This is a genomic window from Streptomyces sp. NPDC102278 (assembly GCF_044766345.1).
In the GTDB taxonomy this organism is placed as follows: domain Bacteria; phylum Actinomycetota; class Actinomycetes; order Streptomycetales; family Streptomycetaceae; genus Streptomyces.
This window is the reverse complement of sequence record NZ_JBIWLV010000024.1, coordinates 1-55,311: the sequence shown is the minus strand read 5'-3', so window position 1 is coordinate 55,311 and position 55,311 is coordinate 1. Positions and strand designations below refer to the sequence as shown.

The 55,311-nt window shown below is 70.7% G+C and carries 52 protein-coding genes and 1 CRISPR repeat array (1 of these 53 only partly in view); of the genes, 20 read left to right on the top strand and 32 right to left on the bottom strand.

The window, feature by feature from the left end; translation table 11 throughout:
- From ectA to ACIRO3_RS33815, 5 genes are all read left to right on the top strand, one after another.
- Positions 1-430 carry the 3' portion of a diaminobutyrate acetyltransferase gene (gene ectA / locus ACIRO3_RS33835; protein ID WP_366001481.1) on the top strand. The gene continues 125 nt to the left of window position 1, outside the view, so 430 of the gene's 555 nt are visible here — the last part of the coding sequence; the start codon falls outside the window, past its left edge; the stop codon is at positions 428-430.
- Positions 427-1,218: an enoyl-CoA hydratase-related protein gene (locus ACIRO3_RS33830; RefSeq protein ID WP_404143232.1), complete on the top strand. Its 792-nt coding sequence runs from the start codon at positions 427-429 to the stop codon at positions 1,216-1,218. The genes ectA and ACIRO3_RS33830 overlap by 4 nt, the downstream gene beginning before the upstream one ends.
- A gap of 160 nt (positions 1,219-1,378) precedes the next feature.
- On the top strand, positions 1,379-1,819 hold the full coding sequence (locus ACIRO3_RS33825) for a hypothetical protein (RefSeq protein WP_361779427.1): 441 nt from the start codon (positions 1,379-1,381) through the stop codon (positions 1,817-1,819).
- A gap of 93 nt (positions 1,820-1,912) precedes the next feature.
- A complete protein-coding gene (gene mihF, locus ACIRO3_RS33820; protein ID WP_361779424.1) occupies positions 1,913-2,227 on the top strand; it encodes an integration host factor, actinobacterial type in 315 nt (104 codons plus the stop codon).
- Positions 2,228-2,415: 188 nt separating this feature from the next.
- Positions 2,416-3,750, top strand: a complete 1,335-nt coding sequence (locus ACIRO3_RS33815) for a hypothetical protein (protein ID WP_404143229.1) — start codon at positions 2,416-2,418, stop codon at positions 3,748-3,750.
- Positions 3,751-3,800: 50 nt separating this feature from the next.
- Here the strand turns inward: ACIRO3_RS33815 and ACIRO3_RS33810 are convergent, their stop codons facing one another.
- Both ACIRO3_RS33810 and ACIRO3_RS33805 read right to left on the bottom strand, forming a co-directional pair.
- Positions 3,801-6,230: a DUF4157 domain-containing protein gene (locus tag ACIRO3_RS33810; protein ID WP_404143227.1), complete on the bottom strand. Its 2,430-nt coding sequence runs from the start codon at positions 6,228-6,230 to the stop codon at positions 3,801-3,803.
- 218 nt (positions 6,231-6,448) lie between these two features.
- Positions 6,449-7,042, bottom strand: coding sequence for an MBL fold metallo-hydrolase (locus ACIRO3_RS33805; RefSeq protein WP_266973738.1), 594 nt, complete (start codon positions 7,040-7,042; stop codon positions 6,449-6,451).
- Positions 7,043-7,124: 82 nt separating this feature from the next.
- Between ACIRO3_RS33805 and ACIRO3_RS33800 the strand changes: the two genes are divergently transcribed.
- Entirely contained in the window at positions 7,125-8,081 is a 957-nt protein-coding gene (locus ACIRO3_RS33800; RefSeq protein ID WP_404143224.1) for a GlxA family transcriptional regulator, read from the top strand.
- A 132-nt stretch (positions 8,082-8,213) separates the two neighbouring features.
- Here ACIRO3_RS33800 and ACIRO3_RS33795 read toward each other — a convergent pair whose 3' ends face one another.
- Entirely contained in the window at positions 8,214-9,353 is a 1,140-nt protein-coding gene (locus ACIRO3_RS33795; RefSeq protein WP_361779579.1) for an MFS transporter, read from the bottom strand.
- Between the two features lie 365 nt (positions 9,354-9,718).
- Here ACIRO3_RS33795 and ACIRO3_RS33790 point away from each other — a divergent pair, with 365 nt between their 5' ends.
- Entirely contained in the window at positions 9,719-10,615 is an 897-nt protein-coding gene (locus ACIRO3_RS33790) for an endonuclease/exonuclease/phosphatase family protein (protein ID WP_404143222.1), read from the top strand.
- Positions 10,616-10,671: 56 nt separating this feature from the next.
- Complete coding sequence (locus ACIRO3_RS33785; RefSeq protein WP_404143220.1) at positions 10,672-11,433, top strand: isocitrate lyase/phosphoenolpyruvate mutase family protein; 762 nt, start codon at positions 10,672-10,674, stop codon at positions 11,431-11,433.
- Positions 11,434-11,610: 177 nt separating this feature from the next.
- On the opposite strand, the gene ACIRO3_RS33780 is transcribed toward ACIRO3_RS33785, so the two are convergent.
- The 6 genes from ACIRO3_RS33780 to ACIRO3_RS33755 form a co-directional block, all read right to left on the bottom strand.
- Positions 11,611-11,850: a hypothetical protein gene (locus ACIRO3_RS33780; protein WP_361779408.1), complete on the bottom strand. Its 240-nt coding sequence runs from the start codon at positions 11,848-11,850 to the stop codon at positions 11,611-11,613.
- A gap of 10 nt (positions 11,851-11,860) precedes the next feature.
- The gene (locus ACIRO3_RS33775) at positions 11,861-15,772 is read right to left on the bottom strand and encodes a hypothetical protein (RefSeq protein ID WP_404143218.1); all 3,912 of its coding nucleotides are present in this window, start codon (positions 15,770-15,772) and stop codon (positions 11,861-11,863) included.
- A gap of 179 nt (positions 15,773-15,951) precedes the next feature.
- The gene (locus ACIRO3_RS33770; protein ID WP_404143217.1) at positions 15,952-17,100 is read right to left on the bottom strand and encodes a hypothetical protein; all 1,149 of its coding nucleotides are present in this window, start codon (positions 17,098-17,100) and stop codon (positions 15,952-15,954) included.
- A gap of 190 nt (positions 17,101-17,290) precedes the next feature.
- On the bottom strand, positions 17,291-17,965 hold the full coding sequence (locus ACIRO3_RS33765; RefSeq protein ID WP_404143216.1) for an RICIN domain-containing protein: 675 nt from the start codon (positions 17,963-17,965) through the stop codon (positions 17,291-17,293).
- Between the two features lie 35 nt (positions 17,966-18,000).
- Complete coding sequence (locus ACIRO3_RS33760) at positions 18,001-18,636, bottom strand: RICIN domain-containing protein (RefSeq protein WP_404143215.1); 636 nt, start codon at positions 18,634-18,636, stop codon at positions 18,001-18,003.
- Between the two features lie 72 nt (positions 18,637-18,708).
- The gene (locus ACIRO3_RS33755; RefSeq protein ID WP_404143213.1) at positions 18,709-20,292 is read right to left on the bottom strand and encodes an AbfB domain-containing protein; all 1,584 of its coding nucleotides are present in this window, start codon (positions 20,290-20,292) and stop codon (positions 18,709-18,711) included.
- A 579-nt stretch (positions 20,293-20,871) separates the two neighbouring features.
- On the opposite strand from ACIRO3_RS33755, the gene ACIRO3_RS33750 reads away from it, so the two are divergent.
- Entirely contained in the window at positions 20,872-21,045 is a 174-nt protein-coding gene (locus tag ACIRO3_RS33750) for a CsbD family protein (RefSeq protein WP_078998760.1), read from the top strand.
- Positions 21,046-21,358: 313 nt separating this feature from the next.
- Here the strand turns inward: ACIRO3_RS33750 and ACIRO3_RS33745 are convergent, their stop codons facing one another.
- Positions 21,359-21,883 (bottom strand): DUF2000 domain-containing protein, encoded by a 525-nt coding sequence (locus tag ACIRO3_RS33745; protein WP_404143211.1) that lies wholly within the window; start codon positions 21,881-21,883, stop codon positions 21,359-21,361.
- 266 nt (positions 21,884-22,149) lie between these two features.
- On the opposite strand from ACIRO3_RS33745, the gene ACIRO3_RS33740 reads away from it, so the two are divergent.
- A complete protein-coding gene (locus tag ACIRO3_RS33740) occupies positions 22,150-22,644 on the top strand; it encodes an Lrp/AsnC family transcriptional regulator (RefSeq protein WP_404143209.1) in 495 nt (164 codons plus the stop codon).
- Between the two features lie 193 nt (positions 22,645-22,837).
- On the opposite strand, the gene ACIRO3_RS33735 is transcribed toward ACIRO3_RS33740, so the two are convergent.
- On the bottom strand, positions 22,838-23,281 hold the full coding sequence (locus tag ACIRO3_RS33735; RefSeq protein ID WP_404143208.1) for a MarR family winged helix-turn-helix transcriptional regulator: 444 nt from the start codon (positions 23,279-23,281) through the stop codon (positions 22,838-22,840).
- 120 nt (positions 23,282-23,401) lie between these two features.
- Between ACIRO3_RS33735 and ACIRO3_RS33730 the strand changes: the two genes are divergently transcribed.
- A complete protein-coding gene (locus ACIRO3_RS33730; protein ID WP_404143207.1) occupies positions 23,402-24,322 on the top strand; it encodes a zinc-binding alcohol dehydrogenase family protein in 921 nt (306 codons plus the stop codon).
- A 337-nt stretch (positions 24,323-24,659) separates the two neighbouring features.
- Positions 24,660-25,176: a CRISPR direct-repeat array (repeat unit 29 nt; unit sequence CTGCTCCCCGCACGCGCGGGGATGACCCC).
- 121 nt (positions 25,177-25,297) lie between these two features.
- On the opposite strand, the gene ACIRO3_RS33725 is transcribed toward ACIRO3_RS33730, so the two are convergent.
- The 3 genes from ACIRO3_RS33725 to ACIRO3_RS33715 all read right to left on the bottom strand — a co-directional run bounded on the left by ACIRO3_RS33725 (position 25,298) and on the right by ACIRO3_RS33715 (position 29,196).
- Positions 25,298-26,743 (bottom strand): carboxylesterase/lipase family protein, encoded by a 1,446-nt coding sequence (locus tag ACIRO3_RS33725; protein ID WP_404143205.1) that lies wholly within the window; start codon positions 26,741-26,743, stop codon positions 25,298-25,300.
- Between the two features lie 182 nt (positions 26,744-26,925).
- Positions 26,926-27,831 (bottom strand): MBL fold metallo-hydrolase, encoded by a 906-nt coding sequence (locus tag ACIRO3_RS33720; protein ID WP_404143204.1) that lies wholly within the window; start codon positions 27,829-27,831, stop codon positions 26,926-26,928.
- A 381-nt stretch (positions 27,832-28,212) separates the two neighbouring features.
- Entirely contained in the window at positions 28,213-29,196 is a 984-nt protein-coding gene (locus ACIRO3_RS33715) for a helix-turn-helix domain-containing protein (protein ID WP_404143203.1), read from the bottom strand.
- 152 nt (positions 29,197-29,348) lie between these two features.
- On the opposite strand from ACIRO3_RS33715, the gene ACIRO3_RS33710 reads away from it, so the two are divergent.
- Positions 29,349-29,897 (top strand): SRPBCC family protein, encoded by a 549-nt coding sequence (locus ACIRO3_RS33710; protein ID WP_404143201.1) that lies wholly within the window; start codon positions 29,349-29,351, stop codon positions 29,895-29,897.
- A gap of 591 nt (positions 29,898-30,488) precedes the next feature.
- Here the strand turns inward: ACIRO3_RS33710 and ACIRO3_RS33705 are convergent.
- Positions 30,489-31,535 carry a YihY/virulence factor BrkB family protein gene (locus ACIRO3_RS33705; protein ID WP_404143199.1) on the bottom strand — a complete coding sequence of 349 codons (1,047 nt, stop codon included), beginning with the start codon at positions 31,533-31,535 and terminating at the stop codon, positions 30,489-30,491.
- Between the two features lie 89 nt (positions 31,536-31,624).
- A complete protein-coding gene (locus tag ACIRO3_RS33700) occupies positions 31,625-32,524 on the bottom strand; it encodes an SDR family oxidoreductase (protein ID WP_404143198.1) in 900 nt (299 codons plus the stop codon).
- A gap of 287 nt (positions 32,525-32,811) precedes the next feature.
- Between ACIRO3_RS33700 and ACIRO3_RS33695 the strand changes: the two genes are divergently transcribed.
- Positions 32,812-33,216 (top strand): STAS domain-containing protein, encoded by a 405-nt coding sequence (locus ACIRO3_RS33695; RefSeq protein WP_361779362.1) that lies wholly within the window; start codon positions 32,812-32,814, stop codon positions 33,214-33,216.
- A gap of 114 nt (positions 33,217-33,330) precedes the next feature.
- On the opposite strand, the gene ACIRO3_RS33690 is transcribed toward ACIRO3_RS33695, so the two are convergent.
- The 4 genes from ACIRO3_RS33690 to ACIRO3_RS33675 all read right to left on the bottom strand — a co-directional run bounded on the left by ACIRO3_RS33690 (position 33,331) and on the right by ACIRO3_RS33675 (position 36,451).
- Positions 33,331-33,669 (bottom strand): STAS domain-containing protein, encoded by a 339-nt coding sequence (locus ACIRO3_RS33690; protein WP_366148608.1) that lies wholly within the window; start codon positions 33,667-33,669, stop codon positions 33,331-33,333.
- Entirely contained in the window at positions 33,666-35,066 is a 1,401-nt protein-coding gene (locus ACIRO3_RS33685; protein ID WP_404143195.1) for a PP2C family protein-serine/threonine phosphatase, read from the bottom strand. The genes ACIRO3_RS33690 and ACIRO3_RS33685 overlap by 4 nt, the downstream gene beginning before the upstream one ends.
- On the bottom strand, positions 35,066-35,869 hold the full coding sequence (locus ACIRO3_RS33680; protein WP_404143194.1) for an alpha/beta fold hydrolase: 804 nt from the start codon (positions 35,867-35,869) through the stop codon (positions 35,066-35,068). The genes ACIRO3_RS33685 and ACIRO3_RS33680 overlap by 1 nt, the downstream gene beginning before the upstream one ends.
- 231 nt (positions 35,870-36,100) lie before the next feature.
- Positions 36,101-36,451, bottom strand: coding sequence for a MerR family transcriptional regulator (locus tag ACIRO3_RS33675; RefSeq protein WP_404143192.1), 351 nt, complete (start codon positions 36,449-36,451; stop codon positions 36,101-36,103).
- 766 nt (positions 36,452-37,217) lie between these two features.
- On the opposite strand from ACIRO3_RS33675, the gene ACIRO3_RS33670 reads away from it, so the two are divergent.
- On the top strand, positions 37,218-37,607 hold the full coding sequence (locus tag ACIRO3_RS33670; protein WP_404143190.1) for an ATP-binding protein: 390 nt from the start codon (positions 37,218-37,220) through the stop codon (positions 37,605-37,607).
- Positions 37,608-37,682: 75 nt separating this feature from the next.
- Here the strand turns inward: ACIRO3_RS33670 and ACIRO3_RS33665 are convergent, their stop codons facing one another.
- From ACIRO3_RS33665 to ACIRO3_RS33655, 3 genes are all read right to left on the bottom strand, one after another.
- Positions 37,683-38,129: a DUF2267 domain-containing protein gene (locus ACIRO3_RS33665; RefSeq protein WP_404143188.1), complete on the bottom strand. Its 447-nt coding sequence runs from the start codon at positions 38,127-38,129 to the stop codon at positions 37,683-37,685.
- A gap of 173 nt (positions 38,130-38,302) precedes the next feature.
- Positions 38,303-38,698: a DUF2267 domain-containing protein gene (locus ACIRO3_RS33660; protein ID WP_404143186.1), complete on the bottom strand. Its 396-nt coding sequence runs from the start codon at positions 38,696-38,698 to the stop codon at positions 38,303-38,305.
- 198 nt (positions 38,699-38,896) lie between these two features.
- On the bottom strand, positions 38,897-39,346 hold the full coding sequence (locus ACIRO3_RS33655; protein WP_404143184.1) for an Hsp20/alpha crystallin family protein: 450 nt from the start codon (positions 39,344-39,346) through the stop codon (positions 38,897-38,899).
- Between the two features lie 129 nt (positions 39,347-39,475).
- Between ACIRO3_RS33655 and ACIRO3_RS33650 the strand changes: the two genes are divergently transcribed.
- Entirely contained in the window at positions 39,476-40,198 is a 723-nt protein-coding gene (locus ACIRO3_RS33650; protein WP_404143182.1) for an HSP18 transcriptional regulator, read from the top strand.
- Between the two features lie 106 nt (positions 40,199-40,304).
- Here ACIRO3_RS33650 and ACIRO3_RS33645 read toward each other — a convergent pair whose 3' ends face one another.
- The 3 genes from ACIRO3_RS33645 to ACIRO3_RS33635 all read right to left on the bottom strand — a co-directional run bounded on the left by ACIRO3_RS33645 (position 40,305) and on the right by ACIRO3_RS33635 (position 42,009).
- Positions 40,305-40,778, bottom strand: coding sequence for a hemerythrin domain-containing protein (locus tag ACIRO3_RS33645; protein WP_404143180.1), 474 nt, complete (start codon positions 40,776-40,778; stop codon positions 40,305-40,307).
- 326 nt (positions 40,779-41,104) lie between these two features.
- Positions 41,105-41,518, bottom strand: coding sequence for a DUF5133 domain-containing protein (locus tag ACIRO3_RS33640; RefSeq protein WP_404143179.1), 414 nt, complete (start codon positions 41,516-41,518; stop codon positions 41,105-41,107).
- A 137-nt stretch (positions 41,519-41,655) separates the two neighbouring features.
- A complete protein-coding gene (locus ACIRO3_RS33635; RefSeq protein WP_366000205.1) occupies positions 41,656-42,009 on the bottom strand; it encodes an STAS domain-containing protein in 354 nt (117 codons plus the stop codon).
- Between the two features lie 162 nt (positions 42,010-42,171).
- Between ACIRO3_RS33635 and ACIRO3_RS33630 the strand changes: the two genes are divergently transcribed.
- Both ACIRO3_RS33630 and ACIRO3_RS33625 read left to right on the top strand, forming a co-directional pair.
- Positions 42,172-42,537, top strand: coding sequence for a helix-turn-helix transcriptional regulator (locus ACIRO3_RS33630; RefSeq protein ID WP_404143177.1), 366 nt, complete (start codon positions 42,172-42,174; stop codon positions 42,535-42,537).
- Between the two features lie 300 nt (positions 42,538-42,837).
- Positions 42,838-44,559 (top strand): RICIN domain-containing protein, encoded by a 1,722-nt coding sequence (locus tag ACIRO3_RS33625; protein ID WP_404143175.1) that lies wholly within the window; start codon positions 42,838-42,840, stop codon positions 44,557-44,559.
- A gap of 135 nt (positions 44,560-44,694) precedes the next feature.
- Here ACIRO3_RS33625 and ACIRO3_RS33620 read toward each other — a convergent pair whose 3' ends face one another.
- Positions 44,695-44,925, bottom strand: coding sequence for a DUF6480 family protein (locus tag ACIRO3_RS33620; RefSeq protein ID WP_404143173.1), 231 nt, complete (start codon positions 44,923-44,925; stop codon positions 44,695-44,697).
- 380 nt (positions 44,926-45,305) lie between these two features.
- Between ACIRO3_RS33620 and ACIRO3_RS33615 the strand changes: the two genes are divergently transcribed.
- Positions 45,306-46,829 carry an adenosine deaminase gene (locus ACIRO3_RS33615; protein WP_404143171.1) on the top strand — a complete coding sequence of 508 codons (1,524 nt, stop codon included), beginning with the start codon at positions 45,306-45,308 and terminating at the stop codon, positions 46,827-46,829.
- A gap of 189 nt (positions 46,830-47,018) precedes the next feature.
- Here ACIRO3_RS33615 and ACIRO3_RS33610 read toward each other — a convergent pair whose 3' ends face one another.
- The 4 genes from ACIRO3_RS33610 to ACIRO3_RS33595 form a co-directional block, all read right to left on the bottom strand.
- Entirely contained in the window at positions 47,019-48,320 is a 1,302-nt protein-coding gene (locus ACIRO3_RS33610) for an HTTM domain-containing protein (protein WP_404143170.1), read from the bottom strand.
- A complete protein-coding gene (locus ACIRO3_RS33605) occupies positions 48,310-49,050 on the bottom strand; it encodes a DUF5819 family protein (RefSeq protein ID WP_404143168.1) in 741 nt (246 codons plus the stop codon). The genes ACIRO3_RS33610 and ACIRO3_RS33605 overlap by 11 nt, the downstream gene beginning before the upstream one ends.
- A 126-nt stretch (positions 49,051-49,176) precedes the next feature.
- Positions 49,177-50,478: an ice-binding family protein gene (locus ACIRO3_RS33600; RefSeq protein ID WP_404143166.1), complete on the bottom strand. Its 1,302-nt coding sequence runs from the start codon at positions 50,476-50,478 to the stop codon at positions 49,177-49,179.
- Positions 50,479-51,711: 1,233 nt separating this feature from the next.
- Positions 51,712-52,596 (bottom strand): helix-turn-helix domain-containing protein, encoded by an 885-nt coding sequence (locus ACIRO3_RS33595; RefSeq protein ID WP_404143164.1) that lies wholly within the window; start codon positions 52,594-52,596, stop codon positions 51,712-51,714.
- Positions 52,597-53,101: 505 nt separating this feature from the next.
- On the opposite strand from ACIRO3_RS33595, the gene ACIRO3_RS33590 reads away from it, so the two are divergent.
- Positions 53,102-53,335, top strand: a complete 234-nt coding sequence (locus ACIRO3_RS33590) for a hypothetical protein (RefSeq protein ID WP_404143162.1) — start codon at positions 53,102-53,104, stop codon at positions 53,333-53,335.
- A gap of 292 nt (positions 53,336-53,627) precedes the next feature.
- Here ACIRO3_RS33590 and ACIRO3_RS33585 read toward each other — a convergent pair whose 3' ends face one another.
- Positions 53,628-54,179 carry a GNAT family N-acetyltransferase gene (locus ACIRO3_RS33585; protein WP_404143160.1) on the bottom strand — a complete coding sequence of 184 codons (552 nt, stop codon included), beginning with the start codon at positions 54,177-54,179 and terminating at the stop codon, positions 53,628-53,630.
- A gap of 609 nt (positions 54,180-54,788) precedes the next feature.
- On the opposite strand from ACIRO3_RS33585, the gene ACIRO3_RS33580 reads away from it, so the two are divergent.
- On the top strand, positions 54,789-55,311 hold a 523-nt coding region (locus tag ACIRO3_RS33580; RefSeq protein ID WP_404143158.1), incomplete at its 3' end, for an IS630 family transposase.

The following is a 55,311-nucleotide window of genomic DNA, read 5'->3' as shown; positions in this document are numbered from 1 at the left end:
CTGGTTCCGAGACTTCGCCGACACCTCCATCGTCGCGGTCACCTCGGACGAACGGATCGTCGGATTCGTCACCGCCTACGTGCGACCGGACGCGCCGGACACCCTCATGGCCTGGCAATCAGCCGTCGACCCGGCGCACCACGCCCCCGGCCTCGCCGTACGGATGATGCACGAGCTCGCCGACCGCGCCGCCCGGCAAGGAGCGACCTGCGTCGAAACCACCATCAACCCGGGCAACCGCGCCGTCGCCCTCATGTTGCGGCGCTTCGCCCACGAACGCGGGCTGGACATCCACACCGAAGTCCTGTTCGCCGCCGAAGACTTCCCCGACGACACCATCCACGCCCCGGAGGTGCTGTACCGGATGACCCCGGCCGTCCCCGCCACGGCGCACCCCCTTTCCGGCACCACCGCCGTGGCCGCACGATGAGCAACGCGCCCCTCCACGTCAGCGTGGACCGCGGACTGGCGACGGTCACCATCCTCGGAAGCGGCAAGGGAAACGCCCTCGGCGGCACGTTCTGGGACGACCTCCGCGCCTTCATGGACACCGTCCCCACCCGCGACGACATCCGCGCCACCGCACTCGTCGGAGAAGGCGAAACCTTCTCCGTCGGCATGGACCTGCGCTGGTACCTCGTACGACTCCGGCGTGCCGAACGCTCCCACACCCACACCTTCATGGACGACGACGTCCGGCACCTCCAGCACGCCGTGAGCGCGGTCGCGGACTCCCCCAAGCCCGTCATCGCCCTCATCAACGGCGAGTGCACCGGGGCTGCTCTGGAACTGGTCAGCGCCTGCGACATCCGCTACGCCTCCAGGCACGCCCGCTTCTCCCTCCCCGAGGCCGAACTGGGAGTCGTCGCCGACCTCGGCGGCCTGCAACGCCTCCCCCTGGTGATCAACCAAGGGCACCTGCGCGAGCTGGCCTTCACCGGCCGAACCATCGACGCCGAACGCGCCGCACGCATCGGCCTGGTCAACGACGTGTACGCCGACTCCGCAGCCCTGCACGAGGCGGCCCGCACCCTCATCGGCGAACTGAGCCGGCATCCCGCGCACGTCATGGAGGGCATCAAGCGAGTACTCGGGGAAACCCACCAGGAAGGGATACGACGCGGCCTCGACCACTGCGCGCGGTGGAACAGCACACACACCGGGGCCGACGGACTGCGCCACGCCATGGCCGCCCGACTCAACGCCGTGGCGCCCTGACCCCGCGCAGACCGCGCAGACCGCGCAGACCCGCGCGGACCGGTGTCCGCAGACCCGCGCGGACCCGTGCAGCCTCACCGACCGGCCGACCGGCCGACCGCCGCGCCGACCGACCACACCGCCCGCCCGCCCGCCGTACGCATCCACTGGAGGGACCCTCATGCACTCCCCCGCCCCGGAGCGGCCCCGGCCGCGCCCCGCTCTCGTCCGCGGCCTCGCGGTGCGATTCGCCCTGGTGATAGGCGACCCACGGCTCGCCCTCGCCCTGCACGTGTCCTGCGTCGACGACACGATCGACGTCCACTACCCCGACAGCCACATCAGCTGCCGTCTGCGACGGTTACCGTCCACCGGCCGTCTGCTGTGTGCCTTTCGCGTCACCCATCTCGCTCCCGACGGCTCGGCCGAGGAGCACCACCACGTCGATCTCGCTCTGGAGGGCAAACCCGGATCCGCCACTCAGCGCGAGGCCGTCCTCGACCACATCCACGCCTTTCACTGCGCGGCCGCGGCCTCCCGCATCCGGGTGGCGACCCGCGTGCTGCGGCGCGAACGCCTCCGGCGCCGACCTCGCGGCGAACTGTTCCTGGCCGCTTCGTGAATCCGGCACGGCAGTCGAGGGCCGGACTGCTGTTCCTCGTTTCCGTGGGCAGAACATCATGAAAGGAACAGCCCCCTATGAGAGGACCGTGTCATGGCCCTGCCCGCGCTGACCCCGACCCAGAGGGCCGAAGCACTTCAGAAGGCTGTCGCCGTCCGCAAGGAACGCGGTGAGCTGCTGGCCGAGTTGAAGGCTGGAACCCTTCCGCTTTCGGATCTCCTTGAGCGTGAGGACCCCGTGGTCGGCAAGATTCGGATGCGCCGCCTCCTCGAATCGCTGCCCGGCATCGGGCCCATCCGCGCCGAACAGTTGCTCGCCGAACTCCGCGTCTCCGGCGCCCGCCGCGTCCAGGGCCTCGGCGCCAACCAGCGCATCCGGCTCCTCGCGCTGTTCCCCCGCCAGAGCTGACCGGAAGGCGGACGTCCTCCGCGAGCACCACCAACTGCCCTCCGGCGCGGGCCGGCGTACGGGCTTGACGGGCGCCCACAGCCTCCACGGGTGCTCCGGCAGGAGGCGGCCCGCAAATTCGCTTGTCCGCCTCCCGGGCCACCGGTGATCATCCTTGGGACTCGATGCCCGACGAACACCGGAGACACATGACCACCGAACTCGCCAAGGCCTGGCAGCTCTTCGAGTCCGGCGACCCGCAGGGGTCGATGCGGACCCTGCGGTTCGCCGCCGAGGAACTCGCGTCCGCCGAAATCGCCCCGCTGGTGGCCAAGTTGGCCGACGGCGCCGGATTCGCGGACCTGGCCGAGGCCTCGACCGGGCTGGCCGCCCGGCCCCGGGAGGTCGAGTGCCTCTATGTGTTCGGTTATGCCTGTGTCGAACGCGGTCTCTCCGCGCTGGCCGTCCCCGCCCTGCGGGAGGCACTGGGGTTGGTCCTGGCGCCGCCCGAGCCCAAGCGCACCGGGCTGTTCCGCCGCACGCCCCAGCAGCGGACCGACCCGAAGCTCACGCCCGGCCGGGTACTGCTGGAGTTGGTGGCGGCCTTGGAGGACGTCGACCGGTACGCCGAGGCGATGGACCTCCTGCGCGCCCACGACGCCCTGTTGGAAGACTGGCCCGGTCGCTACCTGACGGTCTACAACGCCCTGATGAGCGGTCGGATCGACGTGGCCCGCCCCGTGTACGCCGCGCTCTCGGCGCCCGAAGGGATCTGGGTGGAGCCCGGCCAACGGGTCGGCCGGATGCTCGACCGCGCCGCGGCCCTGCCGCCCTCGGGCGACACGGACTTGCGCGGCTGGCACTACGTACTGACCGGCGGACTGCTCACCACCCTGTCACCCCACGGCTTCGACGCGGGCATGGCCGGCCGCTGGGCGTACCTGCAGGACGGGTTCGAGTCCTGCAGGCACGGACTGGAGAGGCTGCGGAGCGTTCTGGGGGCTGCGGGCCGCGAGCCCGCCTCCATCGGACTGCTCGCGGACCGGGGCAGCCGGGCGCTCGGCCTCGCGGCGGCCAGGCTGCTCGGCATCCCGGCCGCCCCCTACCGGCCCGGCACCCCGGACGTGCTGGTGGTGGCGTACGACCTGAACGCGTGCGAAGCCGCCTCGGTCGCCGCGCTGCGCGATCGGGCGGAGGGCGAGTTGCTCTTCGAACACGCCACCTGCTGGACCGACACGCCCGCCGCGACCGCCGATGTCTCCACCCTGCTGGTGCAGCGAGTGGTGGCGCCCTGGGAGTCGGGCCTGCGGGTCACCGAGGACGGCGGGGTGGAGCAGTCGGAGGCCGACGAACGCTCGGCCGAGGAACTGGCCGAGGCGATCCTGGCCGCCGACCCGATCCCGCAGGAGGGCGACGGACAGTCTCCTCCCGACCCCGACGAGGCGTTCACCGCGTTCGCCACCCGGGCGACCGCCCGGTGGGCGACGGGTCCGCGCGATCGGATCAACTCCCCGGGGCCGGTACGCAGCGCACGCTTCGCCTGAGTCCGTCTCCGTCGCGGGCCCGTCCGACCTCGTGGCCGAGGACTCGCGGATCACGGGTGCTTCTTCCTGCCCTTCTTCGGGCGCCTCTTGACCATGACCGGCTCCATGTCCGCGCCGATCACCCGGTCGTCGTCGTGCCGTGAGGGTCCGGCTTCCGGAGCCGGGTCCGGCACGGCGGTCTCCGGTTCCACGAGGTGGAGCAGGACCTGGGCGCGCAGGGCGAGGATCCCGTCGTGGAGGCGGCCGAGTTCGTGGGTCATCGACGGATACTCGCGGAGCTGGGTGAGCAGCGTGCCGCGGGCATCCGGCCCCGACGCCTCGTCCAGGGCGCGGACCTCGCCCAGGAACCCGCGTACCCGGGCGTGCATCGCCTGGATGTCGCGGTGGTATCGGCGGATCTCTTCCAGGACCTGACCGATGGCGGCGGCGGCCTCCGGGGTGCCCTGGTCGGCGCTGGTCTGCAACTGGGCGATCAGGTCCGCCACGTCCTGCTCGGCGGCCGTCAGCTCGCGGTCGAGAGCACCCATGCCCGCGACCAGGTCCCGCTTGGCGCTGCCCTTCCGGTGGCGGTCGAGGTCCTTCTCCGGGTCGAGCATGTTGTAGGGGACCCCGTAGTTCTGCGCGATGTCCATCACCTCCTGCAAGGGGTGGTAGGCGAGGTCCGAGGTGTGGTCGTAGTCCAGGCGCCAGAAGGCGAACGTGCCCCAGGCCACCGCGCTGAGTTCCGAGATGGTGCCGCCGACGGCCTTGGTCAGGCCGAGCATCCGCATGGCGGTGAACGAGGACCCGGCCCACACCGGCCGGTGGTGCCGCCGGGCCAGTTTGGTGCTGTCGGCGTACTCTGCGCGGGTCGAGGGAATGTGCCGGACCCGGTTGCCCGGGACCCGGAAGGCCATCTGGCCGCGGTCCTCGGTCGTACCGGTCCGCTTCCCGTCCGCGTCGATCTCCGTGGTGGTGAGGTTCATGCCGTCCTCGTCCGGGACCGTGCCGTTGCCGGCGGTCTCGGCGTTCCACGGCTTGCGCGGGCCGAAGAACTCCATGAGGTCGTGCAGAACGATGATCTTGTCGCGGAAGGTGAATCGCGTCGGCTGGTTCAGCACTTTTCCCATGCCGCCGTTGATGGCGGTCCGCAGCCGCTGCCGGACGGGCTCGGGGATGTCCACCTTCGTCTGGATCACCCGGTCGTAGTACTTCTGGTAGTGCCCGAACTCGTGCAGCCCGTCGTGCCCCTGTCCCGGGGTCAGTCCGGTGTCCAGTTGCTCCTGCACGTCGTTCCACCGCCCGCTCTCGTCCGCGGGCGCGTTCTTCTGCTGCTCGTCGACCCACTTCCGCACGCGCAGCAACAGCGACTCCAGATGCAGTTCGACGTCGCTGTTGTTCTTCACCTCCTGGGCCAGTTCCTTCTCCCGGTGGCGGTTGTCCTTCGCCTCCACCCATCCGACGAGCGCCCGCGCGAGGTCGCTGTACCCCGCGTAGGTGCGGTCCTGCTGTTTCGACCCGAAGTCCGGGTGGGACTTGGGGCCCCGGGTGCCGGGGACGCCGGAGACCCACTTGTGCATCTGGTCCTTGACGGTGTCCTGATGGCGTCGCAGCGCGGCCGTCTCGTCCGAGGAGAGCGTGCCCTCCCCCGCGACCTGCTGGAGGAGGAACGCCAGCAGCCCGTCGGCATCCGTGGGGGCGCCGTCCTTCTGCGCACGGGTGCGCATGTCGGTGGCGTTGCCGTCGGCCAGGACGATCTTGACGGTCCGCTGCACGGCGCCGGTCGCAGCCGCGGAGCCGTTCCGGCCACCCGCCGGCCCCTGGGCCGAAGCGTGGTCGGTCTGCCCCGGCCCGGACGGGGACGGTCCGACCGGCCTGCTCATCACCTCGTCCGCCGTGGCCTCGGCCGAACGCTCGCCGGCATCACCGGGAGCGGACATCCGCGTCCCGTCGCCCTGAGGGGTCCCGGGCACGGAACCGTTTTCCTGGTCGATGGTGTGCGCGATCTCGTGCGCGACGGTGTGCTTGTTGCGCAGCGCGGCCGGGGTGAAGACCATGTGCGAGCCCGAGGTGTACGCCTCGGCGCCGATCTCCGCCGCCGAGTCCTGCGCCCGGGCGTCGGTGTGCAGCCGCAGGTGGGAGAACTTCCGCTGGAAGCGGCCCTCCATCTCGGTCTTCAGCGGGCCGCCGAAGGGCACTCCGGGTGTGTTCAGCACGTCCAGGACCGTCGACTTGCGCTGGACGACGGGGGCGTGGCCGCAGCCGTCGCCGTGCTGGTGGGCCTTCGGGCCCTGCGCCTCCCGGTCCCGCGCGAGCCGCTGAACCAGGGCCGCGTTGCCTGCCGAGCCCTGCAGGGCGGCCGCCTGCTGCGGCGTCAGCGGGCCGCCCGCCGCCGCCCACTGCGCCGCGGCCTGCGCGACGGAGGGCGCGGACAGCCACCCCGGACGTCCTGTCCGGCCGGCCGCCGACCCTTCGACGTTCGACTCTCGTTGACTGCGCATCCGTCCTCCCGCCCACGACGGCGCCGGCCGCCGGTCCCTGTCTAGACCGGGCGCCCCGCCCGGAGGAAGGTCCGCGAGGGCAGGAAGTCCTGACCGCCGGGGCAGCGACGGATTCCCGGGGCGCGGTGAGCGGTCGCCTCGCGGCCGCCGGCCAGTGCTGTGGCCGGAAAGGTGCCGTACCGGGCGGCGTGACACGGTGAGCCTTTCCGGTCACGGGACTAGCGCGGGGCGGTGTCGTCGGCCGGGAAGGCCGGGCCGTGGCCCGGAACGATGGTGTCGGCGGCGGCCAGGACCCGCAGCCGTGACGCCAGCAGTACGTCGTGGTCCGGGGCCACCGGGTCGTCCACCGGACCGTTCGGGCGCCACCACAGGTCACCCACGAACGCGGTGACACCGGCCTCCGTACCGACCAGCAGGGTGATGTCCTCGGCGCTGTGCCCCGGGGTGCGGATCAGCTTGAGGGAGGGCGTGAGTTCGTGACCTTCCGCGTCGCGGTCGGTCCACTGGTCATCACGGTAGACGGCCTTGTGGTCGTGGACGCGGGCCTGACCGAACAGCCCGACGTTCATGGTGTTGTCCGGGTGGTGGTGACTGAGGATCACATCGGTGATGTCGTCGGGGCCGAGGCCCAGTTCGGCGAGCGGACCGAGGATCCGGTCGCGGCCGGCCACCATGCCGGGGTCGACGATCACGTGGTGCTCGCCGTCGGTGACGTAGGAGACGGTGGCGGCGACTCCGGGGCCGGTGGAGAGGGTGTAACCGGTGGTCAGGATCGTGTACTTGGCGCTGCGGCCGAGCGGTGCGTCTGTCATGGCCCCCATGCTTCCGGGCGGGAGGGTCGCTCACGAGTGGCACATCTGCCGCTGATCGCAGGATGAGTGCCACACTGTGCGCATGCCGCCCTTCACCAGTGTCGCCGCCTACACTCCGCACGGAGTCGGCATGCTCGCGGTCGGCATCGTCACCGAGGTCTTCGGCCCGCACGGCGCCACGCTGCCCGGCTTCGACTTCACCCTGTGCACCGACCGGCCGGGGCAGGTTCCCACGGACCTCGGTGTGCCTCTCACCATCACGCACGACTTGGACCGGCTCGCCTCGGCCGATCTGGTGATCGCCCTGCCGTGGGCCGACTTCCGCACCCCGCCCGCTCCCGCGGTGCTCGACGCGCTGTCGGCCGCGCACGAGCGCGGTTCACTGGTCGCCGCCCATTGTGTCGGCGTCTTCGCCCTCGCCGCCGCCGGACTGCTCGACGGCCGGCGGGCAACGACCCACTGGCGGTTCGCCCGGCTGCTCGCCGACCGCCACCCCGAGGTCACCGTCGAACCCGACGCCCTCTACATCGACGAAGGCCGCGTCACCACGGGCGCGGGAGCCGCCGCCGGCTTCGACCTGTGCCTGCACCTGCTGAGGCGGGAACACGGGGCCGCGACGGCCAACGCCGTCGCACGCGACCTCGTGTTGCCGGCCCACCGCGACGGCGGGCAGGCACAGTACCTGGCCGCCCCCGCCCCCGAAAGCGCCGGCGACGAACGACTCGCCGGAGTACTCGCGTGGGCCCGCGAGAACCTCCACCAGCCGCTTCCCGTCGCCGAACTGGCCCGACGCGCCCTGATGAGCAAGCGTTCCTTCGCCCGCCGCTTCACCGCGGCGACCGGCACCACCCCCCACGCCTGGCTGCGGAACCTGCGCCTTAGCGCGGCCGAGGAACTCCTGGAGACCACGGACCTGCCGGTCGAGGAGATCGCCCGCCGCGTCGGATACGGAAGCGCGGCCGTCCTGCGCGAACAGTTCGTGCGCCGCCGGGGAGTACCACCCCGCTCCTACCGCCGCACCTTCACCAATGCGCCGTGACGCCGAAGGAGTCGCGGGCATCCCCGGGAGCGACGCGGAGCGCTTCGTTCGGCGAGGAGGCGGGATCCACCGAGCAGCGCTCCCGAGACGTCGATCCGGCGACCGCACGCCCTTCCGGCGCAGCCGGACGGCTCACCGCTGGAGGCGCAGGGTGCGCATGCGGCCGTACGCGTACACGCATCCGGCGAGCGCGAGGTCGGACAGCAGCATGAAGCCGATCGAGTACGAGCCCTTCGCGCTGTAGACGGCGCCCATCAGCAGGGGTGGGACGAAGCCACCGAGGCCGCCGACCGCCCCGACGATGCCGGTGACGCTACCGACCTGTGACTGCGGCGTGACCTGCGAAACCAGGGCGAAGACACTGCCACCCGCCGTACCGAGTCCGGCCGCCATCAGGAGCAGCGCGACGGTCGCGAGCGGGGCCAGCGGCGGGTCGAAGGCCTGCACCACGGCGAACACCGCGACCACCCCCAAGGCGGCGGCTGTGACGAGGGCCGGGTGGAAGCGGTCCGACAGACGGCCTCCGATCGGTCGGAAGACGACGGTGACCAGGGCGAAGCCTGCGGCCTTGGTGCCTGCGTCGGTCGGGGAGAGCTCGTACCAGGTCTTCAGGTAGGTCGGCAGATAGACGCCGAACGCCACGACCCCACCGAACCCGATGGCGTACAGAGCCGACAGCTCCCAGGTGACCCGCAGCCTGCCGGCCTGTCGGAGCCGCGATGCCAGGGAGGCAGTGGGCACCGGGCGCCCCGGCCGGTCGACGATCAGGAACGCGGCCAGTACCGCGTACACGGCGAGCGCCACGGCCACCACGACGAAGGGGAGGTTCTCGCCGTGCGCGGCGATGCGCGGGGTGAAGTAGCCGGACAGGGCCACGCCGCCGGTACCCATGCCGAACACGCCGAGCGCGAAGCCACGCCTGCCGGGCGGGAACCAGGAGTTGACGAGGGGCACACCGATCGCGAACGTGGTTCCGCCCAGGCCGAGCAGGAAGGCGACGCACAGGAGCAGGGTGTAGTCGTTCTTGACCGGGATCAGCAACAGCACCGGCACGATGGTGAGCGCGGACACCAGGGGAAACATCAGTCTGGCGCCGTAGCGGTCCGTGAGGGCGCCCGCGGGGATGCGCCCCACGGAGCCGACCAGGACGGGGATCGCGACGAGCAGGGACTGCTGGAAGGAGCTGAGGCCCAGCCGGTCCTTGTACCCGCCGGCCAGCGGCGCGATCAGGTCCCACGCCCAGAAGGTGAGCCCGAATCCCAGCGTCGCCATGATCAAGTTCCGGTACGCCACGACAGAAGCCCGCTGATCGCCGTCCACCACCCCAGTCAAGACATCGAACGGCCCGCCGGCGCGCTGAACTGCGCCGTACGAGTCGCCCGCCGCGTCGAACCCCGGGCGGCCACCGGATGCCCGGGCCCGCCTCGTCGTCGCCCGGAAAGAGCCGCCGGGTCCCCTCACGTCCCGTGCGCCGTGCGCCGTGCGCTACGTGATCTGGTTGCCGTGCGTGCCGTGCGTGCCGTGCGTGCCGTGATGGTGCCGGCCGGTCCGGTCGGTCCGGTCGGTCCGGTCGGGAAGCACCTCGATCGTGCGTCGAGAGCACCCGTGTGATGATGTGCGTCCACTCCGGGGAGGCGATGGTGCTGAGAAGGGGCGCGCGGTGGGCCGCGGGCGCGATGGCCGCGGTGTGCATGGTGCTGCTCACGGGTCCCAGCGCACCGAGCGGTGGCGCCCCCCTCGCCGGGCTGTTGCCGTTCGACGCCGCCGAGGAAGTCGTACCGGACCGGGTCGGCACGTGGAACATCTGCAATCCGTGCGGCGGGAGCGGGCACAACTTCGGCCGAGCGACGGAGATCGCCAGGTACGCGCCGCAGGTCATCGGCCTGCAGGAGGCGTGCGTACGTGACGTCGAGCAGATCCGCACGTACCTGGAGGAGGTCTACGGGCTGGTCTACCGGGTCGAGTACGGGACGGTCCTGCGGAACTGGAACCGCTGCGGGGGGCTGCCGTGGCGGCCGGGCGGCTTCGGCCAGGCGATCCTCTCGGCGGCGCCGATGACGGACCGCGAGAGTGTCGAGTACCCCGACGGCGGCTCCGAGGACCGCGGTTACCTGGCCGTCACCACGCTGGTGGGCGGTCGGCCCGTCCGCGTCTTCAACACCCACCTCGCCCAGCGCCGGCAGGGAGAGGTTCGGGCGGGCCAGGTGGCGGTGCTCGCCGCGGAAGTCGCCCGCCACGACCGTGCGATCGTCCTCGGCGACTTCAACGCCGTGCCGCACGCGCCCGAACTCGGCCCGATGTGGGCCCTGGCCCCGGACACGGACCCCGGCTGCCGCCCCTCGTCCGCCGGCGCCGAAGCCGCCTGCACGGCGACCACCGATTGGAACAGCAAGTTCGACTACGTGTTCCTGCGCGGCATCACCGCGCGCACGCACCGCGTCCGCCCCAGCCCGTACTCGGACCACCACGTACTTCACACCGACCTGAACCGGGCCGGCTCCTCGCTGACCTCTCCGCCTCACGACTCCACGTAGCGGCCGGCGTCTCCCCTGCACGTTGTCCGGGGCGATCCGGGGGTAGCGTCCTTGACATGGACTTTCGTACCACCGTTGAGCGCGCTCAACGCCTCAAGCAGTTGCACGCCGAGTACAAGCCGCTCGTGCTGCCGACCATCTGGGACGTCTGGTCGGCGCGGACGGCAGCCGACGCCGGGTTCCTCGCACTGACGGTCGGCAGTCATCCGCTCGCCGAATCCCGGGGGGCCGACGACCACGAGGGGCAGACCTTCGAGGAGGTGCTCGCCGCCGTCAGGCCGATCATCGCTGCGGTCGACGTCCCCGTGTCCGTGGACCTGGAGGCCGGGTACGGACAGGAGCCCGCGGATCTCATCGCCGGACTCGTCGAGGCCGGGGGCGCCGGTCTCAACATCGAGGACACCGTCCATTCGGACGGCGGACGAGTACGCAGCACGCAGGAGCACGCGGACTACATCGCCGGCCTGCGCGCGGCGGCCGACGACGCGGCGATCCCGGTCTGGATCAACGGGCGCACCGACCTCTTCCTGCACGCGGAGGATGCCTCCGGCGTTCTCGACGAGGCGATCGCGCGACTGCGAGCGATGGAGCGGGCCGGCGCCGACAGCGTCTATCCGGTGCGGATCCAGGACGACGACGACCTGCTCGCGGCGGTGATCGACGCCGTCGCGATTCCCGTCAACTCCACGGCCCACCCCGTCAAGCACGACCTTGAGCGCTTTCGCCGCCTCGGCGTCGGACGCATCACCTACGGACCCCTGCTGCAACTCGCGCTGACGGATTCGATGAAGGACATGCTCCGGCCGTGGTCGCCCTAGCCGGGCAGTTTTGTTCGGATCACGTGACGAACGGCGGGCGCTCGGGTGAGCGCCCGCCGTTCCGGGACGTACGGGGCATCTGCGGTTCGTACCGGGCGCCGTGGCGCGGTGATCCTTTCCGGTCACAGCACCGGCGGTGCGTCTGCCCCGGCGGTGCGTCGGCCCTACCGGTACGCGTCAGACATCGAGTTCGTTGCCCGAGGAGTCCCACGCCCGCAAGGGCTCGGGGCCATCGAACGCCGGGCTGAGGACGAGACCCGCCGGGGTGTAGTCGACGCTTCCCTCGAAGGCTTCGTCCTTGGGGACCGGCCAGTCCACGACGATGTGGTCGCCCGGCGGAATGTCGTGCTCCATACCGGCGGGCTCGAACATCACGTTGAGCCGCTCGCCCACGTCGTTCCTGAAGATGATCTTCATGGTGGTGACCCTACCAACTGTCGAGGTAGTGCTTGAGGACCTTCGCGCGCTGTTTGGCGCTCGGGCTCTGGTTGCCGCCCGCCGTGGACACCTCGTCCACCTTGGCGAAGTACTTGTGGAGCATCTCGATGTCCTCCTTGCTGAAGTGCTCCTTGACCTTGGCGAGGTGGTCCGGGGTCAGGAACTTGGGCTCGAGGCTGCCGTCCTGGCGCTGCCAGAGCTGGATCACGTTGTCCTCGCGTCCGAGCTTCCCCAGGTTGCCGACGTCCTTCTTCTGGAGCATCGCGGTGGCCTCGGCGAGGAGCGACTTCACCTCGGGGTGCTGTCCGACCGGACCGCACCACTTCGCCGGCCCGCTGTTCGCGACCGCCATCCGCTGGTGCGCGCCGTCGGTCATGAGGGTCCGGGTCCCCGCGACGAAGCTGCTGGCGGGTTTCGCCCCGGCCTCGCACGCCTTGCGCAGGTCCTCGAGGATCTTCTCGCTCTTCCGGACCAGCTTCTTCGCCGCCGCGGACTTGTCGAGGAAGTCGTCGAGACCGCCGACGATGCGGACGAGCGCCTTGGTGATCGCCGGCATTTCCTTGATGACCTTGAGCGCCTTGCCCCAGGGAAGGGCGCCGACCACGGCCCAGAAGCAGCTTTCGAAGTCGCCCTCGGTGACGCACTTCTTGATGTCCTCGAAGAGGAGATCGACGATGATCTCGGCGCCGTTCTCCATCAGGAAGTCGAGGAGGTCCTTCTCGGCGAGTTGGCGGGCCATCTCGTACTGCTCCGGCGTGATGCCGGCCTTCTTCAGGGCCTCGAGTTCGTCTTCGCCGAGCTCGCGGGCACTGCCCTTGGTCGCGGCTTCCTTCGCCGCCGCCTCGCGGGCCTTGCGCTGCTGTTCGAGCTCGTACTCCTCGGCCTTCTTCGCCGCCTCGTCCGCTTCTCTGGCGTACGTGTTGGCGTTCTTCGCCGCGGCTTCCGCGGACTTGGCGTGGCCCTCGGCCGACTCCGCGAACTTGTTGGCGTCCGCGGCGTCCTTCTCCGCCTGGGCGGCGGCGCCCTGGGCGACGCTCGCCTCGTGCTCGGCCAGGTTGGCGGCGCTGTTGGCGGCCACCGCGTGGTTGTCGGCCTCGGCGGCGGCGCCCCGGGCGCGGGAGGCTTCCGCTTCCGCCTGGTTGGCGGCGTTGCGGGCCGCGGTCGCGTCCGCGAAGGCCCTGGTGGCCGCGTCGCGGGCGAGCTTGGCGTCGGCTTGGGCCTGGGCGTCGGCCTGGTTGGCGCGCGCGGCGGCCGCGCGGGCCTTGGCTCCCTCCTCGGCGGCCTGCGCCGCCGACTTCATGGCCGCGGCGGCGGAACGCGCGGCGTTCGCGGACGAACGCGCGGCGTCCGCGGCGGCCTTGAAGGCCGGAGCGACCTGGGCGTTGGCCCGCTTGGCGGCGGCCTCGGCGGCCTCGGCGGCCTTCACGGCCTCCGCGGCCTTCGCCTCGGCCGAGGCGACCTGATCGGCCCCCATCTGCTCCGCGGCGGCGGCGACCTCGGCGGCGAAGTCGGCGTCGACGTCCTTCCCGGCGAACGGCGCGGTCAGCGCGATCGCGGTGTTCGCGGGGTCGGCGATGCCGGCGGCGGTGCTGCGGGCCGCGGCGGACGCCTTGACGGCGATCGTCGACTGGAGGCGCGCCATGGCCGCCTCGCGGACGGCGCCCTGTGCCTCCTCCTTGGTGCGGTTCGCGGCCTGGAGGGAGTTGTTCGCCGCCATGGCGGCGAGCCCGGCCAGCCGGCCGGCCTCGTGCGCGGCGATGCCGGCGCGGGCCTCCTGGGCCGTGGCCTCCGCGGCCTTCTGGTTGGCTCGCTGGGCCGCGGCGTGCGTGAGCGCGGCCTGCGCCTCGGCCTTGTTCGCCGCGGCGTCGGCGGCGGCAGCGGCCGCCTCGGCCTTGTTGGCCGCCGCGTTCGCGCGCGCGGCGTGCGCGGTGGCCTCGGCCGCCGCGGCCCGCGCCCGGGCGGCCGCGCCGGCGGCCTCCGTCGCCGCGGAGCGCGACCGGATGGCCGCACCGCTCGCGGTGTCGGCGGCGCCGCGGGCCTGACCGGCCGCCGTACCCGCCGTGTTGGCGTCGGCGCGCGCCGCGTCGGCGGCGGCCCGGGCCTCGCCGGCGTGGATCGTGCCGCGGCCGGAGGCGGCCAGGGCCTCGGTCGCCCGGGCACGGGATTCCTGTGCCTGGTGCCGCTGCTCGGCCGTGCGCGCGGCGTCGCGGGCGTTGCGGGCGTTGGTCTCCTCCGCCCGCGCCTGGCGGTCCGCCTCGGCGGCGACGCCGTCCTGGCGGGCGGCGTCCGCCCGCGCGGACGCGGCCGTCGCGGCGGCCGCCTGTGCCTGCGCACGGGCGGCGGAGGCCGTACGGGCCTCGGCCTCGGCGCGCGCCCGCGCCGCCGCGGCGATGTCCCGCTCCTTCTCGGCCCGGGCCCGGGCCGCCGCGGCGAGGTCGCGCTCACGCTCGGCGATCTTGCGCTGTTCGGCCGCGATCACCGCTTGGCGCTCCGCTTCGACGCGGGCCTCGCGGGTCTTGCGGGCGTGTTCCCACGCCTCGCGTTCGGCCTGCTCGGCCGCCAGGCGCGCGTCCTTGGCGCGTGCCGCGGCGGTCGCGGCGATCTTCGCCTGCTTCTCGGCGGCCTCGGCGAGCCGGGCCGCGGCCCGGGCGTGCTCCTCGGCGTTCGCCCGCCACTTCCTGGCCTGCTGCTCGTGCAGTTCGGCCTGGTTCTTGGCGTTCAGGCCGGCGGCGGTGGCGGCGGTGGCGTCCACCGCGTGCTGCGCCGTCTGGCCGGCCTTCCACGCGGCGTCGGCGGCGGCGGCGATGCCGGTGGCGACCTCGGACCACTGGGTACCGTGCTCCAGGCCGGTCTCCACGAGGACATCGGCCTGTACCTTGGCCTGCGCGGCCGCGACCTGCGCCGCCCGGGCGGCGTCCTGGGCGTACCCGACCTGACGCGCGACCTCGGCCTTGACCTGGTCGTAGTTCGACAGGCGCTTGCCGGCCCGGTCGGCCGCCAGCATCCGGTCCGCCTCGCGGGCGGCCGAGGCCGCCGACGACATGGCATTGGAGGCGTTCTTGAGCGCCTTGACCGCGTCGCCGTGCGCGGCGATCAGCTTGGTACGGGCCTCGGCGGCGACAGCGGCCTTGCGGGCCAGCTCGCGCAGCTTCTCCGCGGCCTCCTGGGCTTCCTTCTGCGCCTTCTCGTGCGCGGCCCGGTCGTCGGCGTCCTGCCGCGCCGCGGCCTGGTAGCCCTTCTCCAGGAACTCCTCGATCACCGTGTCGTTCTTGGAGTCCAGCGCGGCCTGCGCGGCCCGCTTCACCGCGGGGCCGCCCACCGACGCCAGCATCTGGACGCGCTTGCGGTTCTCCTCCGCGCGCTTGACGGCGTTCTGCTTCTCCGCCTCGTCACGCTGCTTGGCGATCTCCGCGCCGAAGGCCAGGAAGTCGGCGCGGTCCTGCGGCGTGCCCTTCAGCACCCGCTCGACCTCGGCGTTGAAGAACGAGCCGCCGGTGCCGCGCAGCGTCTCGATCCGCCGGCGGTTCTCGACGTCGGCGCCGGCGCGCTTGTCCTTGGCGCGTTGGCGGGCCTCGGCCTCACCGCGCTGGAGGAAGTCCCGGATCGCGTTCGGGTCGGTGCTCGCCAGCGCCTTCTTGGCGGCGTCGCGAACCTCTTCCTCCTCGTCGAACTCGGCGAAGTCCTCGACGAGCTGCCGGTCCCGCTCGTCGCTGATCCGGTCGAGTTCGGACTTCGCGACGGCCGACGGCGCGGCGGCGGTCCTCGGCTTCATCGCGGCGAGCAGTTGGTCCAGCGACTGCACCGTCCGCGTCAGTGACGGCTGCCGGTCGCGTACGGCGGTCGCGGCGGCGGCCTCGCCGGTGACGGTGCCCAGCACCGCCACGGCGACCGCGATGGACACGCCTTTTCGTACGTTCGCGGCCACGCCGACGCGTGGCCTTCCGGCCCTGGGCCGGAAACTTCCCCACACGGGAAAACCCCCTGGTCGAATGGATCGGGAAATCCCCGCCCGGGTCAGGGGCGGGGTGGTCGAATGCCGTACGGCCGGCCCCGGTCACGGGCCGGCCGTACGTTCGGGGATCAGCCGCGGGTGCGGTTCTCGCCGTCCCGGGCGCGGTCGTACATGGTCTGCCAGAACGCAGCGGCCTCCTGCGCCCGGGTCTGCTCCCCGGCCCAGGCGCCCTGGCCGGTCTCGGCGGTGGCCGAGATCGTCTTCCAGAGCTCCCGCGCCGAGTCCCGGGACAGCGCCACGACGGCCTGCCAGTGCTCCGCCTGGGCGGTCGCGGCGGCCTGCTCGGCCAGCCATGCGCGCCGCGCCTCGCCGGAGTGGTCGGAGACCGCCTTCCAGGCCCGCTCCGCCTCGGCGCGGGCCTTGGCCGCGTCGGCCGCGCCGCGTACGGCGGCCTCGGCGTCCGTGGCCTCCCTGACCAGGCGCGTCAGCGTGTGGTGCCGTACCGCCTCCGCGTCGGCGACCTGCGTGCGGTAGGCCTCCAGGTCCAACACCGCGCCGGTCGCCCAGCCGTAGCCGAAGAACTCCGCCACGTCCGTGTCCGCGGCGCCCGGCCGCAGGGCCCAGCGCGCCGCGACCCGTACCTGTTCGCCCGGATCCTGATCGGCCCGGTCGCGCACGAAGTCCCGGCCCCTGGCCTCGACTTCCAGCCGCTGCCGCTCCCCGGACTCGCGCGCCGTCCGGTCGCGCTGCTGCGCGTCCGCGTATCCCGTCTTCACGAACGCCGCCTGCTCGGCGGCGCTGCCCTTCAGTGCCCGCGTCGCGGCCGCCCGCACCTCGGGGGAGAACCCCGCCGTGTGGGTGGCGGCCACCCGCTCGCAGAACGCCTTGTTGCGGGCACGGGTCTCCCGCGCGCGCTGCTTCGCGTAGTCGAAGCCGCCGCCGGGCGCGAACCACTCGATGAGCGCCTCGTCGCCGCGGGAGCTGCGCAGCGCGTTCCACGCCGACGTGCGCACCTCGGCGGCCGGGTGCGTCTTCGCCATCGACGTCACCTGTCGGCGCGCCTCCTCGATGGCGGCGGCCAACTCGGGCGAGAGCGCCTGCCCGTTCGCGCCGGCCGGGTCCGCGAAGGCGGAGGGCGCCCCGGTGGCCGCCACAGACGACGGTGCGAAGGCCGCGGCGCGGGCATCGGCCCATGCCGGTCCCACGCCCGCGACCGCGATCCCGCCGGCCAGCACCCCGACGCCCAGCGCCCGTGCGCCCCACCACTGACGACTCAACTCAGACCCCCTTGGGAAAAGAAGAAACGTGTTCAACGTGTCGTGTACACCGCATGCAGGGTGTGCACCGTGTGCCCCGCGTGCACCGTGTTCTCAGCGGTGGAGGGGCAGGGCCGTACAGCCGGCCCTGCCCCTCCACGAAGCTCGGTGGACGCGGCTCACGCGCCCCGCCCCGTCCCGCTCGGCAGGCTCACGTGACCTGCTGGACCTGCCACAGCTGGGCGGCGGTGCGGTTGCAGGTGTACAGCTGCGTGTTGACGCCGTCTTCCTTCTTTCCGCCGGCGACCTCCAGGCACATGCCGTCGGTGTGCGTCGGCTGTACCTCGTACAGCTTGCGGACGGGGTCGACGAGCATCAGCTCCCAGCGCTGGTGCTTGTTGCCCCCGCACGCCCACTGCTGGATGACCGAGCCCGACTTGGTGCCGGCGCCCTCCACTTCGAGGCACTTGCCGCTGAGCACGGAGCGCAGTTCGAAACTCCCGCCCGGTGTGGCGACGGCGGTCCACTTCTGGGCGGTGGTGCTGCCACAGGTGGACTGCTGGACGTCGACGCCGTTCGTGGTCTTGGCGGCTTCGACGTCCAGGCACTTGCCGCTGTGGGAGGCCGTGAGCCGGACGACCGTCTGCGGCAGGGCGGCGCGGGACGCGGCCTCCTGCGCCGCGGCGGCCGCGGCCAGGGCCGCCTCGCGCGCCGCCTTGGCGGCGTCGTCCGCGGCGCCGGCGCGCGCCTTCTCGGCGGCGATGCGGGCCGCTTCGGCCGCGGCGCGGGCGTCGGCGCCCGCGTCGGCCTGTACGGCGGTCGCGGTGCCGGCCAGCAGGGCGACGGTGGCGCCCACGGCCAGGACGGCCCGGATGATCCGAGACATGATGGGGTCCCTTTCCTCTTGCGTGTTCAGGGTGCTCAGGCGGCCGTGACCGGTTGGAGGCGCCACTTCTGGGCGGCCTTGCCGTTGCAGGCCCACAGCCGGGCGCTCGCCCCGTCCTCGTTGCCGGTAGAGGCGATGTCCAGGCAGCGGTTCAGGTTCGCCGGCGTGTGGGCGGGCCGCAGCTCGTACAGGTCCTTGGCGATGTCGACCGTGACCAGGCGCCAGCGCTGCTGCGGCGCCCCCACGCACCACCACTGCTGGACGAGCGTGCCGGCGCTGGTGCTCGCACCCTCGACGTCGAGGCACTTGCCGCTGTGGCCGGCCCGCAGCTCGAAGGTGCCGACGCCGGTGGGCACCAGGTCGAACCGCTGGTTCTCGGCGCCCTCGGCACACGCGGACTGGACGGCGTTGACGCCGTTGCGCAGGCCGGCCTTGGGGATGGTGAGGCACTGGCCGCTGTGCTCGACCCTGAGCTGTACGGCCGAGGGGGCCGGGGCCTCGGCGGCGACCCCGGCAACAGCCGTGACAGCGGTGACAGCGGTGACAGCGGTGTCAGCGGTGTCAGCGGTGATCGTGGTGGGCTGTTCGTCGGCGACGGCGATGGTCACGCCGCCTGCGAGCGCGGCGAGACTGGCCCCGACGGCCAGGACGGATCGGACGATCCGAGACATGGGGTGTTTCCGTTCTTCTCAGGTCTGGAGGTGAGGACGCGGTCGGCCGCAGTCAGCCGCGGTCGGCCGCGGTCAGCGCGCGAGCGGGGTGGTGAGCTTCCAGGAGGCGTCCTGCGTGAAGTCCTTCTCCGCGTCGTAGCGGTTCTTGCCGCCCGTCTTGTCGGCCGCGTACAGGTCGCCCCAGTGCTGCCGCAGGAAGCGGCCCGGCCGGCTCGCCGACTCGAAGGACGTACCGGAGCCGCTCAGCCCCTTCTTGGCGCACCAGGTGGCGTCCTTGCGGAACTGCGCGCTGTTGTCGCTCGCGATCATCTTGACCCGGAGGTCCTTCTCGGCCAGGTAGTGCCCGGGCTTGCGGGCGGACTCGAAGGAGTAGCAGCCCGGCTGGCCGCCCAGCGCGGACACGACGACCCAGGTGGCGTCCTCGCGGTCGGCCTGCCGGGAACTCGCGGACAGCGGGGCGAGGAACGCCTCGCCGGCGTCGACGCCGGACTGGCGGACGAAGAAGCCGGCCGGTTTGCCGCTCGCCGGTTGCAGCGACTGCCGCTTGGCCCGGTACAGGCTGTCCTCCTTGAGGAACTGCGCGACCTCCTCGTCGCTGCCGGCCAGCGCCTTCTTCGCGACCGCGACCAGGTTCGGGTTCATGCCGGTCTTCTCGGCGGCGGTCTGGATCTGCAGCGCGAGCCGGCGGTTGGCTGCGGCGACGGCCTTGCGGCGTGCCTCGTCGTCCTTCTTGTACGCCTCTTCGGCGCCGGTGTGGATGAACTGCTTCCACACGGCGGGGTCCGGGCTGAGGACCGCGCGCTGCGCCGCCGCGAAGAGTTCGCTGTCCTTGGCGTCGGCCGGTGCGGTGCGCAGGAGTTCGCGGATGAAGTTGTCGTCGGCGAGGGCCAGCGTGGCGTCGGACGGCGTGATGCGGAACAGGGCGGCGGCGTTGGTGCGGGCGGCGAGCTCCTTGCGGCGCTCGGCCTCGGCGCGGTTCTTCTCCTCCAGTTCCTTCAGCTCGATGGCCACGTCGCGCCGCTGGGCCTCGCGGGCGCCGTTGGTGATGAACTCCTGCCAGGCGGCGGGGTCACCGGCCAGGGCCCGCGCGGCGGCGGCGCGGACCTCGGGACCCGCGGCCACGTGCCGCATCACGGCGCGGATGAAGTTGTCGTCGCTCAGGTCGAGCAGGTCGGGGCTGTTCGGGATGCCGACCGCGATCAGCGCCTGGGACTTGGCGAGGCGGATCGCGCGGGCGGCGTCGGCCTTGTCCTTCTCGCGCTGCTTGTCGACGGCGTACGCGGCGTGGATGCCGATGGTAATGAACTGGACGTGGTCCTCGGCCGGCTCGCTCGTCATGGCGGCCTCGGCGGCCAGTCGTACGGACTCGAAGTTCTCCCCGCCGTCCCGGGCCTTCTGCCAGAGCGCGTGGATGAAGTCGTGGTCGCTGAGCAGCAGTACGTCCGGGCTGGGGTCGAGACGCACCACGGCGGCGGCGTCCACCCGCTGCTTTTCGGTGGTCCCGATTCCCGCGGCCGCGGCCACGGCACCCGACGGGGCGGCGACGGCGGCGAGGGGCGCGGCCATGCCGGTGACGGAGGCCAGAGCGGTGGCGGTCACCAGGCCGTGCGTGAGGGCCCTCCGCATGCGGGCGGAGTTCGAGTGGCTCTTCTTCATTCTGCTTTCGGATCCCCCTGTTGGCTCCCGCACACGGTTCCCGTTGGGGTGCGGGGTGGTCGGAGGGGCAGTCTTGAAGATCGCAAAGAAAGCGTCAAAACGGATCTGCCGGTTCCTGGCCTGCACGAAAACAGATCCGCCGGGCAGACGTTGACTTTCCGTCAAATTTTGACCACAAGTTCGCTTGTCACGTCGGCAAACACCTTCAGCAATGTGCGGAAGCGATGAGTCTGCGGAGGACCACTTCGCGGACCGAGTCGCCACCCGGCTCCCCCCAGGCCCTGTCGACCCCGGTGGCACACGGACCGCGGGGCGCCCGCGACACGGCCGGGCCACGTCGACCGCCCCGCTCCGAGTGAGGTGTGAGGGAAGTGTGTGCAGGCACACACCGAATGAGCAGTGTCGTGGGGCGGAGTATCATCCGCGCCTTTCGACAGCTCCCACGACGCCGGCCGCCGGCGTGTGAAGGGCGGGGCCTGGGGATGGAGGTTCGGGGCTTTGGGGGTGGGGGGTTTGCGGGCGGCGTTCGGGAGCAGGAGGACGGTCACGACCAATCCGGTACGTCACGAGGAGGTCCCGATGTCGGGCACGGAGAAGAGCAAGGCGCACGTCGAGCAGGCCAAGGGCAAGGTCAAGGAGGGTGTCGGCCGCGCCGTCGGCAACCAGCGCATGACCGCCGAGGGCCACGCCGACCAGGCCAAGGGCAACGCCCGCCAGGCCAAGGAAGACGTCAAGGACACCTTCCGCCACTGACCCGCGCGCACGGCCTCGGCCGCTGCGCTCGTGACCCGCGCACGGCCTCGGCCGCTGCGCCCGCTGGGCCCCGACCTACTCCCCCAGGTCGGGGCCCAGACACGTTCTCCGCCGCCCGCGAACGCGCCCTCGCACCCTCGCACCCCGGCAGGACATCGACCTTCGCGACCGCCGCGACCGCCGCCGGCCCCGGCCCCACCCGAACTCCGAGACGCGGTGGGCCCGTCCGCGACCGCGCACGGCTCCTGGGTGCTCCACAGGGTCGTGGCGCCGAGGTCCCACCCTGTCCGGGCCGCCCCGAGCGCATCCCGGCTCAGGGCATGAGGGAAAGTCTGCCCACGGTCTTGTCGACCCAATTGCGCGGGCCGACGATGCTGACTGCGCAGTACTCGATGTCCTCGGTCCGGGTCTTGCCCACGGCAGTGATGAACTCGCTGTAGACACGGGTGCTCTGGGCGGCTGCGGGCACATCGGCCACGAAGGTGTCGGTGCGGGATGCCGCCTTGGCGCGGATGGCACGCAGCGTGGCGGAGTCGGCGACGAGCACCGAGCAGCCCGTCCAGGGCAGCCCCTGGTGTACTACGCCTTCCGCGTCGTCGGCGTTGGCGCCCAGCAGGCCGGGGACCGAGGCCACCGTGGGGGCCGCGGCGCAGACGGCGGCGTTGGCGGCCCGGCCGGGTGGGAGGTCGGAGTCGACGACCACGACCCACTTCAGCCGGGCTTGGCGGGTGGACAGGGAGTAGTCCGTTTCCTCGGGCGTGAAGCCGACCGCCGTCGTCAGGCCGGACGCCATCGTCAGGCCGGCTGCCGTCGTCTTGGGAGCGTTCACCAAAGACATGTGACCTCTTGTCCTCTTTGCTTGTTCGGCCAGGTGGGGAAGAGGTTAGGCAGATGTGCGGGTCTGCGACGCTGATTCTGAACTTCGTTCGCCGAGTGCGGGAGCTTCGGGGGTTTCGGCGGACGTGATGCGCCCGTTGTGGGAAATCCGCGGCATCCGTGCGGGGCGGCGGGCCGGTCATTCGTGTTCCGTCAGCCGGCGACCGTATGCAGAAGCCCAGGCAACGTGGTCGGCAGCCGCACTTCGTGCGCCGTAGGGTCGGTTTCATGGAACTTGATGCGCTGGATCTGGCTCTTCTGCGGGAGCTGCAGAACGATGCCCGCCAGACCAATCGTGACCTCGCGGCCAAGGCCGGAGTCTCCCCCTCCACATCACTGGAGCGGGTACGGCTACTGCGCGAGCGGGGCGTGATCACCGGCTACCACGCCGCCCTGGACCTCGACGCGGCCGGCCGGCCCGTTCAGGCACTCATCTCGGTACGCATCCGGCCCCCGGCCCGGCCCGTCATCGAGGGGTTCCGGGAATGGGCCGCACGTCTGCCGGAGGTGATCGGCCTGTTCGTCACCTCCGGCACGCACGACTTCCTCCTGCACATCGCCGTCCCCGACGTCGACGGGGTGTACGCCTTCGTCATCGACCGCCTCACCGAACGCAGAGAAGTCGCCGACGTGCAGACCACCATGGCGTACGAGCACGTCCAGTCCCGCTGCATCGAGCCGGCCGGTCCCGATCGCCCCCGCGCCTCACGCAGAACCCGCTGACTGACCGGCGCTGCTCCTGGCCCCGTACTCGTGCCCCGCACTCCGTACTCCGAAGGGCTTCCGGAGAGGGAGCCGGGGCCCGCGTCGTCGTGCGGCTGTACCGCCGGCGGCGGGCGGGGTGCGGGCGAACACGACAGAGGCAGAGACGGCTCTTGGCCTTGGCCCTGGCAGCGGAAAAGACGCGTGGGCCGGGCTACACCTCATACACCCGGGTCAGCAGCTCCATCAGCTGCCGGCCTTCCGTCTCGCTGAGCGGTGCCAGAAACTCGGCGTTGGCCCGTTCGGCCAGGGCCGCGCATCGCTTCAGGGTCTCCACGCCCGCCGGTGTCACCGTCACCGCGTTCTTGCGGCGGTCCCGCGGGTCAGCTGCGCGCACTGCCAGCCCGGCATCCTCCAAGTGGTTGACCAGGAGGACCACATCCTTTGCGTCGAAGCCCAATTGGCGCACCAGATCCGCCTGGGCGACCGGGCCGTACTCGCACACTGCCGCGAGCACCGCGTGATGTGTCAGCTTCAGCCCTTCCTCGGCGATTGCCCGGGTGACCAGGCTCCGGCCGTGTGCCGCCACCCGGCCGGCCAGCCAGCTGGGCAGGGATTGGATGTGCGCCAAAGCGCGCGGGTGTTCGGCGCGAGTCATGGTCCCAGGCTATCCCCAAAGTCGTTGGACTTCCCAATGATCTGGTCTTACGGTAGACAATCCATTGGGAACCCCAATGGTTTCTGTCCTGTCTGCCCTGCGTCACACCCGGAGGTGTCCATGCGTCGTGTCCGCCATGAGGCCGGCGGCCCCAAGACCCTTTTCGCCGAGGAGGCCCCCGTTCCGGAACCCGGCCCGGACGAGCTGCTCGTACGTGCCGAAGCGATCGGAGTCACGCTGCCGGTCGTACGCAAGGTGCGGGAGGCGGCCGAACCCGTCCCGCTCGGTGGCGAGGTGGCAGGCACCGTCGTCGCCGTCGGGGAGGGTGTCACCGGCTTCGCCGCAGGAGACCGCGTCACCGGGCTCTGCTTCTCCCACGCCTACGCCGAACTGGCCGTCCTCCACCAGGCGATGACCTCACCCGTACCCGACCGGGCGACCGCCGTGGACGCGGTGGCCCTTGTCCGCAGCGGCCTGGTCGCGCGCGGCGCCTACGAGGCCGGTCGCCCCCGCCCCGGCGACGCCGTTCTGGTTACCGCAGCGGCCAGTGCCGTCGGCACGCTGGCCCTGCAGTACGCGAAGGCAGGCGGCGCATCCCGCGTGGTCGCGGCCGTCAGCAGCGCGGACAAGGAGGAGTTCGTCCGCGCCCTGGGCGCCGACGAGGTCGTCCTGTACGAGGACGAGTCCTGGGGCGCTCCGGTCGACATCGTCCTTGACGGGGTCGGCGGAGAACTCCTCAACCCCGCGGTGCGCGCCTTGGCCCCCGGCGGCCGCCTGGTCGCCTTCAGCTCGGGGGGCGGAACCATCGACGCATACGAACTACTCATCCGGAGCGCCTCGGTCATCGGCTTCCAGATGGCGGCCATCGCCAGGGGCAAGCCCGACGTGTACGCGCGATGGCTCGACGAGCTGTGGGAACTGCACCGCAACCGCACCGTGCGCCCCCACGTGTTCGCCGAGATCCCCCTCGCCGAAGCAGCGCGTGCCCACGAGATCATCGAGTCCCGCCGCAACCTCGGCAAGGTCGTCCTGATCCCCTGATCCCCCTGATCCCCTGAGACGTGGACAGGCAACCCCACGGAGCCCGACCGCCGCGGCGACCCCGGCCTTGCGCGGCAACGTCGATCGCCTCACCGTCGGCTGGGACGTCCCAGAACCCGGCACTGACTCCTACGGCCTCGGCACCATCCGTGCCCGTGCCCGCCCACGCCCACGCCGAACATGGGTCCGGACCTACGGGAGCAGCCGCGCCTTGCCCCTGAAGGGAAGCCATCCGCCCCCGCCGAACACAATATTGCACCTTACGCCCGGTATGCCGGATTCCACGAAAGTGCTTCAAAACGGCGGTTGAACCAGATATCGTCCCAGCTCAGCAAGCCTGCTCCCCGCACGCGCGGGGATGACCCCGCCGCGCACGGCCAGGAGATCGGCGGCTGGACCTGCTCCCCGCACGCGCGGGGATGACCCCCAGCTCCAGGACGACCGACTCCGGACTGATGTCTGCTCCCCGCACGCGCGGGGATGACCCCACCGGGCGTCCGGACGGGACCTCGATGAGGCGCTGCTCCCCGCACGCGCGGGGATGACCCCACGGAGCCGTCCGCGCGGCGGCACACGACGTCCTGCTCCCCGCGCGCGCGGGGATGACCCCTCGTTGCCGACGTTGGTCAGCTGGAATTGGTTCTGCTCCCCGCACGCGCGGGGATGACCCCGACTGCCCCGAACTCCTCGACCTGGCCGCCGCCTGCTCCCCGCACGCGCGGGGATGACCCCGAATTCGGCGACGCCTCCAAGGAGTGGTGGAACTGCTCCCCGCACGCGCGGGGATGACCCCGAGAAGGGCTTGATCCGGACGCGGGCACCGGTCTGCTCCCCGCACGCGCGGGGATCCTCGGCCTGGTGGTCGCGGTACGCGAGGGTCCTTGGGCGGGCATCGCGAGTGCCGCTTCCCCGCCGTCGGTGCGTGACGCTGGCGCGCGGCGGCGTTGCTGGCGGGTGGCGGTTGGCGGTTGGTGGTCAGGCGGCGCCGATGTGCTGGATGTGGCCCCCGGCCGGTTCGTGGACGGGCCAGCCGGGGTTGCCGGTCTCGGCGAACCGTATCCACGATTGGTGCATATAGGTGGCGAGTGGCGCGGGCGGTTCGGCGGTGCCGAGGAGCCCGCGTGGGCCGCGCAGCGACGGTAGGGACAGGCAGTCGAAGACGAACGGCAGCTCCACGACGTGGCCGGCGCCCAGTTGGCCGTCGATCGCGTCGGAGCGCCAGGCGAATTCGTAGCGGTACGTCCGACCAGTCGCGGCGCTCGCGTGTGCGGCGGCCATCTGGTGGGTGCCGTTCGTGAACAGTCCGTCGCTGAGGATGGCGGTGCGCAGGTCGGCGGCTGAGGCCGCGGGGCGCTGTGTTCGGTAGGCGCGGACCGCCTCGTCGGGGTCCGGGTGGAACTTTGCCGCGGTGTCCCGGACATCGGCATCGGTGGTGCTCGCCAGAAGTCCCAGCGGGGCCAGGTAGAGGGCGCCTTCGTCGCGATTGGTGCCGATCAACAAGTCGATCTCGCTTCCCTGGCCGGCGGCGACCGCGGTGACCGGCTGGTGCTCGCCGACCAGGCTGAAGGAGGTGATCCCGCCGAGCGGATCGTGGTGAGTGGAGGTGCGCAGGTCCAGGCCGGTCAGGCCGGCCGTGACGGCGACGAGCTGCTCGTCGGGTACGTCGGCCAGGGCCTTGGCGGTGGGTTCGAGCTCCAGCCGGCGTCCGACCGCCGCGGTGACGACGCCGGCCTGGTCGGGGGTGAAGGCGCCGGTGCCGCTGCCGCTCTGGATGACGGCCCGTCGGAACAGACCTGTAGAGGCCGGGTCGGCGAGGACGCCGCCGACGATGGTGGCTCCGGCGGACTGGCCGAAGAGCGTGACGTTCCCGGGGTCGCCGCCGAAGCAGGCGGCGTTCTCCCGGATCCAGTGCAGGGCGGCCAGGACGTCGAGCATGCCGCGGTTGTCCGGAGCGTCGGGCAGGTGCAGGAAACCGGGGATGCCCAGGCGGTAGTTCACGGTGATCAGTACGACGCCGTCGCGGGCGAAGGCCGTACCGTCGTACAGCGGGGCTCGGTTGGAGCCCGCGACGAACCCCCCGCCGTGTACGAACACCATCACCGGCCGGGGCGGCCCGCCCGGGTGCGGGGCCCAGAGGTTGACGGTGAGGTAGTCGTCGCCGCGCTTCCCGCCCGGGCCGAAGTAGGGCCACATGTCGAGGGTGCCGAAGGAGTCGCGGGCGGGCTGGGGTGCGGTCGGTCCCGGCCGGGTGCTGTCACGGATCCCTGTCCACCGTTGGTGCGGGCTCGGCGCGGCGAAACGCGCGTGGCCGACGGGCGGTGCGCAGTAGGGAACATCGAAGAAGACGGTCCCGTGTGCGTGGCGGCGACCGCGTACAGGGCCTGAGGTGGTGGTGACGATGGTGGGATCGGCGGGTTCCATCTCTGATCTCCTGGTTGCTGCTTGCTGCTTGCGGCGGCTTGCTGGTTGCGGCTTGCTGGTTGCTGATTCCCGGTTGCTGACCGCCGGCCGGTGTCTGCGGTCTGCCGGTTGCCGGTTGCCGGTGGCTCATGTGGGCGACGGCGCTCCGGGGTGGCTGGAGCGGCCGCGGGCTGGTGTCGGGGTCAGTACCGGGTGATCGGCGCCCACTTCTTGATCGCGAAACCACTGCCCTGGTGCTCGACCTCCAAGGCACTGTGGCCGCTGAAGTGGGCGGGGAGGACGAGGGCGCCTGTGTCAGCGGCCCGGCCGAGCAGCCTGCGGCGGGTGGTGCGGGCCTGGGCCGGGTCCTGACAGAAGCAACTGTTGTGGTCGGGGTGCGTGACTTGCAGAGGGGTGTGCATCAGGTCGCCTACGAACAGGGCCCGGTCACTGCCCGAGGTCAACGTGACGACACTGGATCCGGGTGTGTGGCCCGGGGCTGCTTCCAGACGCAGGCTGCCGTCGATGGTGTGGCCTTCCTCCCACAACTGCACCTGTCCCGCGGCGTGCACGGGGGCGACGCTGTCCTCGAAAACGTTCTCGTTGACGCCGCCGGTGACGTCCGGGTTGTTCGCCGGGTTCCAGAACTCGAAGTCGGCCTTGGGCATCAGGTAGGTGGCGTTCGGGAACGTGGGTACCCAGTCGCCGTCGATCAGGCGGGTGTTCCAGCCGACGTGGTCGACGTGCAGGTGGGTGTTGATCACCAGGTCCACGTCTTCGGGCCGCACACCGGCGCGCGCGAGGTTGCCGAGGTAGTCCAGCCGCAGGCGGTCCCACGCGGCGACGGCCGGGCGGGCCTTGTCGTTGCCGACGCCGGTGTCGACCAGGATGATCGTGCCCTCGCTGCGCAGCAGCCAGGTCTGCAACGCGACATGGACCAGTGCGTCGTCGGCGCCCAGGTGGTCGGGCACGAGCATGGCCCGCTGGTCCTTCCATGCCTGCTCGGGCAGGTCCGGGAAGAACTGGTCCGTTGGCATGATCGGCCCGTGCATCTCCTCGATCCGGGTGACGGTGACGTTGCCCAAGGTGATCTCGTGGGTGTCCTGCATGGTGCTTCTCCGTTCGGTGGGCGGGCGTGGAGTGGGCGGGGTGCGTGACGGGGCGGTGCGACGGGCGGTCGCGACGGGTGGTGCGACGGGCGGTGCGACGGCGCGGCATGACGGGGCCCGTCGCACCACCCGTCGGCAAGGACGCGGTAGACCGGGAACATGCCGGTGCAACTCCCCGCCGGGTTTGATGCCTACGGCGGTCGGTGGTTCAGGTGGGAGTGGCTGCCATCGTGCTGGACGAACCCGACCAGGCCGGGGCCGTTGAGCGCGGCCGGCAGCGGCCGAGCGCCCGGTGACGCCTGTGACGCGCGCCCGGTGATGCACGCCCGGTGAGGTGCCCGGTGAGGTGCCCGGCGACGCGCCCGGTGACGTGGTGCGAGGTCAGGCAGTGGCGCCCCGGGGCCCTCTCGGCACCGGGTCGGCCGCGACGCTGTCCTGAGTGAGGCCCTGGGTGACGGCCAAGGTGGTGACCTGGGTGACGGCCTGGGCAGTGACCTGGTTGATGGTCTGGGTAGTGACCTGGTTGACGGTCTGGGCGAGCAAGGTCAGCGCGGCCCGTGAGGGCGAGTCCGCCTCCGTGGTGGCCACCACCACCTGGGGGCCCGGCCCGTGGCTCATGGTCTGCTGAATGACGGTCAGCGGGCCGATCAGCGGGTGCCGCATCTCGTAGGTGTCAACGGTGCACGTCTTGACCCGATGATCGGCCCACATCGAGGAGAACTCGGCGCTCTTGGCACTCAGTTCGCCCAGCAGTGCGTGCAAGGCGGTGTCCTGCGGGTGTTGGGCCGCCACCAGGCGCAGGTTCCCCACCACCGCCCTGGCTTTGCTCGGCCAGTCCGCGTACAGGTCTCGGGTATGACAGTCGAGGAACACCAGCCTGGCCATGTTGGGACGTTGCCCCGGCAGGTCCGGGGCGCCACGGTCCAGGTGCCCGGCGAACAGCGCGTGGCCCAGGCGGTTCCACGCCAGTACGTCACTGCGCAGACCGAGCACGATCGCGGGAACGTCCGCCAGCACGTCCAGCAACTGAGCCGTCGCCTCCGTCACGCGCTCCGGCGCAGGCCGCCGGCCCTGAGTACGACGCCTGTCCGCCCGTACCAGGTCGTGCAGGTACCGCCGCTCGGCCTCGTCCAGCCGCAGAGCCCCGGCGATCGCGTCCAGTACCTCGGGCGACGCGCTCAGCGACTGCCCCTGCTCCAGCCGGGTGTAGTAGGAGGCGCTCACCCCCGCCAGCAGCGCCAACTCCTCGCGCCGAAGGCCCGGCACACGTCGACGCTCCCCATAGGTGGGCACTCCGACATCCTCGGGACGCAGTTGGGAGCGTCGCGCCAGCAGGAAGTCCCCGAGCTGCGATTTTCCGGTCATGGATCCGAGTATGGGCCGACTCGAAACGCGCAGCCTGCCCCAGCTGTGGATAGGCACCAGCGGGTCTGGCTCCCCGCCAAGCCCGGTGATGACATGGGCATCCCCGACGCGGTAGCCATCCCCCACCCACACCACCCACCCAGGAGGACGCCTTGAGCACCACCACCAACGAACACGATCTCTTCGAGTCCTTGGACCCATCCGCCTTCGCCTTCACGAGGCGCGCATGGGTCGATGCCGCTCCCGCCCGGGTCTACGACCTGGTCAGTGAGGTGTCCGCGATCGGCCGCTGGAGCCCCAACGCGACCGACGTCCGGTTCGATCAGGGCGCCGGCCCTCGGGTCGGCGCCTGGTTCAGCGGCCGCAACCGGAAGGACGGCAGGGAATGGACCACCCGTTCCCAGGTCGTACGAGCCGACCCCGGCAACGCCTTCGCCTTCGTGGTCGGCGGCGCCGAGGACGGCATCGTGCGGTGGAGCTGGACCTTCCGCCCCCAGGGACGCGGAACCGTCATCGAACAGTCCTGGCAACTCCTGCGCTTCGACCCGGTGCTGGGCACCGCGCGCGGCGACGTCGACACACTCCGCGATTACATGACGAACAGCGTCGAAGCCACCCTGATCTCCCTCGCCCAATGGATGGCCGAAGATGGATCGCCGAAGACTGAGGTTCCCGGGTGTGGGTCGCACTGCACCGACTGAGGCAGGGAGCGGCGCGACACCGTGCTCAGGCGGCTTCGCCGCTATCGGCTCGTGTGAGGGCCGTGGAAGGGTTCGATCATGGACCCTGCCCGGCCTTCGGCGTTTCGCTCTGCGTGTGAGGGAACGCTCGGCTGTGACGGGATGGTGGCCGGTGCATGGGCGGAGGGACTGCCTGTCGGGTTGGCCCATGGTGGACCGTGACCTGCTTCTGGCGGCCGACTCCAAGGGCGGAGCCGTCGGAGCCCGGGCCCCGCTGGTGAACGACCCCGAGCTGGACGACGCGTCCTTGACGGCGCCGGCGATCGGCTGGGCGGTGGACCAGAACAAACCGGTCCGCGGTTGGTTCACCGCGCACGGCCGGGGCTGGCTTCCCGCCCGACCGGACGCCGCCGGCGCCATGCGCAAGACGTTCTCGAAACCACCGACGACGCCTCGGGAGGCACCGGGTACTGGGTCAACGGCGACGACATCGTCCTGCGCTCCAGCTGATGCGCGTTCGCTGAGGCGGGTTCGCTGAGGCGGGTTCGCTGAGGCGGGTTCGCTGAGGCGGCTCCCTCCGACTCGTGCTCCGATCAGCCGGCCCGCGTGCGGTTACTTCTCCATGCGGCGGCGGTCCCCGTCGTTCCACGCGCGAGTGTCGCGGGGCTCGACGTAGGGCTCCTCGTCCTCGGGCAGGCCGCCGGCGATCGCGCGCTGTCGGACCATTTCCGCGTCGAACTCCAATCCGAGGAGGATCGCGAGGTTCGTGATCCACAGCCACACGAGGAAGATGATCACGCCGGCGAGGGTGCCGTAGGTCTTGTTGTAGGAGGCGAAGTTCGCGACGTAGAAGGCGAAACCGGCCGAGGCGGCCATCCAGATCACCAGGGCGAGGAAACTGCCCGGGGTCACCCACCTGAAACCGCGGCCCTTGGCGTTGGGGGCGGCCCAGTACAGGAGCGCAATCATGATCGTGACGAGGAGGACCAGGACCGGCCACTTCGCGATCGACCACACGGTCAGGGCGGTGTCGCCCATCCCCAGTGCGGTACCCACCTGGCGAGCCAGGTTGCCGGAGAAGACCACGATCAGCGCGCTGGCGCAGGCCAGGACCATCAGCGTCACGGTCAGGCCCAGGCGCAGCGGGAGGACTTTCCACACGGGGCGGCCCTCGGGCATGTCGTAGACGGCGTTCGCGGTGCGGATGAACGCGGCGATGTATCCGGAGGCGGACCACAGGGCGATGAGGAGGCCGACGATCGCCAGCAGCGAGCCGACGCCGGAGTGGCCCTGGAGTTGCTGTACGGCGTTGGTGACGACGTCTCGTGCCGAGCCGGGTGCGAGTTTCTGCAGGTTGTCCAGGACCTGCTTCGTCGCGGACTCCCCCGCGATGCCGAGCAGGGACACCAGCACGAGCAGGGCGGGAAAGAGGGCCAGGATTCCGTAGTAGGTCAGGGCCGCCGCCCGGTCGGCGAGCTCGTCGTCCTTGAACTCCTTGACGGTGCCGCGCAGGATCGCCTTCCAGGAGCGTTTGGGCAGCTCGGTCAGCTGGTCGGGCGCCTGCTCCTCCACCTGCGGATCGGGCCCCGGCGTGCTCTCGCGGCCGGTTTCCCCGCGCTCGTCGTCCCCGCCTCGGCCTCGCATTGGTGTGCGTGTCATACCCTGCGGCTTTCCATCTCGGCGTGACTCATGTCAGCCGAGGTGGCCGAGAGCCCGGTTTCTTCCGCGAGGACACCTGGGAACGGCGTTCATTTCGCGTGCCGGAGGTCTTCGTCGGCGCGGCCGCCGGCGCCCAGCATGCCCGTTGTCTCGAAGCGGGTGGATGGTGCCAGGCGGGGCAGTTCGGTACGGGCGATGCGGGTGACGATCGGCGGCAGGGCGGCGCGCACCGGCTGGACGGCGCGCAGCCAGGCGGGCATGTAGACGGATGCGCTCCGCCGTTCGATGGCGCCGACCAGCCGTGCCGCGACTTGCTCGGCCGGGTACACCTTGCGTGCGGGCGCCGGCATGTGGGCGCGGAGCTCACGCAGGACGGCGTGACGGTCGGCGTCGTGGATCATGTCGGTGTCGGTCCAGTTGATGTAGGCGATGCCGACTCCCACGCCTTCGTGGGCGAGTTCCGCGCGCAGGGCGTGGGCGAAGGACTCGACTCCGGCCTTGGAGGCGCAGTAGGCGCTCATCAGGGGGGATGTTCCCATGGCGGCCAACGAGGCGATCTGCAGGTAGTAGCCGCGGGTGCGCAGGAGCGCCGGGAGGCAGGAGCGGGCTGTCACGGCGCTGCCGATGAGGTTCACCTCGATCACGCGACGCCAGGTGTCCGGGTCGGACAGGGCGAACGGGCCGCCTTCGGCGACGCCGGCGTTGGCCACCACCACGGATGCGGGTCCCAGGCGGGCGTCGACGCTTCGGGCAGCCTCTGCCATCGCCGTGTCGTCGGTGACGTCGACCTCCCAGCAGGCCGCGTCGTTGTGCAGCGACCGGGCGACCTCCGCCAGGAGCGGGGCCTCCAGTCCCAGCAAGGCGACCCTCGCGCCCCGCCGGTCGAGTTCCCGCGCCATGGCGGCGCCCAGTCCTCGGGCCGCGCCTGTGATCACGGCGGTCCGGCCCAGCAGGGGGGATCCTGCGCTTCGCAATCCCGGCAGGGCCATGAGGCCTCCACTCGTGGGGTGGATCGGCGAATCTCGTGGGGTGGATCGGTGAATCCGTGGTCTCGGGCCCGCGTCGTGCGGCCTGTCGGCTGGTTCGACCCTCACCGTCCAGGATGCCAGGCACAGGACCAGGCACAAGTGGCGGGCGAGTGGGTTCACCAGGACCCCCCGGACCGCTGTCCACGACATCCGGGGTCAGGGTTCAGCGCGCCTCGCACCGACTCCGGCGGGCGCCGGGCAAGGATGGGGCCCCGTGGGCCTCGGTGCCCGCGGGGGAAGGAGATCGAATGGCCACCACGGGTGTCCGGCATTACAGCAGCTCGGTCTTGGTCCGTGTCGGCGGGGACCTCGACGAAGAGGCGGGCGTGGCACTGCGGCAGGTGCTGGACGACGTCGACGTGTACGCGCGGGATCTCATGGTCGATCTGCACGAGGTGGCGTCCATGGACGCCTCCGGTCTGCTGCACCTTCTGGATCTGCACCGGCGCGCGGAATGCCTCGGTCTGCGGGTCCTGGTCACCGGCTGGCAGCCCCGGCCCCAGCAGTTCATGGCCCAGCTCGTCGGCATCCCCGGGCGCGGCTCCTCCACCGGGGAGCGGTACGCGGTGGCGGGCTTCCGCCGCCTCATCGAGCAACGCGCACGGCGCGCGCGGGACGTCGGCATCGGAGCCGGTTCCCTGTCCCACGCGTGAGAAGTGGTGGGGCAGCCATCATGAGCGGCGTGTCCCGCTGCCTCACGTCCCTCCCGCCCCTCACGTCCCTCCCGCCCCTCACATCCCTCACGTAGGACGTGTCCGGGTATCGGGTCAGGCGCTCACGGCGGTGTGCGTGTCGGGGTGAAGGGCGAACACCTGGTCGAGGCCGACGATGCGCAGGACGCGGAGCGTGTGGGCGGGGACGGCGGCGAGGGCGATGTCCGCCCGGGCGGCGAGGGCGTGGTTGCGGGCGGCGAGCAGGGCACTGATGCCGCTGGAGTCGCAGAATTCCATGCCGGCCAGGTCCACCACGAGGCGTTGCCCGGGCTGGAGGTCGAGTGTGGAAACCCGCTCGCGCAGTCCCGTGGCGTTGGCGTAGTCGAGTTCGCCGGTGATCTCCAGGACGGGACCGGTGGCGGCGTTTCGGGTGGAGATCTTCAGTGGGCTCATGGGGTGTTCTTCGTTGCCGGGGCGGGAACCGGATGGGGCGGGACACCAAGGGCGAGCAGGGCGGTGTCGTCGTCGAGGCCGGTGCCGAAGTCGTCCAGGAGGGCGGCCAGTGCCTGGATGACCGCGTGTGGGGGTTTGCCGGCGTGGCCGGCGGTGAAGTCGCGCAGTGCTTCGTCCCCGTAGAGGGCCGTGCGTCCGTCGCCGATACGGGCTTCGGTGAGGCCGTCCGTGTAGAGGAGGAGCGTGTCGCCGGGAGCGAGGGTGGTGGTGGCGGTGGTGAAGTGGGCGCCGGGGAGGATACCGATCAGGAGGCCGCCGGGAGTGGGCAGGAAGTCCGCTGTGCCGTCGGCGCGCAGGACGAGGGCCGGTGGGTGCCCGCCTGCGGCGAGCTGGATGGCGGCGTGCCCGGTGACGGGGTCGGCGTCGAGGATGCCGAAGATGGCGGTGCAGTAGCGGGGGTCGCCGCCGCTGTAACGCTCGTGGAGGGCTGTGTTGAGGGTCGAGAGGGCGGAGACGGGGTCGGGGTCGTGCAGGGCGGCCGTACGCAGGGTGTAGCGGGTCAGGGAGGTGACCGCGGCGGCTTGGGGGCCCTTGCCGCACACGTCGCCGAGGAAGAAGGCGAAGCGCCGGCCGTCGATGGGGAAGACGTCGTAGAAGTCGCCGCCGAGCCGGTCCGGGGAGGCGGTGCGGTAGTGGGCGGCCGTCTCCACCCCGGGGATGGCCGGCAGGGTGTCGGGCAGCAGCGATGCCTGGAGTACGGCGAGGGCGTCCTGGAGCCGGGCCCGGTCGGCTTCCGCCCGTCGCAGGGCTTCGTCGGCCGCTTCTCGGGCCTTGTCGGCGGCCTCGCGGGCTTCTTCGGCGGCTTCTCGCGCCTCGTCCGCCGCCTCTCGCGCCTCGTCGGCCGTTTCTCGGGCCTCGTCGGCTGCTTCTCGGGCCCGCAGGAGTTCCTGTTCGTACGCACGCCGGTCCCGGCCGTCGAAGAGTGTGGTGCGGATGAGCAGCGGGTCACCGGAAGCGCCGTGCTTGACCACGGAGGAGACCAGCACCGGCATTCGGGCGCCGCCGGCCTGTTTGATCTCCAGGGCGATGCCGCCGAGCTCACCTTGCATGCGTAGCAGCGGGGCGAAGTGCGTCTCGTGGTAGAGCTTGCCGCCCACGGTCAGCAGGTCGGTGAACCGCATCCGGCCCACCACCGCGTCCCTCTTCAGGCCGAGCCATCCGAGCAGCGTGGCGTTGATCTTCGCGATGGTGCCGTCCATCAACGTGGACAGGTACCCGCACGGGGCGCTCTCGTACAGTTCCTCGGCGCTGTCCTCCACCAGCGCGGCGAACGTCGCGTCCGAGGCATCCTCCTCGTCCGAGCCGTGCGCCTCGGGCTGCTGCCCGGTACGGCACATCACCGCAGGCCGGCCAGGAACCCGGTGATCGCCTCGTTGGTGGCCTCGGGTGCGGACAAGTGCGGGCAGTGGCCGGTCGCGTCGAGGGTGACGAGTTTCGAGCCGGGGATCGCGTGGTGCACGAAGGCGCCGACCTCGCGCGGGGCGATGACGTCCTGGGTGCATTCCAGCACCAGCGTCGGCACGCTCACGCTCTTCAGGTCGTCCCTCGAATCCGACAGGAACGTGGTCCGGGCGAACACGCGCGCCATGGCCGGGTCGGTGGAACAGAAGCTGTTGTTCAGCTCCTCACCAAGCTCGGGCCGCTCCGCGTTCCCCATGATCACCGGTGCCATCGCGGCCGACCAGCCGAGGTAGTTCGATTCCAGCGATTCGAGGAGTTCGTCGATGTCCTGGGAGCTGAAGCCGCCCCGATAGCCCTCGTCGTCGATGTATCGGGGAGACGGGGCGACCATCACCAGCGCCCCGATGCGCTCCGGGGCCATCCCGGCGGCCAGTACACCGATCATCGCGGAGACGGAGTGCCCGACGAACACCGCGTCGCGCAGGTCGAGCCCGTCACAGATCTCCACCACGTCCCGTGCGTAACCGTCCAAGGAGGCGTACCGGTCCTGCGAGAACGCGGACGGATCCGCGCGGCCCGACCCCACGTAGTCGAAGAGCACCACCCGGTGGTCCCGGGCCAGCGCGGGCACGGTCAGCCGCCACATGTTCTGGTCGCAGCCGAATCCGTGGGCCAGCACCACCGTCGGCCCCTGCGGATTGCCCGTCACGGTGACGTTGTTCCTGCGCTGAATGTCCATGGCCACCAGTTTCTCAGTCTTCGTTCGTCTGCTTGCGCATGCCCACGCACGCCCGGATCAGCTGCGGATGCGCCCGCCACTTGCACACGTGTGCTCGGGCGACTGCCAAGAAGCAGCCCGCACGCCACTTCCCGCCTCGCGGGCGGGGGCCCGGGGGATCCGGCTGGCCCCTGGGGATCCGGCGGGGCCCGGCGGGCTTGTACTACCTCACGTACTCCTTCGGGTACCCCCTCAGGCTGCGGACGCCGGGTCCGTCGATTCGGCGGTGCGTCGGTACGCGGCGTTGAGGCGCTGCGCTTCTTCGAGTTGGTCTTCGAGGATGACGATGCGGCAGGCGGCCTCGATCGGGGTGCCCTGGTCGACGAGTTCGCGGGCGCGGGCGGCGATGCGCAGTTGGTAGCGGGAGTAGCGGCGGTGTCCACCGGCGGAGCGCAGCGGTGTGATGAGGCGGGCTTCGCCGATGGCGCGGAGGAACCCTTGGGTGGTGCCGAGCATTTCGGCGGCCCGGCCCATCGTGTAGGCGGGGTAGTCGTCGTCGTCCAGGTGGCCGCCGAGCGGGCCGGTCGGTTTCTCTGCTGTCATCGCACCTCTCTCGGGAACGTCTCTGGTCGAACGTCTCTCGTGGAACGTCTCTCGTGGAACGCGTGGAGGGGCCCTGGTGCCTGTGGCACCAGGGCCCCGAAGGAACTGCTACACCATCTGCCGGCCCTGGTACTGCGCCGGCCTTCTGTGTCCGCAGACCCGACCGATACGCGATCGGGGGTGCGGGGATCGCGGTTGCTTGACCGGAGACCACCTCACTGTCGATGTCCTGCGGTACCCGGACCCTGTCACCGCGTCCGGGCGATCCTGATGGCGCTTCGCCCCTCCGTTCATCCCTCGAATCTGCTGACTTCATTACTGGGTACTGCCGGGAACTGCCGAGTACCGCCGCCACTGAGTCGACCGCGGTACTGCTTGCGGCGGCCCCTGATCACTGCGGGCCACCCGGTCCAGTGGCCAGTCCCGTCGCCGTCCTGCAACCACTCTGGCTTCGAAACTCCACCACCGCACCGTCCTGCGTACTGCACCCACCTGTATTGCAACTGCCTGTACTGCGGTATTGCTGCCCGGCAGTTCGTCTCTGCCAGGCTCTGCTGATCTCTGCTGATCTCGGCTACGAGAGAAACCATAACCACACCGCCGCCCAATGTCTAATCCGGCCGGCATAGATTTTTGTGGGCTCGGTGATGAGGAAATCAGGTCTGTCGGGGTTGACCGGTCCCGGACCGGGGCACAACACGCGGGCAGGGCAGGACACGGCATCGCCGGTACGGAGACCGCCGGTATGAAGACCAGGGAGCACCCGATGGACACAGTGAGCGTCGATGCCACGGCCGCCCGTTCCACGAGCGCCGTCGCCGAGGCACGCGAGGTCACCCGGACCTTCCTGGAGGCCCTGTGGCCGGCCGTCGATGCCGAGACCGCCGACACCGTGGTCCTGGTCGTCTCCGAACTCGTCACCAATGCCCTGCGCCACGGCGGCGGTACGTACGCTCTGTGCCTGACCGCGCAGCCCGGCACCATCGACGTGGCCGTCGAGGACCCCAGCCCCGAGCTGCCGCGCATGCGGATCCCCGACCTGCTCCACGGCACCGGAGGGTTTGGCTGGCACATGGTCAACGACCTCTCCCGCGCGACCGTCGTCACCCCCACCCCCGAAGGCGGCAAGATCGTGCGGGCCCTGCTCCCTCGATGAGAGGCCGCGCCCGTGGTCGGACGGTGGACCTGATGGGACGCACGGGCGAGGGCGATGGAAGGCCGGGAAGGCCGGTCAGGCGGCTGTGGGCTGGGGTCGGCGGAGTCGGGCCTGTCCGAAGAGGAGGGCGTAGTCGTCGGGGAGCCGCTGGAGGACGCGGGCGATGAGATCGGGCCCGGCCAGACGCGTGACCGCGGCGAGGACGGCGCCGGTGTCCCAGCGGGCGACGGCCGGGCTGACGCCGGTCTGCGCGGCCAGCCCCTTCACGAACCCCCAGCCGGTGAGTTGCTCGGCGTCGGGGGCCGAGCAGGTCAGGGCGAGGGCCGCTTCGACGGGCAGGCACTGTGCGAGGTCGACCCGTTCGTCGCCGGTGATCTGCCGGCCGAGTGCGGCGAGAACGGTGCGGACGGCCTCTTCGGCGCGTTCGCGGGTGGGGTAGGCGCCTTCGTAGCGGACACGTTCCAGCATCTGGTCGAACGTCATCGCGGGGGCGGGCCGGTTCGGTCGAGGCTGGTCGTACATGGCTGCGGTTGCCTTTCTCTGCGAGGGATCCGGTCTTCGTCCGGCGGGGCCGGTGGTGGCAGGTGGGTTGCCGTTCGTGGTGGTCAGGTGGGTTGCGGTTTGTGCTCAGGCGGGTTGCCGGTGCCGGCAGGTGGCTTGTCTGTCGTGCAGCTCAGGTGGGCTTCTGCGGGTGGTCAGGTGGGTTGGGGGTGGCCGAAGAGGAGGTCGTAGCCCGGAGGGAGCTGGAGCAGGATCTCGCCGGTCAGGACGTCTCCGGCGGCGGCCGCCACGGTGGACAGGACGGCGCCGATGTCCCAGAGGGCCGTCTGCTCGGTGGCGCCCTCGATCCAGGCCGCGGTCGCGCGGACGAAACGCTCCGGCGAGAGCGGCTCCACGGCTTGCAGGGGGTTGAGGAGGATCAGGGCGTAGGTCTCGGGAAGACGTGCGGCGAGGGCGGCGCGCACGGTACCGACGAGGTGGGCACCCAGCAGGGCCAGGACGACGCGGGCCACGCGATCGGCTTCTTCCGTGGTTGCGTACTCGCCGTGTTCCCGGACGTGGTCCAGGAAGGGTTCTCGGCGCATCGACATCACGTCACCTCCGGAGGAGGGAAGGGAGAGGGATGGCGGAAGACCGGGAGTGCCGCGGCCGGGGGCCCGGCCATCCCCGCGGGCCGGCAGGCGGTCAGCTGGAGGCCTGCCTGCCGCCGGCGGCGCGGTGGATGCCCGGGGTCTCGCGGGCGGTTCGGTTTCCGGTCTTCCGCCGTGGGGTGGAGAGTCGGTGACCGGTCAGCCGGCGATCTGCTTGTGATCGTCCTGCTTCTGATCGTCGGCTCGGCCGATGCTGATCTTGCGGGGCTTGGCGCGCTCGGCGATCGGGATCCGCAGGGTCAGGACACCCGCGTCGTAGTCGGCCTGGATGCGCTCGGTGTCGAGAGTGTCGGCCAGCACGATCTGGCGGGAGAAGACACCGAGGGGTCGCTCGGAGAGCTCCATCTGCACGGTGTCCGTCTTCGCGACCGGGCGACGCTCGGCCTTCACTCGCAGCATGTTCCGTTCGACGTCGATGTCGATCCCCTCCGGGTTCACGCCCGGGAGGTCGAAGGCGATCACGTACTCCTCGCCCTCGCGGTAGGCGTCCATCGGCATCACGGACGGCTTCGACCAGGTCCCCGACGTACCCGACAGCTGCTGGACGATCCGGTCCATCTCACGGAACGGGTCGGTGCGCATCAACATCGCGAAACACCTCCACTTGGTTCAGGCAGAAACTGCCAATGCGCTTCAACGTGCTTCTGTTGTAGCATGTCATCGGAACGATGACAAGCGGAACGTCATCTGGAGGATGACAAGCTGACGGAGAGTCCCGTGACCGAAGCCGCCCCTCAGGCCGCACCACAAGGCGCATCGCAAGCCGCCCCTCAGGCCGCCCCGCCCACGGCAGTGCCTTTCCTCGCCGCCGCCGCCGCTCTGGAGGCCATCAGCCGGTCCGTGAAGGAAGCACAGCAATCCGGCGCGGGAACGCCGACGACCGCAGCGCCACCGGCGGCCGACTCCGGCCCGCACCCGGCCTTGGCCGCCCTGCTGACGCTGCGCGAGATCCGCGAGCAACTCGCCGGATGGGAGAGCCCACTGATCGAAACGGCCCGCGGCCGGGGCGCGAGCTGGGCCGAGCTCGCCGGCCCCCTCGGCGTTGCCAGCCGCCAGGCCACCGAACGCCGCTACCTGCGGCTTCGCCCCGGTACCGCAGGCAGCACCGGAGACCAGCGCGTCCAGGCCACCCGCGACACGCGTGCCGCCGATCGCACCGTCATCGCCTGGGCTCGTGACAACGCCGCCGACCTGCGCCGCCTCGCCGGGCGGATCACCGCCCTCACCGACCTGCCCGCCGGCGCCGAAGGAACGGTCTGCGACCTGAACCAGGCACTCGCCGACAACGACGCCGCCCGCCTCCTGCGGCCCCTGACCGCCACCCGGCCCCACCTGGGGCCCGAGAACGCCGAAGCCGCCGAACTCGCCGAACGCATCGACGCCCTGACCCGACACACCGACCAACTCCGCCAAGACAGCCACGACCAGCGCAACACCTGAACAAGGCGGGCCCGCATCGTCGCCGCGACACGGGCCCTTCACTGATGACGACCACCGGGAAGGCTTGTCGCGGACAGGCCCGGGCGAGGCAGCCGCAGACCGGCGGTCAGTGCTTGGCGCTGGGGACCGCGAGGGGCTCGCCCGGGGCCTTCTTCTTCGCCTGCTCCATCTGTTCACCGAGTTCGGTGAGGCGGTTGCGGCCCATGGCCTTGCGCACGTCGGGGAACCACTCCTTCTCCTCCTCCTCGACGTGATGGCGGACGTTCTCCATGAGGACGCTCATCTTGGCGTCGAACCGCTCGTCGGCCGCGTCGAGATCCTTGAGTTCGGAAAGCATCCACAGCACGACGTGGTGTTCCTCGATGCTCTCCAGGACGTGGTCCTTGGTGTCGGGCGCGGCCTCCCGAGCGGCCGGATAGAAGATCTTCTCTTCGATCCAGGTGTGCGTGGTGAGTTCCTCGATCACCTTGTCCGCGATTCGCCGCTTCTCGGCGTGAGCGGTGTCGTCCGCCTTCTCGAACTGCTTGAACAGCTTCTCGACGGTCTTGTGGTCTTCCTTGAGCAGCACGATCCCGTCCATCAACCAACGCCTCCTGGCTTCGCCGTATCGGGTGGCGAAACTGGCCGCCATCCCTGACGCCGTGTACCCGGCGCACGATCGTGTCGCTCCTCGGCAGGGAGGGATGGGCCCGGACGGGTGACACGCCTACGCCGTCCGCTCAGACGAAGGCGCGCAAGGCGGACCCGGCGGATCGGATCAGCGGACCCGGCGGATCGGATCAGCAGGCGCGGCAGATCGGATCAGCGGGCGCGCCGATCGGATCAGCGGGCCGTTACCGGCCGCCCGACGGGGCGGCCACCTCCCACTCCGTGCCCGGCAAACCCGCGCGCCTCCCGGCAGGATGCTCAGGCTTCGAGCTCGGTGTATTGGACGGCATCGCTCACCGCGGCGTGGGCGTTGGGTCGGCCCATGAGGACGCACAGGGTGAACAGGCTGTCCTCGAAGTCCCTGCGTGTGACCGGATCGGTGGGGTTGGCGGTCAGGCGCAGGCGGGCGTCGAAGAACCGGCCGAGGGCCCGCTCGGCATCCACTCGCAGCGGCATGAGAGGGGGCTCGTGGTGCGTGGTGGGCGCGCCGTCTCGTGTACGGGCAGCCTGGACGGCCTGACGCACAGCACGATCGACACGGGACGGCAGGGGTGTGCCACGGGAGGCGGCGTACATCGCTCCGGCCAGTTCAGGAGGGGACAGGCCTTCGCGTATCGCGGCGGTGGTGAGGATGTGTTCGGCGACGCGGGCCGGGGCGGGGGTGGTCGCCATCAGGGTTCCCACCGCCCACGCCGACGCCTCCCGAGGAGAGACGGGTATGCGGGTGGTCCGGAGGGCATCGGCCCTGTCGGTGAGGGGGCGAGAGGCGGGTGTGGTCATGGCGATCACCGATCTTCGACGAAACACGATCACGTGAGCACGAATGTGGTGTCGGTGAGGTGGAGAAGTCGCCGCACGGGGCGCCCGGCGGCGGTGACGCGCAGTCCCCGGCCGGCTCGTCGTGCCGTCTCGCTGACGGTCAGGAGGGCGTTGAGGCCCGCGCAGTCGCAGAAGGACACCTGCCGGAGGTCGAGGAGCAGGGTGGCGCGATGAGAGGCGAGGGCGATCAGGAGGGTGTCGCGCAGGACGCCGGCGGTGTGCAGATCGATCTCTCCGCTCACGCAGACGTGGACCGTCCCGGGCGCCCCGGCCACCACGCCGATCTCGATGCAGCCGGCCGTCGTGGAGCTTTCGAGGCGGGGGTCGCACATGATCCCGGTCATGTCTTGCCTCCCGGGTGGGTCTCCGGTGGGTCTCCGGTGAGTCCTTTCGGTGGGTCTCCGGCTTCTCCACACCTTCAACAGCATGGTCGGCAGCCGGCCAACATACGTCAAGAATTACGCGAAATACAGGACGTATATACAAAGAAGGGGCATGCTGGATCCATGGGTGCCGAAGGACTCCACCGGGCTCCGTGGACGTTCCTGACCAGCCACGCTCGCGTACTCTTGGCCCTCGACCGAGACCCCGAAGTACGCCTGCGGGACGTGGCCGCGACTTGCCACCTGACGGAACGGACCGTCCAGGCCGTCGTCGCCGACCTGGAAGAGGCCGGATACCTCACCCGGGTACGCGACGGCCGCCGCAACCGCTACCAGATCACCCAGGGCGCGAAATTTCGCCATCCGGCCGAAGCCGACCGCGACATCGCCGAACTCCTCGACCTCTTCGGACACGGCCCCCGCCCCGGGAGGGCCCACGCGCCCCACCCCGACACCCACAAAGACCGACCGGGCGACCGACACGGGTGACAGGGCGACCGGGCGACCGACACGGGCGACCGAGACGGGCGCGGGCACTGACAGACGACGGACCTTGTAGGAGCCGGCGGGGAACCCGTTTCGGCTGGGGCTCAGCCTCTGTGGCGATCTCCCGAAGCCAGGGCCCCGGCGCGCTACGCCGCCGGATAACCCGTGGTGTGGTGCAGGGAATTGTTCGGCCGCGATCGTCGCTGACATCGGGTCAGCAAGGGGAGCCTTCCTGTCCACTTCGTTACGGGAGCGCAACGGTGGAGGTCAGGGGCATGGGGAGGGACCCCATAGTCTTCTGCGATGAAACCTGTACTCGGGCGCGTGCGGCGCCTGTTCGGCCTGTCTTTGGGGATGGCGATCGCCGCCACCCTGCTCATACCGGTACAACAAGCATCCGCGGCCACCCCGCTGGCCGAGGTGGACGGGTCGTTCACCCTCACCCGCGTAGGCGGCAACAAGCAGAACCTCATCGATTCGGCCGTGGCGGCCGGCGTGCAGCGGGCCTCGGTCTCCGAGGTGCTGAGCGAACACGACGGTGTTCCCGGCCTGTGCCACGGCACGGGACTGAACGGAACCATGCGGTACGACGGGTACTGCTGGGATTCCGAGCTGGACAACAGCAACTACGCCAATCCGGCGGGCGGCTGGATGCCGCAGGGCATCGCCGGGGCTCACGCCGCCACCGACGACGGCCTCTACCAGGGGCTCTCCTCCCTCAACGTCTCGTCCTGGTACTTCGGGACGTGGGTCTCCGGCAGAAAGCCGACCACCGTCGAGGAATACAGTCGGGTCACCCTCACGCAGGCGTTCAACAACTCGGTCTCCTTCGGCCACATCGCGCTCGTCGAGCCGATCAACGGCGGCTTCAAGCCGCTGACGTACCTCTCCCACGCGGATGGCATCGCCTGGTACGAGGACAAGCTGTTCGTCGCCAACGGCATGGAGCTTCAGGTCTACGACCTGCGCAACCTCTGGCGCATGAGTGATACGAGCAGCTCCGCCACCGGCCTGTCCGGCGGCAAGAGCTCGGCGCGCAAGCACCGGTGGGCACTGCCCCTCGTCGCCCGGTACACGACGAAGAACGACGCCCAGATCGACACCGACCCGCAACCCTTCGGTGCGGGCGGGCACCGTGCCTGTAATCCCACCCTCGGACCGCTGTGCCTCAGCAACCTGAGCGTCGACCGCTACACGCACAAGATGATCTCGGTGGAGGCCCTCGACAAGGGCGGTGCGCGGATCGTCAACTGGGACCTCCCCTCTCTCGCGGCAAGCCCGGAGTCGCCCCGGGTGGTGTCGTCGGGGAAGGTTCTGACGAGCCCTGTGTGGGGCATCAACGGCATAGCCCGGGACGGGGCGACCGGCAACTACTTCATGACCGGAGCCTGTCCCGCCACCGGATACCCGATGGGCGACACCAACGACAAGTACGGGTGTCTTCACACGGCCAAGCCCGGTGAGGCGCCGCGCGTCATCTCCCAGACGCCGAAGCTGCCCCAGGGCCTCTCCTGGGACTGGCGGGCCCAACGTCTGTGGGGTCTCAACGAGGCCCTGGGGGGACAGCGCGTGGTGTACACGCTCGAACCGTACGCGGGACGGGTGGACTCCTCCGGCTTCGGCTGGCTCGTCGATCCCTACCGGCCCGGCTTCATCTGCGCCACGCCTCAGGGCGACAAGATCGACAATGGCACCCCGGTGACGATATGGCCGTGCACGGGTTCGGAATCCCAGAGGTGGAAGCTCGACAACGGCCTCCTCGTACACAAGGCCAGCGGAAAGTGCCTCACCCCGCAGGGCAACGGAGCGAACGTCAACGGCGCCCTGCTGACGCTGTGGACCTGCAATCCGGCGAGTGACGTCCAGAAGTTCTCCCAGAGCGACGGCAGGATCCTCAACGCCTACGGGAAGGCCATCACGCCGAAGGGCAACACCCTCGACAGCGGGGTGTGGCTCACCCTCTGGAGCAAGGACCCGGCCGAAGCCGAGAACGTGTACCAGAAGTGGCACGTGCGCGACTTCTAGACGGTACCGAACGGGGCCGGCCCCTCCTGGGGCCGGCCCCGTGGCGTGTCCGAACCGAGTCGGGACCCGACAGACAGCCGGCACGGTGCCCACGAAATCGCGGCACCGCCCGCACCAGGGCCTACCGACCGGCGGTCACAGATTCAGGATGATCGCGTAGGCGAGGAAGAACAGGGCGCAGACCACGGCCAGCAGACAGATCAGTACGAGGGGGCCCTTGCCCCACCCCCGCGAGAGGGGTCGGTAGGGGCCGGCGCCCGAGCCGGTGCTCGCCTCGCCCTCGGGCGTTTCCCCCGGGGGCATCCCACGACCCGCGAGTGCCTCCGGGGGCGGCTGCGGGTCCGGGTCGGGAACAGGTGCGGACATCTCGATCAGCCTCCTCAGGCTCCGTACGCTGCTTCGCGCGCACGTGCCGGCAGAGCGGCAGGGTCGCGCGGAGGACGGGTCCGCTGCGCCCAGCGGCATCGGTGGGCAGCGAAGGGTTCGGTGTCGATGCGCTTCTTCGTGCCCCTGCCCATTTCCGGCAGGGGAACACCGAGACCCACCCACGCACGCGAGCAGCGCGTTGATCGGCCCCCCGCCCGCGCGACCGCCGCCTGCCGCCGGATCACCGTCGAGGGGTGGCCGGTCCTGGCAGGTCCGCCCCTGGGCGGAACGATCCTTCAGGGGCTTTGCGGGTGACGCCCGCCAGGATCCCGGCCCCGCGTACCGTGCCGCCGCAGCCTGCTTCACCAGCATGGTGTCCCGTGATTCCCTCCCCCCTGATCGGCGCTCTCGGCGCCCTCGCCCTCCTCGCCCCCGCCACCGCGTACGCGGCCCCCGCTCCCCTCGCGTCGTCGTCGCCCACCCCGGACCGGTCGGCAGACTTCTTCGCCGGTCTTCCCAAGGGCGGTGACCTGCACAACCACCTGTCCGGTGCGGTCACCACCGAGTTCCTGATCGAACTCGCCGCCGACGACGGCCTGTGCATCACCACTGACACCACCACCGCGGTGGCTCCTCCGTGCGGCCCCGGCACCCGCCCCGCCGCCGAAGCCGTCACCGACAGCGCGTTCCGCCGGCAGGTCATCCGCGCCTGGTCGATGCAGGACTTCCCGGCCGACGGCAACGGCCACGACCACTTCTTCGCGACCTTCGGCAAGTTCGGTGAGGTGACCTGGCGCCACCCCGGCCGCATGCTCGCCGAAGTCGCCAACACCGCCGCCCGGCAGAACCAGTTCTACCTGGAAACCATGATCTCCCCGGCCTCCGGCCAGGCCCGGGACCTCGCGGACAAGGTGGGCTACGACCCCGATCTCGACAGCATGCACGACAAGCTCCTGGCCGACGGGGCCCTGGACACCGTTGTCCGCCGGGCCCGCGCCGACGCCGACGCCACCGACACCGAGTTCCGCAGCGCCGCCCACTGCGACACCTCCCGGCCCGACGCCGCCTGCTCCCTGCCGTACCGGTGGATCTCCCAGGTGGGCCGTTTGGGCACCCCCGAGAGGGTCTTCACACAGATGGCGCTCGGCATGCGCCTGGCCGAGCGGGACCCGCGCTTCGTCGCCGTCAATCTCGTCCAGCCCGAAGACGGCGAGGTCGCCCTGCGCGACTACCGCCTGCACATGCGGATGCTGAACTACCTCAAGTCCCGGTACCCCCGAGCCCACATCACCCTGCACGCGGGCGAATTGGTGCCCGGCCTGGTCAAGCCCGAGGACCTCACCTTCCACATCCGGGAAGCCACCCGGACGGGCCGCGCCGAACGGATCGGGCACGGCGTATCCGTCCTGCACGAGGACGGCTGGGAATCCCTCATGCGCGACATGGCCGACCGGCGCATCGCCGTCGAGGTCCCCTTCCACAGCAACGAGCAGATCCTGCGCGTCTCCGGCGACGCACACCCCTTCGCCACCTACCGCCGCCACGGCGTACCCGTCGTCCTCGCCACCGACGACCCGGGCATCTCCCGCGTCGAGATCACCGACGAGTACCGACGCGCGGCCGACACGTACGGACTGGACTACCCCGAGCTGAGGGACCTGGCCCGGGCCTCCCTGGAACACTCCTTCCTGCCGGGCCGCGGCCTGTGGAACCGTGACGTCCGCACCGGCTACCGGCCGGCCGGCCCCTGCGCGGGCGAACGTCAGGGCAACGGGCGACCGGGCGAGCGTTGCGCGGCCTTCCTGGACCGGAACCTGAAGGCACAGGTCCAGTGGCGGCAGGAAGCGGCGTTCCACCGCTTCGAGACCACCCACGCCCACACGACCCACCCCGGCAACCACTGACCGGCCGGGCCGCCCGGGCCGCGTACCCGACGGCCTCCCCGGACGCTGCGGGCGGACGGGGGGCCAGGTGACGGGCGCGCTCAGAGGTCTGGACGACACCCTTGGCGGTTGCCCGTGGTGCTGCCCCGAACAGGGGCCGCACCACGGCGGGCACGGTCCACACCCCGCACTGCGGTCCGCGCGGGTTGGTCAGCTCTGCTCGGATGCGAGCCCGGTGGCCGGCCTGGTGTCCTGCGCGGCGCCCTGCTTGGTGTCCTGCGCGGCGCCCTGCGTGGCGCCCTGCGTGGTGTCCTGCGTGGTGTCCTTCTGTGCGGGAACGGCTCGATGCGTGGGTCCGGGTACGGCGGGCCTGCCCTGCGAAGGTACGGATGCGAATGACGCCGCTCGGCCGGGGGCCGGCCGCCACGTCCCGGTGCGCTGTGCTGCGCGTCGCCACAGGTGGGGCAGGAAGGCGTAGAAGCGGTCGGGAAGGAACACGGCGTCCGCAATGATCATCGCGCCGGAGAACAGGGGCAGCCCCAAGAGCACTGCGATGCCGATGTGCATGCCCAACAGCACCGTCAGAACGGGGTACTTGAGCTTGCCGAAGAGCACGAACGGGAAGGCGACCTGCAGGAGCACCGTCACATGGCCGGCGATCGCGATCAGCATCGGGTACTCGTCCACGAAGTGGGAGAGCGCGGGCCAGGGCTGGAAGAGTTCGAGGTTCAGCGCGTAGTGGAGAGCGGTGCCGCCGCCCCAGGTGGATCCCTGGACCTTGTACAGGCCGGCTGATCCGTAGAGGAAGCAGACCTGCGCCGCGATGACGAGGATGCCGCAGTTGTGCACCACCGTCGTCAAGGTGGTGCGGGAATCCCGGAGTTGTCGTGCGTAGAGGCTCCTCGTCGGCTCGGGCGCGTCGCCCGCACGTGCTGCCTTGAGTCGGTTTCTGCGTGCGTCCAGGGACCAGCGCCGACCGCAGGCCGTGAGGACGAGGTAGAGGGCCATCAGCAGGATCAGGTTGTCGCCCCCGTCCGTCATGAAGATCGACCTGGCATGGAACGAGCTCACCACCACGGCGAAGAGCACGGACATGGCGCGGGTCCGCCAGCCCAGCATGAACAGTGCGGACGTGACGACGGCCATCACGTAGCAGAGTTCGAAGTAGGCGCGACTGTCGGACAGGGTCAGGACGCTGTTCCAGCCCGTCTGCGCGAAGAGCTGCTGTGCCAGCGCCGGTGTCCAGGGGGAGCCGGGGCCCCAGATCTCGTCACGGTGCGGGAACTCGCGCAGCAGGAAGCTCAGGTAGAGCAGCCCGTAACCGATACGCAGAACGGACGCGGCGTAGAGGGAGATCGGCCGGTCCGTGAGGAGCGCGCGCAGAGCGCCGATCTTGTCGAGGAGCCACCGGTGGGCGGCGCCGGTCATCGAAGCCGGCGGGTGCTGCGGACGCTGAGGGTGCTGGGGGTGCTGGGGGTGCTGGGGGTGCTGGGGGATCTGCTCATTTCCCATGGGAGGTCGCCTTCCACCAGGGCAGGAGCCGGTCCTCGGTGGGCACCGGCGGGCTGTTCCCGGCCGGTGTGCCGGGCGCGGCGACGGGCAGTGTGACGACCCGAAGCTGAATGAATTCGAAAGGGCCGCCGTCGTTGTGGGCGGCGACGCGGTCCGCGGCGATGTTGCGCAGGTACGTCTGCAACATCGCGGCCCGTTCCGAGCGTGCCGTGTCGCTTCCTCCGTGTGTCTCGACGTACGAAGTCCAGGCGCGGCGCAGAAGGTTCTGGGACGTGTGGCTCGGAAACACGTTGTGGTCGACTGCGGAATGGTCCACGGCAGCCAGGTCGAACCACGGCGTCACCCGAACCGATCCGTCGGAGTCGGTGTGTGCGGTTCTCACCAGAATCTTTCGATTGGCGGAATCGGGGTCCGGGGCGAACAGTCGCCAATTCTGTTCGAAGAGCGGGTACACCCATCCGTTGACCTGTGCGGCGTACCGCCTCGATACCGGATTGGAGGGAGCCACGTGAAGAAACACCATGACGACATGGATCAAAGCCGCTACCAGACAGAGGACTACGGCGGTGTGCAGCCCTGCTTTCAATGCGCGAATGCCCCTGGGCGACGTACCCGGCCTGATCGCTTCGTCATGGCACTCCTGGGCGGCCGGACCGATATCGGACTGATGGAGTTCCTTCACGTCCGCAGATTCAATTCCGCTCGACACCGCCCACCCGGTCTTTCTCATGTCTGCTGTTCGCCTGAGGTCTCTGCGACTCGCGCCCACGGCGCACGGCGCACGGCGCACGGCGGATTCGATGAGGATTCCGCCGCGCGCCGTCAGCCGATGAACGGGCTTCGTGCAGCCTGCTGCCTAGCCCTCGTGGCCTTCGTGACCCTCGGCGCCTTCTTGGCCCTCGTGGCCCCCGGGCTTGTTGCCGTAGCCGTAGTGGTCGCCGGGCTTCCCGTCGTGGCCGTGGCCCTGGTCGTCGCCCGGCTTACCGGGTCCCTCGTCGTGCCCGTTGTCCGGCCCGCTGTGCTCCGGGCCACCGTGCTCCGGGCGGCCCTGGCCCGGCCAGCCGTGGTCCGAGCCGCCGGGCTGACCGCCGTGCCCGCCCGTGACGTTTCCGCCGGTGATGGTCCCGCCGGTGGTGTTGCCGCCGGTCGTGTTCCCACCGGTGCTGTTGCCGGCCGTGTTACCCGCGGTGTTTCCGGAGGTGTTGCCGGCGATGTTCCCCGAGGTGCCGCCGGACACGAGGTCGACGATCGGTCCGCCCAGGAGGCCGCCACCGATCAGACCCACGGTCGTACCGGTCGTCGATCCGCCGGTCGGCGTTCCGGTGGTACCGGTGGTCGTACCCGTGGTGGTGCCGTTGGTCGCACCCGTGGTCGTACCCGTGGTCGTGCCGGTCGTTGTTCCGCCGGTGGAGCACCCGCCGAGGAAGATCCTGTTGTTGTTGAGCGTCACCTCGCCGTTACGAGCCAGCGCCCGGCCCTCGATGTTCGCCCCCTGATTCACGAAGATGGAGGTCAGGGCCATGATGGTGCCGACGAAGGTGGAGGTGGTGCCGAGGGTCGCCGAACTCCCGATCTGCCAGTACACGTTGCACGGCGAAGCGCCGTTCGTGAGGAGGATCCGGCTGCTGGACGCCGTGGTCAGGGCTTCGGGAACCTGGAACACCCAGACCGAGTTGGGGTTCCCCCCGGCGTTCAGGACCAGGTCGCCGGTCAGTCCGACACCGGACGTGGCCCTGTGGACGCCGGGAAGCAGCTCCTGGCCCCCGCCGATTCCGGCCGCGAGCGCGAAGTCCGGTGCCTGACCGCCCAGTTGGCCGGCCGCTTGGTTGTACGCCACGATCAGATCGCTCTTGGCCTGAGCAGCGGCAGCGTCCGCGGCGTGCACTGCGCCGAGCACCAGTCCGGGCGGGAATCCGGTGATGGCCGGGTTCGGGTGCGTGCCGAGGTCGTGGTCGAGCACCGAGGGGCCGGTGTTCGTGACTCCCTGACCTGCCAGAACGGAGTAGCTGGCGGTGGTGCCCAGCGGTACGGGCGTCGCGATGGCCATTGCCTGTGTCGGCAATCCGGCGACCATCACAGCGGCAACCGTGACGGTGACGGCCGAGGACAGCCAGCCGGACAGAGTGCGGCGCCGAGCCGCTTGGATTTTCAGCTTCATCAAGAGGCCATTTCCTGTGTGGGGCCGTGGCGTGCCGGGCTCACCGTTCACTTGGGAAGCCCTGGTGTGTCGCTGGCGCATATTACGCAGGAAATTTCACGCACCAACAATGGGCAAGGCGCGGAGGGGGGATTAATACAAACACACCCCATGGCGGAAATTGCGCTGACAATAATCAGACTCACACTGCCGATGATCCGACATACCCCCCGAATGGACAGAGCTCGATTAACTCACAAGAGGCGGCACCGCACACCTGCCCCAATAAATCCGACTGCCGCACATGCAGCTGTACCGCCAATCGGGCGATCTCGGGACCCGGCGAGGGCGGGCGTGGCGGCATTTCGTCGTCAATTGACTCCACACCGCCCCACTGACCTGGGGCTTTACCAAAGGGGGACGACGGGGAATTCAACGCCTCGCCATGAGACCGGGCAGCACTCGGTGCCGGGCGTCCAGCTCGCCTGAGCCGGAAGCCTTCACGAAGGAAGGCCGGGGGCAGTACACCCGGCAGCACACCACCACGACCACGGCGTCAGGGACGCCAACCCAACCGCCGAGAAGGTCGTTCGTGACCTGGGCGCGCCTTCGACGGTCCGTTCGGTGGGGGTACGCGCGGGGCGGCCGACTTCTCGGCCGGCTGCGCGGCGGCGGTCTCCTCCTGCGCCCGGGCGGCCGGGTGGGGTGCGGGAACGTTCCCGAACGGGCGCTGCTGCCACGGGCTGTAGGCAGGCTCCTCTCCGTCCAGGGCCCGGGACATGGGCGGTCAAGGCTGCGGGGATCGGCATGCGGGGCGTAGGCGTAGGCGTTGGTGACGGCGACGGCGACGGCGACGGTCAACCGCTGCGCGGAGCCGACCGGCCTTGCGTAGGCGTGGGTGGGGCGGCCCTCGGAGATGTCGCGGGCCGACGGCCACGCCTCCTGCAGTCCCGCAGGGCCGCCCGCGCCACGACGTCGCGTTGGCGGCCCGGCTGATCAGGGGTGGGCCACGGCCGGCCCGGCAGGCATCGATCCCCCGGTACGCGAGCCGGTCGCGTAGACCGTGTGGGCGGTCCGTACGGGCAATCCGTACGGGCGGTCCGCGCGGGCAGACCGTACGGACTGCCCACACGGGGGATGACGCCCGCATCCGCGCCCTGCCGGCCACCCCGGCGACTGTCGCGGAGAGTGCCACGCTTCTGTACCTGCGCGAGTGTCTGTACGCGAAACGGTGACCTGCGGCTGGTACGGCGCTCACGGCCGGTCGGTAAGCGATGCGGAGGCCAGGATCTCCTCGGAGGCATGCGTGATGAACCGGCGGGTGCTGTCCGGGTCCAGGGCCTGAGCCTGAAGGTGGTCGTACATGACGCTGTAGTGCCGCACGTCGGATCGTTTCTCCAGATACAGGTCGCTGGTGAACCGTTCCAGATACACCGTGGCGGCACCGGCTACTTCTGCCTCGAAGTGAAGGATGGAGAACTGCCCCGAGACGCCCGGGTGGGCCCCCACGTCGTGCGGGAGGACCTGCACGGTGATGTGTGGCTCGGTACTGAGTCGGTTCAGGTACTCCAGTTGTTCGCGCATGATCTCCGGGCCGCCGACCACGCGGCGCAGCGCGGATTCGTCCAGCACGACCCACAAGCGGAAGGGGCGGGCCGGATGGTGGGTCCGGTGCTGACGACGCAGCCGGACCTCCAGACGCGTGGCGATCTGTTCGGCCGTCGCCAGAGGGATCGTTTCCTCCATGACGGCTCGGGCATAGGCGGGCGTTTGCAACAGGCCGGGGATCACCAGGGGCTCGTAGGAACGGATCGAGGCGGCTTCCGTCTCCAGGCCGATGTAGACGGAGTACGGGACCTCGCCGCAGGCCGTCCACCAGCCCTGTCGGTCCGCTTCCGTGGCCATCCGCATCAACGAGTCGATGACCTGCGGGTCGGTGACCCCGTAGAGGCCGCACAGGTCCCGCACATCGCGGGGCTTGATGGTGCGGCGGCCGTTCTCCAAGTGGCTGATCTTGGGCTGGGAGATCAAGAGTCGCTCGGCCACCTGCGTACTCGTCAGGCCGCTGGCCAGTCGGAGCAGGCGCAGCTCCGCGCCCAGCCGACGCCGCCTGACGGTCGGATTTCCGTTCACCGCCACGGGCGGGTCTACCTCCGGCTCGGGACTCTCTACCAGCCGCGGGAATGCCGCGGCCGGGCCCGGAACGACCGCATCCGCCGTGCAGAAACGATCAACGAGCCCTGCAGTCGAGTGTCAGGGCACACGGACGGGCCTGCGTGCACAGCCCGATCAGAATTCACCCGCATGCCATGGCCCTTCACCCATCTGCCCGAAAAGTTCGGTTATCCGGCAAGCCCGGGTGTGGGGGCGCCGCGCCGCCAGAAGTCTGACGATGCACCACCACCCCCTCGGCGGCCCGGACCCGCGCCGGGCGGCAACCCGCAAGAGAACAGGGCCCTTTCGGTGACTACCCGCGTCTGGTTGGGGCGAGGAGCAGGCGGGGGCCGGCTCGGGTTCGAAGCAATGCCGGTCTTGTCGTGGACTCGGGCCCGCCTGGGTTGCCATTGCGTCCAAGGCCTGCCTGAACGTGGAGCCATCGGCGGCCGGTGGGTGGGCGGTGAGGCGTGCTGAGGTGAGGGTGAGGGTGAGCCGACCGCAGCAGCGCACGCACGCCGGTTGTGACTTCGGCTCCGGGCTGGGAGCCGGCACGGGATCGCCCGCCCCGTCCCAGGTGCCGGGCCGGGCGGCGCCCGACGCCTACCTCGACCCACCGTTCTTCCGCCGGGCTTTCGCCCAGGAGCTGCCCGCCTCCGCGACCGCACAGATGGCCGGGACGCAGCGACCGGCCGCGTTCGCGACCCTCACGCAGGCCGCTTGATGGGCAGCGCTACACCGTCGGCACCGCCGTTCTGCCTTTCGGAGACGCGCGGGTCCATGAGATCGGAGCGCTACCCATCACCCTCGACGGCGCATCCAGGGCGTCGAACGCGCCCGCCCGCTCGGCGCGGATTGCGTCGTACCCGTCCACTACGCACCCCGGGCAGACTTCTCGCGAGGCCGCCAGGCCACCAAGCCGCCAGGCCGCCAGGATGTCGTCACGGCCTTCGAACAGGCCGGCCTCACCGGCTCCACACTCCACTCCGGGTCATGTGGCTTGCGCCGGCGGGCGTTCAGCGTGCGACGTACGCCCATTCCTCGCGCAGCATTCCGAACAGCACGGTGTCATAGCGTCTACCCGCCACCAGCGTGGTGGACCTACGTCGCCCCTCCTCGCGGAAGCCCGCCTTGGCGAAGGCGCTTACAGCCCGCTCGTTGCCGCTCCAGGTGTCGAGCTCGATCCGGTTGAGCCCGAAAACCCCGAACAGGTGCCCCACCAGCAGGCGCAGCGCCTCGGAGCCATGACCACGGCCCCAGCGGTCCCGCTCGCCGATGGTGACACCCACCGTGGCCAGCCCGGCAATGGGGTCCAGATCACGGTAGTCCACCATGCCGATCACCGTGCCCTCGGCCAGATCCTCGACCGTGAAGACGGCCGACTCCCTCGGGTTCAGGTGAAGCATCGTTTCGAACCCGAGCGCAACGGCCTCTGTCGTGACCGGCCCGAAACACGGGTTGCCCGCGGCAGCCCAGTGGACCACCTCCGGGTCATTGCGCCACCGAACGTGGTGCTCGGCATCCTGGGCACGAAGTGCGCGGAGCCGGACCAGCTTTCCTTCGATCATGCAACAGATCATAGGGAAGACCGCTCGCTGGTGATCTTGTAATACCTCCGCCTGGGTCGAACCGAGGCGAGACACCGCCTGGCGTGCCGAGGCCGCGCCGATGACGGGTGTCCCGGCGGGGAAGGTCGAGACGGTTTCACCGCAATGCCTGTCAGGGTGAGGGCGAACGCCGGTTGCCGTCAGGGTCGTGCCGATGGTGTGCGTGATCAGTCGAGCCGCCAAGTATTCGAGACGGGCAACCCGTTCAGCTGCTCGTGCTGAGCGGATCCGCTCTGCCCCGTACGGATAGGCGACGGTACGTCGGCAGTCGGTGTGTGACCAGGCCAGGGCGGGTGGAGCGTGCTGATGGGGCCTCGGTTGTTCCGGGGGGCCAGGTGCGGTTGACCGCACCCTGCCCCGGGCGGTGCGAGCATGCCGCATCCCGAGGGGAATGGCTCGGCCGGCGGCCGGCAGGCTCGCGTACGCGACCTACACGCCCCCTCGCACCGCCCTGGCCAGGCACTGCTAGTGACCTGGTTTTGAGGTCTTGGTTCGCCTCATGAGTCGTGTTCTGTTTCAGATCTTGGGTTCTGCCTGACGGGGCCGGGGTCGGTCCGGTGTCCTGACGGGATGGGCGATAACAGGCTGCCGCCAGTGGTGCTGTCGGAGGCCGAGCGGCTGACGCTGGAGAACTGGGCCAGGCGACGCACGACTGCGCAAGGCTTGGCCCAGCGAGCGCGGATCGTGCTCGCGTGCGCACGAGGGTGGAACAACACCGCGGTCGCCGCACGGCTGGGCACGGAACGCAAAACGGTGGCCAGGTGGCGGACCCGGTTTCTGCGGGACCGCCTCAACGGCCTGTCGGACGAGCCCAGGCCGGGGGTGCCACGGACCATCACCGACGATCAGGTGGAAGAGGTGGTGGTCCGCACCCTGGAGGAGACCCCTCCCGGCGGGACGCACTGGTCGAAGCGGGAGCTGGCCAAGGTCGTGGGGATCTCCCCGGCGAGCGTGCTGAGGATCTGGCACGCCTTCGGCCTGCAGCCGTGGCGGACCGAGACGTTCAAGATCTCCCCGGACCCGTTCCTGATCGACAAGGTCCGGGACGTCGTCGGCCTCTATCTCGCCCCGCCGGCGAATGCAGTGGTGTTCG

Coding starts and splice junctions, on each gene's coding strand:
- ACIRO3_RS33830 (WP_404143232.1), top strand. CDS start 427: ATGAGCAACGCGCCCCTCCACGTCAGCGTGGACCGCGGACTGGCGACG.
- ACIRO3_RS33825 (WP_361779427.1), top strand. CDS start 1,379: ATGCACTCCCCCGCCCCGGAGCGGCCCCGGCCGCGCCCCGCTCTCGTC.
- mihF (WP_361779424.1), top strand. CDS start 1,913: ATGGCCCTGCCCGCGCTGACCCCGACCCAGAGGGCCGAAGCACTTCAG.
- ACIRO3_RS33815 (WP_404143229.1), top strand. CDS start 2,416: ATGACCACCGAACTCGCCAAGGCCTGGCAGCTCTTCGAGTCCGGCGAC.
- ACIRO3_RS33810 (WP_404143227.1), bottom strand. CDS start 6,230: ATGCGCAGTCAACGAGAGTCGAACGTCGAAGGGTCGGCGGCCGGCCGG.
- ACIRO3_RS33805 (WP_266973738.1), bottom strand. CDS start 7,042: ATGACAGACGCACCGCTCGGCCGCAGCGCCAAGTACACGATCCTGACC.
- ACIRO3_RS33800 (WP_404143224.1), top strand. CDS start 7,125: ATGCCGCCCTTCACCAGTGTCGCCGCCTACACTCCGCACGGAGTCGGC.
- ACIRO3_RS33795 (WP_361779579.1), bottom strand. CDS start 9,353: ATGGCGACGCTGGGATTCGGGCTCACCTTCTGGGCGTGGGACCTGATC.
- ACIRO3_RS33790 (WP_404143222.1), top strand. CDS start 9,719: ATGGTGCTGAGAAGGGGCGCGCGGTGGGCCGCGGGCGCGATGGCCGCG.
- ACIRO3_RS33785 (WP_404143220.1), top strand. CDS start 10,672: ATGGACTTTCGTACCACCGTTGAGCGCGCTCAACGCCTCAAGCAGTTG.
- ACIRO3_RS33780 (WP_361779408.1), bottom strand. CDS start 11,850: ATGAAGATCATCTTCAGGAACGACGTGGGCGAGCGGCTCAACGTGATG.
- ACIRO3_RS33765 (WP_404143216.1), bottom strand. CDS start 17,965: ATGTCTCGGATCATCCGGGCCGTCCTGGCCGTGGGCGCCACCGTCGCC.
- ACIRO3_RS33760 (WP_404143215.1), bottom strand. CDS start 18,636: ATGTCTCGGATCGTCCGATCCGTCCTGGCCGTCGGGGCCAGTCTCGCC.
- ACIRO3_RS33755 (WP_404143213.1), bottom strand. CDS start 20,292: ATGAAGAAGAGCCACTCGAACTCCGCCCGCATGCGGAGGGCCCTCACG.
- ACIRO3_RS33750 (WP_078998760.1), top strand. CDS start 20,872: ATGTCGGGCACGGAGAAGAGCAAGGCGCACGTCGAGCAGGCCAAGGGC.
- ACIRO3_RS33745 (WP_404143211.1), bottom strand. CDS start 21,883: ATGTCTTTGGTGAACGCTCCCAAGACGACGGCAGCCGGCCTGACGATG.
- ACIRO3_RS33740 (WP_404143209.1), top strand. CDS start 22,150: ATGGAACTTGATGCGCTGGATCTGGCTCTTCTGCGGGAGCTGCAGAAC.
- ACIRO3_RS33735 (WP_404143208.1), bottom strand. CDS start 23,281: ATGACTCGCGCCGAACACCCGCGCGCTTTGGCGCACATCCAATCCCTG.
- ACIRO3_RS33730 (WP_404143207.1), top strand. CDS start 23,402: ATGCGTCGTGTCCGCCATGAGGCCGGCGGCCCCAAGACCCTTTTCGCC.
- ACIRO3_RS33725 (WP_404143205.1), bottom strand. CDS start 26,743: ATGGAACCCGCCGATCCCACCATCGTCACCACCACCTCAGGCCCTGTA.
- ACIRO3_RS33720 (WP_404143204.1), bottom strand. CDS start 27,831: ATGCAGGACACCCACGAGATCACCTTGGGCAACGTCACCGTCACCCGG.
- ACIRO3_RS33715 (WP_404143203.1), bottom strand. CDS start 29,196: ATGACCGGAAAATCGCAGCTCGGGGACTTCCTGCTGGCGCGACGCTCC.
- ACIRO3_RS33705 (WP_404143199.1), bottom strand. CDS start 31,535: ATGACACGCACACCAATGCGAGGCCGAGGCGGGGACGACGAGCGCGGG.
- ACIRO3_RS33700 (WP_404143198.1), bottom strand. CDS start 32,524: ATGGCCCTGCCGGGATTGCGAAGCGCAGGATCCCCCCTGCTGGGCCGG.
- ACIRO3_RS33695 (WP_361779362.1), top strand. CDS start 32,812: ATGGCCACCACGGGTGTCCGGCATTACAGCAGCTCGGTCTTGGTCCGT.
- ACIRO3_RS33690 (WP_366148608.1), bottom strand. CDS start 33,669: ATGAGCCCACTGAAGATCTCCACCCGAAACGCCGCCACCGGTCCCGTC.
- ACIRO3_RS33685 (WP_404143195.1), bottom strand. CDS start 35,066: ATGTGCCGTACCGGGCAGCAGCCCGAGGCGCACGGCTCGGACGAGGAG.
- ACIRO3_RS33680 (WP_404143194.1), bottom strand. CDS start 35,869: ATGGACATTCAGCGCAGGAACAACGTCACCGTGACGGGCAATCCGCAG.
- ACIRO3_RS33675 (WP_404143192.1), bottom strand. CDS start 36,451: ATGACAGCAGAGAAACCGACCGGCCCGCTCGGCGGCCACCTGGACGAC.
- ACIRO3_RS33670 (WP_404143190.1), top strand. CDS start 37,218: ATGGACACAGTGAGCGTCGATGCCACGGCCGCCCGTTCCACGAGCGCC.
- ACIRO3_RS33665 (WP_404143188.1), bottom strand. CDS start 38,129: ATGTACGACCAGCCTCGACCGAACCGGCCCGCCCCCGCGATGACGTTC.
- ACIRO3_RS33660 (WP_404143186.1), bottom strand. CDS start 38,698: ATGTCGATGCGCCGAGAACCCTTCCTGGACCACGTCCGGGAACACGGC.
- ACIRO3_RS33655 (WP_404143184.1), bottom strand. CDS start 39,346: ATGTTGATGCGCACCGACCCGTTCCGTGAGATGGACCGGATCGTCCAG.
- ACIRO3_RS33645 (WP_404143180.1), bottom strand. CDS start 40,778: ATGGACGGGATCGTGCTGCTCAAGGAAGACCACAAGACCGTCGAGAAG.
- ACIRO3_RS33640 (WP_404143179.1), bottom strand. CDS start 41,518: ATGGCGACCACCCCCGCCCCGGCCCGCGTCGCCGAACACATCCTCACC.
- ACIRO3_RS33635 (WP_366000205.1), bottom strand. CDS start 42,009: ATGACCGGGATCATGTGCGACCCCCGCCTCGAAAGCTCCACGACGGCC.
- ACIRO3_RS33630 (WP_404143177.1), top strand. CDS start 42,172: ATGGGTGCCGAAGGACTCCACCGGGCTCCGTGGACGTTCCTGACCAGC.
- ACIRO3_RS33625 (WP_404143175.1), top strand. CDS start 42,838: ATGAAACCTGTACTCGGGCGCGTGCGGCGCCTGTTCGGCCTGTCTTTG.
- ACIRO3_RS33620 (WP_404143173.1), bottom strand. CDS start 44,925: ATGTCCGCACCTGTTCCCGACCCGGACCCGCAGCCGCCCCCGGAGGCA.
- ACIRO3_RS33610 (WP_404143170.1), bottom strand. CDS start 48,320: ATGGGAAATGAGCAGATCCCCCAGCACCCCCAGCACCCCCAGCACCCC.
- ACIRO3_RS33605 (WP_404143168.1), bottom strand. CDS start 49,050: ATGAGAAAGACCGGGTGGGCGGTGTCGAGCGGAATTGAATCTGCGGAC.
- ACIRO3_RS33600 (WP_404143166.1), bottom strand. CDS start 50,478: ATGAAGCTGAAAATCCAAGCGGCTCGGCGCCGCACTCTGTCCGGCTGG.
- ACIRO3_RS33585 (WP_404143160.1), bottom strand. CDS start 54,179: ATGATCGAAGGAAAGCTGGTCCGGCTCCGCGCACTTCGTGCCCAGGAT.